The organism is Thiomonas arsenitoxydans (assembly GCF_000253115.1).
In the GTDB taxonomy this organism is placed as follows: domain Bacteria; phylum Pseudomonadota; class Gammaproteobacteria; order Burkholderiales; family Burkholderiaceae_C; genus Thiomonas; species Thiomonas arsenitoxydans.
In genome coordinates, this window is the sequence record NC_014145.1 from 1,826,076 (window position 1) to 1,882,471 (window position 56,396).

Below are 56,396 nucleotides of genomic sequence, written 5' to 3' on the forward strand. Positions count from 1 at the left end.
GTGCTCGCGCCGTCGGTAGTACACCGCGATGGGGGCCTCGCGCGCCAACGCGAGCCACGCCGCCTGCTCGCGCTCGCCGTTGTCCTCGCTCGAGTCGCTCAGCACGAAAAAGTCGATCCAGGCGGCTCCCCCTGCCGCAGCGATGGAGCGCGCCATGGTGCGCACGCGGCCGAAGGTGGCGTCGACATCCTCGTTGTAGATTGGCATCAGTACCGCGACGCGATGGCGCAGCGGCTGCGCCGGGCTGGGTACCGGCGTGAAGCCCGGATGATCCCCGCTGATCAGCTTGTAGAAGCCGATGGCCGAATTCACGAAACCGAAGGAGATCCACCCGAACAGCGGCACGAACATCACCAGCAGCACGATGTCGAGCGCGTTGACCTGTTCGCGCGCGAGCACCATGCGCAGTTGCGTGGACGCCGCCAGCGCGAGCACGGCCGTCAGCGCGATGAGCAGCAGGCGCTTGATCAGCAGGCCGTGCGGCTGGGTTTTCACCTCGATCGCTCCCGGAGGCGGGCCGTCCAGGCGCTGGATGGGCATGTCCAGCGCGGCCTCGGGAGGCAGCATCGGGGGCGCGGGGTTTATCGCGTGATTAGCGGACATGGCGTATGCGTGCGCGGTGACTCAATCCTCGAGCGTGACCACGACGGTCTCACTGAGCGCCTGCGTCCCGCGGCGCAGGAACAAGCGGAACTCCTTTTGCGCCAGCCCCGTCAGGCGCAGGTCCAGCACGACGCGCCAGGAATTTTTGCGGCCGTACAGGCGATGGGCGCGCAGGCCCATGACCGCGGAGGCCGGCAGGTTGGTCAGCGCCTGCACGCCGCTGGCATCATCCAGCCCGGCCAGCACATCGCCGCGGAAGTCGAACACGTACTTGCGCGTGGACGGATCGGGCGGGGTGTCGGCCTGGCCGGCCGGCCCGATCAACAGATTGCAGCAGTGCGCGTTGGCGTCGGTGCTGGGATCGGCGGATGTCCACGTCAACCGGTACGCCACGTCGCGGCGCTGTCCGGCACGCGCCGGTTCGTCGGCAACCCAGAATGCGCCGATGTTGTCCACGGTCTCCGAGACCGACGCCATCTCGTAGAGCATCACGCTGCCCGTGCCCCAGTCGCCCTGGGGCTGCACCCACAGCGAAGGCCGCAGTTCGTAGAACAATTCGTCGTCCTCGTAGTTGGTGAAATCGCGATCGCGCTGCATGAGGCCGAAGCCGCTCGGGTGATCGGCGCGGAAGGCGTTCACGCGCGCCTGAGCCGGGTTGTGGAGCGGGCGCCAGATGCGCTCGCCGGCTCCGGTGCGGATGGCCAGGCCCCCGGAGTCGTGCACCTGCGGGCGCCAATCGCCGATCGGATGGGGGTGGGGCATGCCGTCAGCGCGCGTCTGGTCGTAGAGGAACATGCTGGTCTGCGGGGCGATGCCCAGGCGCTGCACATCGCGTCGCAGGAAGAGTGCACAACGCACGTCCTGCACCACGTCCACGCCCTCGTGACGCCAGGTGTCGATGGCGTAGGCCCCGGCCAGCGAAGGGCCGTCGAGTAGGGCGTGGGTGATCACGTGGTCGTCCGACGGCTGCTCGATCCAGAAGTCGGTGAATACTGGGAACTCCTCCGGCTCCGGCAGGCCGGTGTCCACCGAGATGGCCCGTGCCGAGAGGCCGTAACGGTTGGATGTCCCCGAGCAGCGAAAGTACGAGGCCCCGAGAAAAGCCATCCAGTCGGTGCGCGCGTCGGGCGCCAGCACGCGCCAGCCAGCCGGATCGGCGGTCTGTCCGCCGCCGAACAGCCCGTGCGTGTCGATCAGTCTCCTGGCCACGCCGTGGTCGACGACATGGATCGACACGGCCAGCGGCGCCACGCCACGGCGCGGCGGGAACAGGCGCACCGTGCCCGTCACCGCTTCGGCGGCGCCGTAGGCCAGGCGCACGAAGGCGCCGGAGTCCAATGCCGCGTGCGCCGACGGCCGGGGCGCCACGTAGGGACGGCCCGCGAGCCGGCGCGCGCGCTCGACCAGCAGATCCCAGGAAAACGGCCGCGGCGCCCCCCAGCGGCCGCCGCCTGCGGCGAAGGCCATGCCGGGTTGCAGCAGCCCGGCGGCCAGCGAAGCAAGCGCGCCGCCGGCCTGGCGGCGGGTGAACTTGGGAGCGGAGGGGGTCATGGTGCCGTGGGGGTCGATGGCGCGATGGCTGGGTCACGGATCGGAAGACCGGGTTTCGGGCCTGACGCGCCCGGCGCCGCGCGCCAGCCGATGATCGCCAGTTGTCCCGGACGCACCGGCCCGCCGAGGATCTGCGTGCGATGGCCGTCGCTGGGACCGGCGATGATGGACACGCTGCGCGCCGTGCCGTCGCGATCGAGCAGGCAGAGGCTGCTGCGTTCGAGTTCGGGTTGCGTCGAGCAATGGGGGGCGAAGGCCAGCGCCGTGTTCGGCGCCAGCAGCACATGGTGGCGAACCGGCAGGGTCATTTTGAGCGTGGCCGCGGCGGCCGGCGGAATGCGCGGATCGGGCGCCAGCGCGAACTCGGCCTGGCGCACACCCGCCGGGTCGGTGGTGGTACGCAGCAAAGTGGCAGCGCGCTCTGCGCCATCGATACCGGAGATGACCACCTGTGCCGACTGCCCCGCGGGCAGCGTCCCGATACCAGGGGGCAGCGGCACGATTACGCGCGCGGGGGCGTCCAGCGGCGCCAGTTGGAGCAGCGGCTGTCCGGCCCGGACCTGACTGCCCGGCGCCACCAGCGGCCGGACCACCACCCCGGCGATGGGAGCGCGCGGCAGCGTGGCCTGCAGATTGGCCATGTCGTCGTCGAGGCGGCGCTGGGCCGCAGCGAGCAGCACACGATCCCGCCGCACCGCGAGTGCCGCGCTGCGCACCGCCGCGAGCGCGGTGTCCATCTCGTCCAGCGAGGGCACGCGGTGGGCCGACTCGTGCCACACCTTGTCGTACCGCGCGATCCGGGCGTCGGCCAGCCTGGACTCCACGAAGGCACGCGCCAGTTGGTCGCGCGCGGCGGCCAGCGTCAGGCGGTCGGCATCGATAGCCTGTGCAAAAGCGCTGGTATCCACCACGGCCAGCGCCTGGCCGGGCGCCACCGTGTCGCCCGGAGCCACCGGTACTGCGGTGATCAAGGCATCTCGCGGCGCGCGCACCGTAATTTCGCCGACCAGGTAGGCCCGGCCTTTGATGGACAGCTGCGGACGCAGGTCGCCGCGAATGATCGGCGCCATGTAGTACGGGGTCGTGTTGCCCTCGAGAAAACGCAGCAGCAAGCTGCCCGCCACCCCCAGCGCCAGCAGCAGCAGCGTGATGCTGATCCAGCGCCGCGCGCGACTGCGTGGGCGCGCGTCGAGCAGCACATCGACCTGCGAGGCGTCGTTCGGCTCAGTCACTGCATGCTCCGACTGCCAACGGCATGTCTCCGACCGAGCTGCGCGTCGGCTCGCGCAGTCTGGCCTGGTTCCTGCGCAGACCGACGTCGGTCCACAGATCGATCGCCGCGCGCGCCAGCCGCGCCCGGGTGTCGATGCGCGCCTCGCGCACCGACAGTTGCGCGGTTTGCGCCACGTACAGCGAGGCGAAATCGCCGGTTCCCAGACGGTAGGCGGCGCGCGCATCGTCCGCGGTGCGTTCAGCGTCGCGCTCGAGCTCGGGCAGTGCGGCCTCGCGCGCCTGCACCTCGGCCAGCGCGGCGCGCAGGCCAGCCGCTTGCGCGTCGTCGCATGCCGCCGCGGCCGCGCCGTCGGCGTCGAGCCAAGGCACTTGAGCGCCGTCGGCGATCCACAATCCCAGTTGCCATGGCGCGACCGCCGCACGCCGCGCCAGCGTCGCTTCTGCCGCGGCCAGGCGAGCGCGCGTGTCGGCAAGCGCGCTCGCATTGGTGCCGATCAGCGACGCCGCCAGTCCGCTGTCAACCCCCGAGACCAGCCCGGCCTCGTAGCGCCAGCGCGCGAAATCGGCATCGTCGTGGAACCGATCCTGGAACGCCTGGCGCAAGGCGAGGTTCCATTGCAGGCGGCGCACCTCGACGTAGGCGCGCGCGATGCGCGCGGCCTTGCGCTGGCGCACGTCGGCCAGCCGCACGGCCTGCACTTCGGGGGAATCGGGCATCTGCTGCAGCATGCGGCCGACCCAGCGGGCAAGGCGGAAGCGCCACTGTTGCGAGCGCGCCTGCAGGTCGGCCAGGGCGCGGGCTTCGCTGACCAGCAGCGGGTCCGCCGCCAGCCCGTGGTTGATCAGCCGAGCCAGCAAGGGGTCGTCGACCTCTGTCCACCACGGCACACTGGGAGCCGAGTCGGCGCTCACTGCGGCTTCGGATATCTGTGCACCGGCGGGGCTTTGCAGCGAGGCGCAACCGCCCAACGTGCACAGCACGAGTAACCCGATCCAAAGGGCTTGGAATGTTCTGAACAAGGGGCGTCGGAATCTGAAACAGGAGGCAAAAATCGATGCCGTGATGGGGGAATGGTACGAAGTGTCGCGGCCTGCACCCGCGCCGACGACGCTTTCATGTGCCAACCGGAACGCGCTCACGGTAGGGCATGAGTGTACCTACCGCCGCGAGCACAAAGTCGCTTCTGGCGGAGTCGAACCAGACTTCGTCGTAGCCGCCGACCTGATTGAAAGCCCTCAGAATCTTGTCCGAAACGGGATCGAGCAGTAATGCAACTGCCTTGAAACTGGAAGTGGGTGGCGCAGCGAGGGATAGACGGTTTCAGGGGAGCCGGGTAACGCAAAAATGCCCGGTCGGAAATAATCCTATTTTCAGCGGGCGGCGCTCAGCTTGCTGGATATTTCAGGGCGTTTTTGCCGATTTTCTGTTCCACCGCCTGTTGTAGATCCACGCCGGTGTGATCGGCGATCTGCACGAGATAGATCAGCACGTCGGCGATTTCGTCGGCGAGGTGCTGTTGAATTTCAGGGTCTTGTCCGGCCTGCTGCGATTGCTCGGGCGTCATCCACTGGAAAATTTCCACCAGTTCGCCAGCCTCGACGATCATTGCCATCGCCAGGTTTTTCGGCGTTTGATAGGGCGCCCAATTGCGGTCGGCGGAAAACTGTCGCAAGCGGGCTTGCAGGGCGGGAATGTCCAAGCGGTGTGCTCCTCTGACGCTAATCCATGATCGCCTGCAGCAGCTCGTTTTCGAGTGTGTTCTGAATCCGGGCGTCACCCAGACCGGGGCCGGAAACCAGAAACGTATCTTCCACCCGCTCGCCGAGGGTGGTGATCTTGGCCAGTTGCAGGTCGATGTGGTGTTTGGCCAGCACCTGCGCAATGCCGAACAGCAGCCCGGCCCGGTCGTGCGCGGTCACGTTGAGAATCCAGCGCTGCCCGCGCTCGTCGGGGCGCAGACCGACGCGGGGGCTGACGGGAAAGTTGCGCACCCGCCGCGACAGTCGCCCGTGATGCGGGGGCGGCAGTGGCGCGGCACTGCCCAGTTCGGCAAGCAGCGAGGTTTCGATCACGCCGGTCATCGCCCGGTCGTGCACTTTGGTGTGGGGTGACACCACGACGAAGCTGTCGAGCGCCCAGCCGTTGTTGGCGGTGTGGATCTTGGCGTCGAGAATGTTGAAGTTCTGATGATCGAAGTAGCCGCAGATGCGCGCGAACAGATCGGGTTGGTCGGGCGCGTACACCAGCACCTCCAGCCCCTCGCCTTCGGGCGCCAGTCGCGCGCTGATCACGGGCGACTGGCTGGCCACGCGGGCGTAGAGCTTGCGGGTGTGCCAGGCAATGTCTTGCGGATCGTTGCGCAGGAAATAGCCCATGTCCAGCGTGTCCCAGAGCGGCTTTTGTGCGCCCTGGGGCAGGGCGTAAAGGTTGAGAATGCGCTGCGCCTCGCGCTGGCGCAGCTGCAGTTCGGCCTCGGGTTGCGGCGTCTGGCCGCCGAGTGCGCGCAAGGTGGCGCGGTAGAGGTTTTCGAGCAGCTTGCCTTTCCAGGCGTTCCAAACTTTGGGGCTGGTACCGCGAATGTCGGCTACGGTCAGCAGGTACAGGGCGACGAGGTGACGCTCATCGCCCACGCGCCGGGCGAAGGCGGCGATGACCTCGGGGTCGCTCAAGTCTTCTTTCTGCGCCACGCGCGACATCTGCAGGTGCTCGCGCACGAGGAACACGGCCAGCTCGGTGTGTTCGGCGCTGATGCCGTGCGCCTTGCAGAACTTGCGGGTTTCGACGGCGCCCAGCTCGGAGTGATCGCCGCCGCGGCCCTTGGCGATATCGTGGAACAGCGCCGCGAGGATGAGCACCCACGGCGGATCGAAGTGTGCCGCCAGCTCCGAGCACAGCGGATATTCGTGGGCATGTTCGGGCATGAAAAAACGCCGCACATTGCGCACGACCATCAGAATGTGCTGATCGACGGTATAGACGTGAAACAGGTCGTGCTGCATCTGCCCGACGATGCGGCGAAACGCCCACAGGTAGCGCCCGAGCACGCTGGTGCGGTTCATCAGCCGCAGGGCGTGAACGATGCCTTGCGGCGCCTGCAGGATGCGCACGAACTGCTCCCGGCTGCGCGGATCGTGGCGGAAGGCGCTGTCCATCCGGTGGCGCGCCAGGTAGATGGCGCGTAGTGCAGCGGGCGAAAGCCCCCGAGCGCCGGGCGCGCGCTGGAACACCGCAAAAATTTCCAGCAGCGTCCAAGGCTCTTGCTCGAAAAGCTGGAGATCGGCGGGCTCGATCATGCCGTCGCGCAGCACATAGCGCCCGTCTTGCACACCCTTGAGCCCGACAATCGCCTGCGCCATGGCCACCGACTGCGGCCAGAGCCGCCCCTCGATATCGAGCAGCACGATCTGGTTGATCTGCTCGACGGCTTTCGCCGCCCAGTAGTAGCGCTGCATCAGACGTTCGCCAGCCCGCTTGGTCGGCGTGGGCGCAAAGCCGAGCACCTTGGCAACGGCCGATTGCTGGTCGAACACCAGACGGTCTTCGCGCCGTCCGGCCAGCACATGCAGGTGCGCGCGGATGCGCTTGATCACGGTCTCGTTGCGCTGAATCTGGCGCACGGTATTGACATGGATGATTCCATGCGCCGCCAATTCCTTCCAGCTGCGCGCCAGACCGCTGGCCTGCGCCACCCAGAGCACGACCTGCAGATCGCGCAGACCGCCGGGGCTTTCCTTGCAATTGGGCTCCAGCGCGTAGGGAGTATCTTCGAATTTGAGATGGCGCTGCTGCTGCTCGCGCATTTTGGCCTGAAAGAAGGCGCGGGCATCGAGATGAGCGAAAAACGCGCGGTTCAGCGAATCAGCCAAGGCGCGGTTGCCGCACAAAAAGCGCGATTCCAGCAGGGCCGTCTGCACCGTGATGTCCTTGTCGGCTTCGTCGATGCAGGCCTCGATGGTGCGCACACTCGGGCCGATTTCCAGGCCGATATCCCAGCAGGCGGTGATGAAGCCTGAGGCGGCCGCATCGATGGCGGCGTTGCTGCCCTGGGTCTGCTCAAGCAGCAGAAGCAGATCGATGTCGGAGAACGGAAACAGCTCGCCGCGTCCGTAGCCGCCTACGGCGATCAGCGCCGCATCGGGCGGCATGCCGCTTGTCGTCCACAGGGTCTGCAGCGTCTGATCGGCAAGGCGGGTAAGCCCGTGCAGCAGCGGCGTGACCTGCTGCGGGTGCTGCCCGAAGTGGTCGAGTAGCGCGGCACGTCCCTGTTTCCAGCTCAGGCGAATGTCGCTCAGCGCAACCTCAGCCGGATGGGAGGCGGCAGATGCGGTCATGGGCCTAACGTGCACGAAGTCACGATGACGGCCAGCGCAGCGCCGCTCAGGCGGCTAGGGCAGGCTGGCGAACGAAGGCGGGCGCGGGCTGGCAACCCGCCGAAGTGGTCAGCACTTCAAAGCCGGTGGAGGTGACCAGCACCGTGTGCTCCCACTGTGCAGACAGCGAACGGTCTTTGGTGACGATAGTCCAGCCGTCGGCCATTTCGCGGATGTCGCGACGCCCGGCGTTGATCATGGGCTCGATGGTGAAGGTCATGCCTTCGCGCAGCACTTCTCCCGTGCCCGCCTTGCCGTAGTGCAGCACTTGCGGGTCTTCGTGGAAGTTGCGGCCGATGCCATGGCCGCAGAATTCGCGCACGATGCTGTAGCCCGCGCTCTCGGCGAAGGTCTGGATGACGTGGCCGATGTCGCCCAGCCGCGCACCCGGTTTGACCAGCGCGATGCCATGCCACATGGCCTCGAAGGTGATGTCAACCAGCCGCTGCACATGCTTGGGTACGGTGCCGATACTGAACATGCGGCTGCTGTCGCCGTGGAATCCGTCCTTGATGACGGTGACGTCGATGTTGATCACATCGCCGCTCTTCAGCGGTTTGTCGTTCGGAATGCCGTGGCAGATGACATTGTTGACCGAGGTGCAGATCGACGCGGGGTAGGGCGTGTAGCCCGGCGGCGCGTAATTTAGCGGGGCCGGAATGGCCTGCTGCACCTGGGTGATGTAGTCATACGCCAGCTTGTCGATCGCCTTGGTGGTGACGCCAGGCTGCACATGCGGGGTCAGGTAATCGAGCAATTCGGAGGCCAGTCGCCCGGCCACGCGCATTTTCTCGATTTCTTCAGGGGTTTTGATGGTGATGCTCATGGCGCAATTATCACACTCCTGACATGTGTTCGTGAGCCGCCTGTGTGCGTCATGGCGATTTCTATAATCTGCCGCTGACCGCCATCTCCCACCCCGCCCAGCCCGTTCAGGCTTCCCGCATGCACATCCTTTTCTTTGAAGGCGCCAGCGCCTTGTCCGCGTTTCGCCAGGACGCATTGCAGGCCCGCCTGCGCCAGACCGCGCCGGAGATCGCCGATCGCGTGCGCCGTATTCATGCCCGCTATGTGCATGCGGTGGCGCTCGACGCCGCCCCGACTCCCGCGCTTCACGACAAACTCGAAGGCCTGCTGCGCTATGGCGATCCTTACGCCGGTCCCGCACAGGGTCAGAGCCTGTATGTCATGCCGCGCCTGGGCACCCTTTCGCCCTGGGCTTCCAAGGCCACCGACATCGCTCGCTTGTGCGGCGCCGAGGTGCACCGGGTGGAACGCACGGTGCAATACCGCCTTGAGGCGGAGAGCGGGCTGCTGCGCGCCGCCAAACCGTTGACCGAGACCGAACTGCTTCAGCTCGCCGCCCTGCTGCACGACCGCATGACCGAAACCGTGGCGCTGCAGCGCAGCGAGCTGGAGCGTCTTTTTTCCGAACTGCCACCCCAGCCGCTGCAGCACGTGGACGTGCTCTCCGGCACGCTTGACGCCGGCCGCGCGGCGCTCGCGCGTGCCAATGTGGAGCAGGGACTGGCGCTGTCGGATGACGAGATCGACTATCTGCTCGACGCCTACCGCAAGCTCGGCCGCAACCCCACCGATGTCGAGCTGATGATGTTCGCCCAGGCCAACAGCGAACATTGCCGCCACAAAATTTTCAATGCTCGCTTCACCATCGATGGCGTCGATCAGCCGCACACCCTGTTCCAGATGATCCGCAACACCCACGCGGTGTCGCCGCAGGGCACGGTGGTGGCCTATGCCGACAATGCCTCGGTGATGGAAGGCGGCACGGTGCAGGCCTGGCAACCCGATCCCGCCACGCACCGCTACGGCGCACAAGAAGGGCTCAAGCATGTGCTGATGAAGGTGGAAACGCACAATCACCCCACCGCCATTTCGCCGTTTCCCGGTGCGGCCACCGGAGCCGGTGGAGAGATTCGCGACGAGGGCGCCACCGGCCGTGGCTCGCGCCCCAAGGCGGGGCTCACCGGGTTTTCGGTCTCCAATCTGCGGCTGCCGGGCGCTGGCGAACCTTGGGAGGCGGCCACAGAAACATTCGGCAAGCCCGGTCACACCGCCAGCCCGCTGCAGATCATGCTCGACGGGCCGCTGGGCGGCGCGGCGTTCAACAACGAGTTCGGCCGTCCCAATCTTGCCGGGTACTTCCGCGTGTTCGAACAACCGGTGGACGGCAAGGTCTGGGGTTATCACAAGCCCATCATGCTCGCCGGTGGCTTGGGCTCCATCGATGCCCGCATGACGCACAAAAAGGCATTTCCCGCAGGCACGCTGCTGGTGCAGCTTGGCGGCCCGGGCATGCGCATCGGCTTGGGCGGCGGCGCGGCGTCGAGTCTGGCCACCGGCAGCAACGCCACCCATCTCGATTTCGATTCGGTGCAGCGCGGCAACCCGGAAATTCAGCGCCGGGCGCAAGAAGTCATCAACGCCTGCTGCGCGCTAGGCGAGGCCAATCCCATTCTGTCGATTCACGATGTGGGCGCTGGCGGACTGTCCAACGCCTTTCCTGAGTTGGTGGAGGGCGCGGGCCGTGGCGCGGTGTTCCAGTTGCGCGATGTTCCACTTGAAGAGTCTGGCCTAAGTCCAAGAGAAATATGGAGTAACGAAAGCCAGGAGCGCTATGTTCTGGCCATTGCTCCTGATCAGCAAGAGGCTTTCGCCGCGCTGTGCGCCCGCGAGCGCTGCCCCTTTGCGGTGGTGGGCGTCGCCACGCAAGAGCAAACGTTGATCGTGAATGACAGCCTGCACGCTGACCAGCCCGATCTGGCCCGTCCGGTCGATCTGCCGCTGGACGTGCTGCTGGGCAAGCCGCCGCGCGTGCATCGTCAGGCGCAGCGGCAGTTGCCGCAAGGCGAGGCGCTTGATCTGGCTGAGGTCGATCTGGCGCAGGCCTGCGAAGCGGTGCTGCGCCACCCCACGGTAGCGAGCAAGCGCTTTCTCATCACCATTGGCGACCGCACGGTAGGCGGCATGAGCCACCGCGATCCCATGGTCGGCCCCTGGCAGGTGCCGGTGGCCGACTGTGCCGTCACGCTCGCTGACTACGCCGGATTTCGGGGCGAGGCGATGAGCGTGGCCGAGCGTGCGCCCGTTGCGGTGCTCAACCCCGCCGCGTCGGGTCGGCTGGCGGTGAGCGAGGCGGTGCTCAATCTGCTGGCCGCCCCGGTGCAACGTCTGGCCGACATCAAGCTGTCGTGCAACTGGATGGCCGCCTGCGGCCAGCCAGGGCAGGACGCCGCGCTGTACGACACCGTGCACGCCATCGGCATGGAACTCTGTCCCGCTCTGGGTATTTCGGTGCCCGTGGGCAAGGATTCGCTGTCGATGCATACGCGCTGGGAAGACGCGGGTCAGGCCAAGAGCGTGACTTCGCCGGTCTCGCTGGTGGTCTCCGCCTTCGCCACGCTGCCCGACGTGCGCGGCACGCTTACGCCGCAGCTGCGCACCGATGCGCCGAGCAGCCTGATTCTGGTCGATCTGGGCCAGGGCAAAAGGCGCATGGGCGCGAGCATCCTGGCGCAGACGCTCGGGAAGATCGGCGACATCACCCCCGATCTCAACAGCCCGGACTTGCTGAAATCGTTTGCGGAAGCGCTGGCTGAATTGCGCACGGCAGGTCAAGTCTGGGCCTATCACGACCGATCCGACGGCGGCCTGTGGGCGGCTGCCTGCGAAATGGCCTTCGCCGGGCATTGCGGCCTCAGCCTGAATGTGGACGTGCTCACGCTCGAAGGCAACGAAGCCGACGACTGGGGCGACGCCAAAGACTGGGCCAAGCAGGTCGGCCCGCGCCGTCACATTCAAACCTTGCGCGCACTGTTCAACGAAGAGCCCGGCTTGCTGCTGCAAGTGCCCGCAACGCAGCGCGACGCCGTGCTGCAGACCCTGCGGCAGCATGGCCTGTCGGCGCACAGCCACGCCATCGGCACGGTCAACGACGGCGACGTCATCGAGATCTGGCGCGACACGCAGCGCATTTACACCGCACCTCGCACCCAATTGCAGCAAGTGTGGGACCGCGTGTCGTGGCGCATGGCGATGTTGCGCGACAACCCCGAGTGCGCCCAAGCCGAGCACGACGCGCTGGCCGACGCCGCCGATCCGGGGCTGCACTTGCACCTGACTTTCGACGCCCAGCAAGACATCGCCGCGCCTTTCATCGCCAGCGGGGCGCGGCCGCAAGTCGCCATCCTGCGTGAGCAGGGCGTCAACTCGCAGGTGGAAATGGCCTACGCCATGCACCGCGCCGGGTTCGACGCGGTGGACGTGCATATGAGCGACCTGATGGCAGGCCGCGCCCGGCTGGGCGATTTCCGCGGCTTTGTCGCCTGCGGCGGTTTCAGCTACGGCGACGTGCTCGGCGCGGGCGAGGGCTGGGCGCGTTCCATTCTGTTCAACCCCGAGCTCGCCGATCAATTCGCACGCTTTTTCGGCCGTACCGATACCTTCGCGCTGGGCGTGTGCAACGGCTGCCAGATGCTGGCCGCACTCGCCCCCATGATTCCTGGCGCCCGCGCCTGGCCGCGCTTCACCCGCAACCGCTCGGAGCAGTTCGAGGCGCGGTTGTCGCTGGTGGAAGTCGCCGAGTCGCCGTCCCTCTTTTTTCAGGGCATGGCTGGCAGCCGCGCGCCCATCGCTGTGGCGCATGGCGAAGGGCGGGCCGATTTTTCGCAGCAGGGCGACGCGAAGCTGCTGCAGGTGGCCATGCGCTTTGTCGATCATCAGGGCCAACCCACGGAGCGTTATCCCTACAACCCCAACGGCAGCCCCGAGGGCATCACCGCCGTGACCACGCCCGATGGCCGCTTTACCGCGCTGATGCCGCACCCGGAGCGGGTGTTCCGCAGCGTGCAGATGAGCTGGACCGCCGAAGACCAGGGCGACGACAGCCCGTGGATGCGCATGTTCCGCAATGCGCGGGCCTGGTGTGAGTGAAGTGGCCCCCACGCTCCCGCTGCGCGGTCGCTGCCCCCCGAGGGGGCGCACCCCGCCTTGGGGCGGCCCGGCGGCGGGGTGGGTGGCCCCCACGCTCCCGCTGCGCGGTTGCTGCCCCCCGAGGGGGCCCACCCCGCCTTGGGGCGGCCCGGCGGCGGGGTGGGTGGCCCCCACGCTCCCGCTGCGCGGTTGCTGCCCCCCGAGGGGGCCCACCCCGCCTTGGGGCGGCCCGGCGGCGGGGTGGACGCGTTGATCATGGCGGGAAGCCGAATCAGCCGCTACGGCGGCGTCGATACCCTGCGCGGCCTGGCCGTGCTGTGGATGATGTCGTTTCATTTCAGTTTCGACCTGAACTGGTTCGGCTTCATCCACACCGACTTCTACACCAGCCCCTGGTGGCTCGATCAGCGTATTGCCATCGTGAGCCTGTTTGTTTTCACCGTCGGACTGACGCAGACCTTCACTGACGCGAGCGGCCGCCCGGCGCGGCATTTCTGGAAGCGCTGGGCGCAAATCGTGGGCGCTTCGCTACTGGTCACGGCAGGCAGCTACGCCGCGTTTCCGCACAGCTTCATCTACTTCGGCATTCTTCAGGGCATCGCGGCCATGTTGCTGTTGCACCGGCTGGTGTTCCGCCACTTCGGCGCCTGGGTGCTGCTGCTCGCCCCCATCGCCATTGCCGCGCCTCAGCTTTGGGGGCACGCTTTTTTCAATTCGCCGTGGTGGAACTGGACCGGGCTGATCACGCAAAAACCCATCACCGAAGACTACGCGCCACTGCTGCCGTGGATCGGTGTGCTGTGGATCGGCGCCGGCACAGGCTGGCTGCTGGCGCGGGTGCAATTCCGGCCCTTGCGCCATCTGCCCGAAATTCGTCCGCTGTCTTTCCTTGGGCGCTGGCCCTTGACCATTTACCTGCTGCATCAACCCGTTTTCGTCGGCCTGGTCTGGCTGGCCGCACATCTGCGGGGGTGATTCGTGGAAGAACTTGTCGACGCCTCCATCGACTACCTGCTGCATTACGGCGACAGCGATCACTGGTTTTTCATTCCGCAGGCGAAGGATGAAGAAGACGCGCTGCGCTACTTTTTCTGCATCGAAGGCTACGGCCAGAGCCGCCAGTTCGGCACCCTGCAGCGCGAGTTGTGCCTGCTCGTGCCGCTGCAGCACTTCTGCAGGATCGCGACGCCATCGAGCGCCGAGTCGAGCGTCTGCGACGGGACATTCGCGCACGCCGAGAAGCAGAAGAGGGGCTTTGAGACGTCAGCGCAGCGATTCAGCCGAAACCGTGGCTCATCAGCGTCGCCAGCAAGGGGATGATGACCATCACATGCGATTGCGCCATCAGCCAGCGGCGCTCTTTTTTCACTTCTTCTACGGCGGGCTGCCACGCTACCATTGCCCGAGCCTGAAGGCCCCAGCGCCCCAGCCGCTGCGTAGACGGCCAGGACATCACCGCCATCAGCGCCAGCAACACCACCTTGGCCCACAACAAGGGGTTGTGCAGCAGCCACTGCGGGCCTTTGATGCCCCAGAACACCAGCGCCAGCCCGCTGGCCAGCACCGCGGCAAAGCTGCCCCAGACCCACACATCCAGCCTGCGAAGGCGAGCCAGCACCTGGGCATCGACGGCGCCCACCCGGGTCAGGCTGGTCTTGGCGGTGAGAAAAACCGCCAGCCCCAGCATGGCGGAGAGATGAAGGTAAAGCAGCAGAGCATCGGTCAACATGGCGGGTCAGTCCGGTTTGAGATGGATCATCTCGGTTTTTCTGGTCTGCAGGGTGATGAAGTGCTGCAGCGGCGGGTGCAGGCAATCCGCCAGAGTCGAGGTATTGAGCCGCGCGTAAAACGCCTCTGCGGCGTCGCTCAGCAAGGGCCGCAGCAGGCACAACGGAGTGAGATTGCAATGGCCGCCGTCGGGGCGAAGGCATTCCACCAGGCCCTGGCCGTCTTCCAGCCAGCGCACGACATTCCCAAGAAGTATTTCTGAAGCGTCTTTATCAAGACGAACGCCACCATTGGCGCCGCGTTGATTCTGCACGTAGCCACCGGCAGCAAGACGCTGGAGCACCTTGATAAGATGCTCACGCGAGATATCAAGAATCCTCGCTAATTCTTTGCTATTTAATGATTGATCTGGGTTTTCTGCCAGCACCATCAAGGCGCGCAGTCCAAAGTCTGTGAACTGGGTCAGTTTCAATTCGTGGCTTGCCTGTCTAGTCGTGTGAAGCTATAGTGAAATTAAATAGTCCACATAAGAGGTTGTCATGACGCATCCTACCGCGAGTCGAATCACAATGCCAGAAAGCCAGCAAAGCTTGTTCAGGCAAGTGCTGGACGCAACGCCAGCCGAGATTGCGCCTGAGGATCGCCGCAGCGCTCTGGCCGAACAGCTCCGCACACAGACGGGGCTCGACGAGCGCGCCCTCGATCGCTTGGTGCGTCGGTTTTATGCACATGCCCGGCTTGATCCAGATCTCGGTCCGATGTTTGAGGCGCATGTGACCGACTGGGAGGCGCATTACGCCCGGATGGTGGATTTCTGGGCCTCGGTCGGCCTGCTTGCTGGACGCTATCACCGCAATGCCTTGCAGGCGCATCGCCCCTTGCCTCTGCACCCTGCGCACTTCGCCCGCTGGCTGGATCTGTTCGACCAGACGCTGCAGGAAGAAGTCTCACCTGCGGCACGCGCGCACCTGATGACCATTGCGCAGCGCATAGCGGCAACTCTGAACAGCCGCCTGTGTTCGCGATGACGGCAATATCAGGGTTTACCCGCGAGATTTTTACATGCAGTGACAAAAGATACACGACCTATCTGCGCAGCTTGATCCATCGCAAGCGGCTGCATAAGTTCCTGCTTATTCTGCCAACCATACATGTGCGACATTCTGTCGCATCACTCTGAGGAGAAAAACCAATGCCTGACGAGATGCCTTACCTGCCGATGCCGGTTACAGACCCTGCGGGTCGAACGCATGCGCAATCGGACATGCCGCTGCCTGACATGCAATACGCCCGGCCAATGGGGGCATGGGTCATCGTAGCCGCGCTCTTTATCGTCGTTGTCGGCTTGTGGGCGACGGTTGCGGTCTATTTCTCCATCCATGCCTGAGGCACGTCATGTCAACTTCAACTCCCGACGCCTTTGAAGATCGGTTCCATCATGTCGCGCTGCGGCACGAGCGCATCTGGATCTTCATCGCCCTGTCCCTGATCGCCGTACTGTTCATCGTGGCGGTGTGGTTCGTGGTGCACGACTACGGCCTGGTGGCCAAGACCTCGCAGTTCTACTCCAACCCCAACACACCGGCCGAAACGGCCAACTACCAGGGTTCCGGCGTGAAGCAAACCGGGCCGAACAGCTATGAGGTCTATGAAGTCGGCCGCGCCTGGAGTTGGACGCCGGGCACCGCCACGCCGCTGACCCTCCCGGTGGGCGCTCACGTCACGTTCAACGTTACCAGCGGCGATGTGATCCATGGCTTCGAAGTGCAGGGCACGAGCATCAACCTCACCGCCATTCCCGGCGTGGTGGGACATGTCAGCTACACCTTCAACAAACCTGGCACGTTCTACATCATCTGCAACGAGTATTGCGGTGCCGGCCATCAGGCCATGATCGGCAGGATCATCATCACCGGAGCAAAACAATCATGAGCGCAACCCTGAGCAACAACGCCCCGCGCATTCTGGCGACGCCGACAGCCGGTGAGATTGCCGGTGAAAAAACCATGCTGCTGGCCTTCTGGGTCACGGGTTTTCTGGCACTCGCCGTGGGCATCGCCATTGGCGTGCTCCAGAGCAGCAACTATGCCGGAATCAATCTCTATCCTTATCTCCAGCCTTTCCTCAAGTCGTACTACCAAGGGCTGACCATGCACGGCGTGCTCAACGCCTACGTGTTCACCTTTTTCACCATTTCCGGCTGGCTGATGTACCTGCCGGCGCGTGAACTCAAACTCAAGCCCAATATGGGGCTGGCCTGGTTTACTTACGCGCTGATGCTCATCGGCACGTTGATGGCGGCTTACGGTATGTTCGACAACTCGTCGAGCGTGCTCTACACCATGTACGCGCCGCTCAAGGGCAGTGCCTGGTTTTACCTGGGCATCACGCTAGTCGTGGTGGCGAGCATTCTCCCGCTGTTCGTCGTGCTGGAGATGCGGGCTCGCTGGAAGCGCGCCAATCCCGGTCAGCTCACGCCGCTGGTCACCTATATGAGCGCCACCACGCTGCTGATGTGGCTGCTCGCCGCGCTCGGCGCGGGCACCGAGGCCGTGTTCCTGCTCGATCCCTGGTCGCTCGGGATGACGCAGACCATCGATCCGTTGCTGGCCCGCACCTTGTTCTGGTGGACCGGCCACCCCATCGTGTATTTCTGGCTGATGCCGGGCTATGTCTCCATCTATGCGTTGCTGCCACGGCAGGCAGGAGGGAAACTGATTTCGGACCCGCTGGCCCGTCTGGCCTTTTTGCTGCTGTTCGTGTTCTCCTTGCCGGTGGGCACCCACCATCAGTACACCGATCCGGGCATCTCCCCGGTGATTAAAGGGATCGTGACGGCGCTGACGCTGTCGGTTGCGATTCCCAGCCTGATCACCGCCTTCACCATCGCGCTCAGCCTGGAATACGGCGGACGTCGTCGCGGCGGCAAAGGGCTGATGGGCTGGTGGACGGCCTTGCCCTGGAAAGACCCCTCGGTGGCCGCGCAGGTTCTGGCGCTGGTGAGTTTCATCTTCGGCGGAGCAGGGGGCATCGTCAACGCCAGTTGGCAGCTCGACAACGTGGTGCACAACACCCTGTGGATTCCGGCGCACTTTCACCTCACCGTGGGCACCATGACCACCCTTGTCTTCATGGGCGTGAGTTTCTGGCTGCTGCCGCACCTGACCGGCCGCAAACTCTACAGCTCGAAACTTGCCCTCTGGAGCGTGTGGCTGTGGTTCCTCGGCCTGATGACCTGGGGCTTCGCCGGACACTGGGCCGGCATGGACGGCGTGCCGCGACGCGCCTGGGTCTCGTCCTTGCCGCATGATCAATACATGCAACTTTATGGCGCAGTGCATCCGGCGCTCATCATCGTGGGCATAGGCGGCGTCATTGCAGCCCTCGGTGCGGTTCTCTACTACATCGTGTTCTTCGGCACCTTGTTCGGCCAGAAAGACTCCAAGGCGATGGTCGAGATTCCGTTCACCGAGTACATCACCAGCAGCGAGGGCTCCTTGCTGGCGCGCGTGGCCGAACCGCTGGGCCTTTGGACGCTGATCACCTTTGTCATCACTCTGGCGGTCTATATCCCCGTGTTCTGGCCCATGCTCACCCATCCGATCCACGCGCCGGGCTTCGTGCTCTGGTGATCGGATGAAGGGAGTCGGCATTGCATCCCCAGCCACCCCGCTGCAACCGCAGCGAGGCGGCTGGAAGGATTCGGCGCGGCGGGCGGCGCTGGTCTCCGCCCTGCTGTTGGCTGCGGTCTGGGCCTGGTCACATTTCCAACAACACTCCGCGGCTCTCCATGGATCTCCGCTCAAACCCGTCCCGGCGCCTTCGCTGTCTGGATTCACGGACACCCAGGGCAGGGCGTTCTCCTGGACGCGTGAACGCGGCCGGGCGGTGCTGGTGTTTTTCGGCTACACGCACTGTCCCGATGTCTGCCCGCTCACCCTGGCCGCATTGGCGCAAAGCCTGGAACGACTCGGACCGCTGCGCAAACAGGTGCGCGTGGTGTTCGTCACCCTCGATCCAGCGCGCGACACGGCGCCGGTGCTGCGCGCCTATCTCGATGCCTTCCTGCCGGACACCATCGGCTTGCGAGCTGCTATGCCCGCGGTGCGCGTCTCTGCGCGGCAATGGGGCATTACCTGGCGGCGCGTCGATACGGCGGACGGAGCCTACTGGATCGATCACACCGCGGCGGTCACCCTGGTTGGACCAGACGGGCGATTGGTCGCGCGATATGGCTACGGACAACTCACAGATCCCTCCTGGCTTGCAGACGACTTGCGCACCGTCCTGGAGCGCGGATGACAAGCACTTGGCCGCTCGCGGCATGGGCGGGATGGTTCGTATTGGCCGGCCTGGCGCTGGCGGGCTACAGCCTGGCCGCTTGGCGCGGGCGCTGGCCATGGTGGCGGGTGATGGTCTTTGCGGTCGGCTGCGCGCTGACGCTGCTTTGCACCTGGGGATTGAACAACCCGCTGGCCTCGATGACGGGCTACACCATCGCCTTGATGACCCTGGGTCAGATCGTGTCGCCGCTGCTCCTGATCGGATTTCCTCCGCAGGTACGCGCGCAATGGCGCGCACCAAGGCAGAGTTGGTGGAGCCTCTGGGTGCTCGACGCCTGGGTCGCAGCGGCGGTGTTCATCATTCTGACCCTGGGAGTGAATCTGCCCGGCGTGTTCAACACCGCGCTCGCCAACGCCTTCTTTTCCGGCCCGATCGGCCTGTTTCTGCTGCTCTCCGGGTTGATGTTCTGGGCGCAGTTGCTGCCGGGTTGCACCAGCATTGCCCATCGCTGGATTGTCGGCATCTACGGCTGGCTGGGCAGTCTGCCGATGATGATCATCGCAGCAGTCTGGGTGTGGAGCGGCCATGTGCTCTACACCCCTTACCTCGACGTGCTGTGCCTGTGGAACCTCAGTCCGCTGGACGACCAACACTACGCCGGGCTGGTGATGTTCATTGCCGGATTGCCGCTGCAACTGCGCGCGGCATGGCTGCTCATCATGCCGGGCGAGGAGGAGCCAAGCTGATGCGCCCCTGTGCTGCAGCCCATCGCCGCCATCGGGCAATTCCCGATCGGCACATGCGGCCGAGCTGTCTATGCTCTCCCCGGTATTCCCCGTGGAGACCCGCACATGCTCGCGATTCCGACCATCAATATTGCCTCAGGCCAGCCGCCGTCTCTTGCGTCTGTACGCAGCGCCTGCCGCAAGATGAAACTTTGCATCGCCGCGTCCTACGCGGTTCTTGCCTATTTCATCGCCCGCAGCCTGATTGCGCTGGGTCAGTCGCACATGCGCAGCACGCCCGCTGCGCTGGGCGTCGGCAGCCTGCTGGCGATCGTCAAAGATCTTGGGATCATCGCGCTGCTCCTGGGCGCCGCCTACGCGTTGTATCGCTCGCTGACGATCTACCAAAGCCTGCGCTTGTGCGACGACAGCAAGATCTGCCGCGTGGTCTACGCCGTCTGCCGGGTCAATCCCGCGGCGGATCGCTACCGCATCGCGGTTTTGCACAGTGGCAGGGGGTTCCTCACTGCCGAGATCGACGGATTTTTCAGACTCTGCCCGCCCGAGCTCTGGACTCAGAGCTGGCCCCAGGATCTCAAGGCCAGAATCCAGTCGCCCGAGCCATTGGCCGTCATGGCAAAGCTCACGGCAGAGTAACGCAGCCCTTTCGCTGGCTGCAACCCGATCCCCGCGCCGCACCCACCCTGCACGCACTGCCCGCAGTCGCGCGGGAGCGGTGTTCCGCGCGCCGTTCATGCCCCCATCTTTGTCATAGGAGTTGCCGCAGCGCAATTCCACACTGTCCCTCATGCACACCCATTCAGGACTACTCATGAAACATCATTCAATTGGTCTGATTTTGATGACTTTTTTTCTCGCCGCCAGCGCGCAGGCGCAAACGCCTGCGGGCAACGCCGCCGCAGGCAAGTATGAATCCTCCATGTGCGAAGGCTGCCATAACGCCGCTCACGGCGGCTTCAAAACCGATTTCCCCGAGGTGTACCGCGCGCCCAAACTCAACGGGCAAAGCGCCGCCTACATCGCGCAGTGCCTGGAGGATTACCGCAGCGGCGCGCGCCGCAACCCGACGATGAAAGCCGTGGCCGACATCCTGACTCCGCAGCAGATCGCCAACCTGTCGGCGTATTACGCCGTTCCCAAAAATCAAAGCGTCAAGTGAGGAGCACACATATGAAACGACTGACTGCATCGCTGGCTGCGGCAGCCACAGCCCTGGCTTTTGCTGGCGCGGCCCATGCCGCCGACCTCAAAAAGGGGGAAGAACTGGTGAACAAAGGCGGCTGCATTGCCTGCCACGGCGCCGGTCTCGACAAGCCCATCGCCCCCAACTACCCCAAGCTGGCCGGGCAATATCAAAGCTATCTGTTCCACGCCCTGCAGCAATACCAGGCCAAGCACCAGACCCCGCTGTATGGCCGCAACAACGCCATCATGAGCGGCATGGTGGCGCAGTACAACACGCAAGACCTGCAGGACATCGCGGCCTATATCGCCAGCCTGAAGGGCGATCTCTACATCCGCGACGAAATGCATTGAAATTCAGTGATCTGCGTGCAGCGGGCCCGTTGACCTGAGCCCGCTGCGCACATGCCCTATTTCTTGCCTTTGATGCTATCGAGATAGTCGGCGATCACGGGCACCTGGTCCTCGGGAATCGGCGCCTTGAACGCATTTTTCATTTTGTTGACCTCGACCAGCCAGGCGGCTTTGGGCAGATCGGGTTGATTCATCACCATGCCCACCGAGTGGCACATCAGGCAATAGGTATTGGCGGCCTTGGCACCAGGACCATCACCCGGAAATACGCGGGTGCTGCTGGGCAGCGCAATGGTCTGGGTCTTGAGGGTGAGTGCGTGCGCGGGTGCTGCGGCGCATGCGCCGAAAATCAGTGCGGCGCCCAGGGCGCGCAGCGTGGCGCCGGTCGTGCTCTTAGTCATGTGTGTTCTCCCTTTCAAACGGCTATCAGCCGGGTGGACTCGACGACGTTGCGCATGAAACCACCGGGGTTCCAGTTGGGCGTCATGGGCTGCTGCAGGCCGTCCGTATTGGTGCAGCGAACCATCACGGTCTGGTCGCCCTTGGCAAACTTGAGATGTGTGTTCCATTGACGGAAGCTGAACTTGCCGTAGTCACGTCCGAGTTCGGTCGCCGTCCAGGTCTTGCCGCCGTCGATCGAGACGTCGACCGCCTTGACGCCGGTATCGCCCCCGAAAGCGATGCCGCGCACCAGTTCCGGACGACCGGCACCGACTGACGCGCCGTCCTTCAGATTGGTGATGAAGGATCGCGGCACCATGCGGTTGATGGGCACGAACTTCACACCCTGCTCCCCCGGAGTCATATTGGCCTGCGGCCAGTTGTCGGGAATGGTGTAGGCCGGCTTCATCCAGAAATTGGTGTCTTCCTCGTTGAGAACGCGCACGTGCTGCAGCATCTTGGTCCAGTAGATCGCATACCAGCCCGGCACCACGAGACGGAAGGGGAAGCCGTTGAGCAGCGGCAGCGCCTGGCCGTTCATTTCCCAGGCGATCATCACGTCGCCATCCCGCGCGTGATCCACAGACAGCGACTTTTTCAGATTCGGCGCCGTCGCCACGACCGGACGCTCGGAACCCTCGAACTGCACCTGCACCGCACCGGCCTTGACGCCCGCGGCATCGAGCACGTCCTTGAGCCGCACGCCGACCCAGCGCGCATTGCCCATCGCGCCATTGCTCCATTCGCCACCGGGCACGCGGGGCTGGAAATAGCCGCGGGAATTGCCCGAGCACTGATTGACCGCCGCCAGTTCGACATGTTTGAAATGCTTCATCAGGTCGAACACGGTGAACTCCAGCACCTTGTCCACATGGCCGCTGATCCGCACCTTGTGGGTGTGCGGGTTCATGGTCGTGGGAATGTCCGCCCAATGCCAGCGCACATAGAACTGATCGACCGGCGTGAAGACCCCCTTGTCGAACACTGACCAGGGTGTTTCCAGCAGCGGCGGGCGGGTGCGCTGCAGAATCATCTCGCCTTTGCCAGGGAATGCCGTCGTGAGCTGGCGCTCATCGGGGCCGCCCGGAAGCGGCAGTCTGGTCATCTCCGCGGCCAGGCTGGTGCGGACGAGCGTCAAAGCGCCCAGCCCGGCAGCGGCAGTTTGCAAAAAATGCCGCCGCGCCTGCGTGTCAGGGTTGTAGTCGGTCTGTTTCATGCCATTCCTCCTCGGTGTTATGGACAGACGCGTCGCATTTCGTCGCGTCATGTTGTGATTTATAACCAAGCGAGCAAGGCCTGAATAATGAATTAAACCTGTTGATCAAAGGAATTATTTTGATGAAAAATCAGCGAAGCACCGATATATTCTTTCGAACATATTAAATTTCTAACATATTGAATATCCAGGGGAAATTTCACAGACGTGGAGAGTATTTTGCAATATTCGAATGAAATAAAATAGATTTTTATATAGCGTTGCGTTCCAGTGCAAAAAACAGTCGTACTTTGTCGTTTTTATTACATTTTGTCTTTCATAGAAATAGAACCTGAAGATCGAGACCGCCAGCGTGCGCGCCCCTATCAACAGGCTATGCTTGTCGCAACATGCGCGAGGAGAGCTCCATGACAGACGAACAGAACCCGCCGCCGTCCGGGGGCGGGAAAAACCGGCCCAAGATCAATCCCAAGACGCAGGTGCATCTGGGCTATTGGCTGCTGGCCATTGCCTTGATGTTCATGGTGCAAAGTCTGTGGTCGTCTTACAGCAATGTGCAGACGGTGCCGTACAGCGAGTTCCAGACCTATCTCAAAGAAGGCAGGATCAAGGACGTGGTGATCGGCGGCCAGACCATCACCGGCACGCTGAAATCGCCCGATGCCAATGGCAAGAGCCTGGTGGTCGCGGTGCGCGTGGAGCCGCAGCTCGCCAGTGAGTTGCAGAAGTACGGGGTGACGTATTCGCAGCAATACACCGACACCTGGCTCTCCGACATTCTCTCGTGGGTGTTGCCCGCGCTGATCTTCGTCGGGCTATGGTTTTTTCTGGTGCGCAAGTTTGCCGACAAGGCCGGGAGTATGGGCATGGGGGGTTTCATGTCCATCGGCAAGAGCCGGGCGAAGGTTTATATGGAAAACCGCACCGGGGTGACTTTTGCCGACGTCGCCGGGGTGGACGAAGCCAAGGCCGAGCTGGAAGAAGTGGTCGATTTTCTGAAGAACCCCGTCGAGCACAGCCGCCTCGGCGCCCGTGCGCCCAAGGGCGTGCTGCTGGTGGGGCCGCCCGGCGTAGGCAAGACGCTGCTGGCGCGCGCCGTGGCCGGGGAGGCCGGGGTGCCGTTTTTCTCCATCAGCGGCTCGGAATTTGTGGAGATGTTCGTCGGCGTGGGCGCGGCGCGGGTGCGCGACCTGTTCGAGCAGGCGCGGGAAAAATCGCCGGCCATCATTTTCATCGACGAGCTCGATGCGCTGGGCCGCGCCCGCAGCGCCGCGCCGTTCGGCGGCGGGCACGATGAAAAAGAGCAGACGCTCAATCAGTTGCTGGTCGAACTCGACGGCTTCGACTCCACCTCGTCCATTGTGATTCTCGCGGCCACCAACCGGCCGGAGATTCTCGATCCCGCCCTGCTGCGCGCCGGGCGATTTGACCGACAGGTGCTGGTGGAGCGGCCCGACAAGGTAGGGCGGGTGCAGATTCTCAAGGTGCATGCGGTCAAGATCCGGCTCGATCCCAGCGTCGATCTGGAGCAGGTGGCAGCGCTCACGCCCGGGTTCTCCGGCGCCGATCTGGCCAATCTGGTGAACGAGGCGGCCTTGCTGGCCACGCGGGAAAACGCGCGCACCGTCACCTTGTCGCACTTTACCCGCGCGGTCGAGCGCATCGTCGCCGGGCTGGAAAAGCGCAACCGACTGCTCAACCCGAAAGAGCGCGACATCGTGGCGCATCACGAAATGGGGCATACGCTGGTGGCGATGAGCCTGCCGGGCAGCGATGCGGTGCACAAGGTGTCCATCATTCCGCGCGGCATCGGCTCGCTGGGCTACACCATCCAGCGGCCCACCGAAGACCGCTATCTGATGACCCGAGAAGAGTTGAAAAACAAGATGACCGTGCTCATGGGCGGGCGGGCCGCCGAGCATCTGGTGTACGGGCATTGGTCAACCGGCGCGGCGGACGATCTGGCGAAAGTCACCGACATCGCCCGCAGCATGGTGACGCGCTACGGCATGGCCGAAAAGCTCGGCGGCGTCAGTCTGGAAGAAACCCAGCAGCCTGTGCCGGGCATGCCGGGCCTTCCGCCGCAGCACGAATACAGCGAACAGACCGCGCGGGAAATCGATTGCGCTGTGCGCGATCTGGTGAATGACGCCTTCAACCGTGCGCAAGACATTCTGCAACGCGAACGCGCCGTGCTGGAGGAGGGCGCGCGGCAACTGCTCGCGAAGGAAACCCTGAGCGAAGCCGATCTCAAGGCGCTGTTCGCACCGCTGGCCGCTGCGCAGACCCAGGCTTAGGGCGTTCCCAGGCGCAGGCCGTTGCGGCCGCAGTTTGCTCAGGCGTGGCTGGAATGCAGCACTTTGGGCGGCGTGGCCGGGCGGTCGTAGCGCTCGATACCCAGTCCGGCGATGCTGATCTCCGGCTTGCGGTTGAGCACCAGATCACTCACGACCCGCCCTGAGCCGCAGGCCATGGTCCACCCCAGGGTGCCGTGGCCGGTGTTGAGGTAGAGGTTGGGATAGCGCGTGGCGCCGACGATGGGCGTGCTGTCGGGCGTCATCGGGCGCAGGCCGGTCCAGAAGGTGGCAGCGGCGAGGTCGCCACAGGGGAACAGGTCACGGGTGACCATTTCCAGCGTTTCGCGCCGACGCGGGTTGAGCCGCAGATCAAATCCGCCCAGCTCCGCCATGCCGCCCACGCGGATGCGTTGATCGAAGCGGGTGAGGGCGATTTTGTAGGTTTCGTCCAGCACGGTGGACCGCGGCGCGAGCGCCTCGTCGGTCAACGGCACGGTGAGCGAATAGCCCTTGACCGGATAGACCGGCAGATCGAGGCCCAGCGGCGCCAGAAAGTCGCGGGTGTAACTGCCCAGCGCCAGCACATAGCGATCCGCGGTGAGGACGGCGCCCCCCGCCTGTACGCCAGTGATGCTCTGGCCATCGCTCGACAGTCCGCGGATCGTCTGGCCGAACTCGAATTTCACGCCCAGTTCGCGCGCCGTCTCACCCAGACGGGTGGTGAATATCTGGCAATCCCCGGTTTCGTCGTGCGGTAGGCGCAGGCCGCCGACAAGCCGGTCGCGGGCGTGCGCCAGACCGGGCTCGACCTGGGCGAGCTGGTCGCGGTCGAGCAGTTCGTAGGGCACGCCGCATTCTTCGAGCACGGTCACGTCGCGCTGCACCGCATCGAGTTGCGCCTGGCTGCGAAACACCTGCAGCGTGCCGCCGGTGCGCTGCTCGTAGGCGATGCCGGTTTCCGTGCGCAGCTCTTGCAGGCTAGCGCGGCTGTACTCGGCCAGACGCATCATGCGCTCTTTATTCACCGCATAGCGTTCGGCGCTGCAGTTGCGCAGCATTTGCGCCATCCAGTGCAATTGCCACAGCGTGCCGTCTGGGCGAATCGCCAGCGGCGCGTGGCGCTGAAACATCCACTTCACCGCCTTGAGCGGAATGCTGGGCGCTGCCCAGGGCGTGGAGTAGCCCGGCGATACCTGGCCGGCATTGGCGAAGCTGGTTTCCATCGCGCAGGCGTTTTGGCGGTCGATCACCGTCACTTCCGCGCCGGCCTTGGCGAGGTAGTACGCCGTGGTGGTTCCGATCACGCCGGCGCCGAGAACGATGACTTTCATGGCAAACACCTGTTTAATAACTAGATGGGCGAAATTTAGTCGGTCACCAGCAAAAAAATTCATTGTTTTTTTGGTATTTCACAGTGAAAATCGCTGAAACCGCTTCCTCTTTTGGTGCGCCAGCCGCCATGTACGAACTCGATCGCATCGACCGCCGCATTCTGGATCTCCTGCAGCGCAACGGCCGCATCTCCATGACCGATCTGGCCAGCGAAGTCGGGCTGTCGGCCTCGCCGTGTACCGAGCGGGTCAAGCGCATGGAGCGTGCCGGGGTGATCACCGGCTACAACGCCCGCATCAACCCGGAGGCGCTGGGCAAGACCCTGCTGGTTTTTGTGGAAATCAAACTGGCGTCCAAGTCGGGCGATGTGTTCGACCGCGTGCGCCAGGAGTTGCTGCACATGCCCGACGTGCTGGAATGTCACCTCGTTTCGGGCAGCTTCGACTATCTGGTGAAGTTCCGCCTGCGCGGCATGAAGGAATACCGCCATCTGCTGGGAGACATTCTCAAACGGCTGCCGGTCTCGGCCGAGTCGCATAGCTATGTGGTGATGGAAGAGATCAAGGAAAGTCTGTATTTGCCGACCGACCGATAGCGCGCTCTCCGGAGTGACGCATCGAGATCGTGGTGGCAGCAAGACAGATCACGCAGCCATCGGCGTCATAGGCCCCGGCCTGCAAGACGCGCGCATCCGCCGCAAAATGCGCTCATGCACTCTCTGAAAAACATCGCTTTATCTCTGCTCGATCTTGTCGCCGTGCGCGAAAACGGCACCGTAGCCGAGGCGCTGCAGATCGCCCTGCGCACCGCGCAACATGCCGAAGCACTGGGATTCAAACGGTACTGGTTGGCCGAACATCACAATCTGGCTGGCGTGGCCAGTTCGGCCACGGCGGTGCTGGTGGGTTATGTGGTCGGCGGCACGCAACGCATCCGCGTGGGGTCGGGGGGCGTCATGCTGCCCAATCACGCGCCGCTGGTCGTGGCCGAAGCCTTTGGCACCCTCGCCGAGCTGTATCCGGGGCGCATCGACCTGGGTCTTGGACGCGCGCCGGGCACCGATCCGCTGACCATGCGCGCCCTGCGCCGCGACCGCATCGAGCGCGAAGAAGACTTTCCGCGCGATGTGGCCGAGCTGCAGCATCTGCTCGCTCCGGCCGAGCCCGGTCAGCGTCTGGTCGCCATGCCCGGTGCGGGAACACAGGTGCCCATCTGGCTGCTGGGCTCCAGCCTGTTTTCTGCGCGGCTTGCGGCGCAGCGGGGGTTGCCTTATGCCTTCGCCTCGCACTTCGCGCCGCGCTTGCTGCATCAGGCGCTGGAGTTGTATCGGCAAGAGTTCCGGCCTTCGCCCGCGCTGGCGCGTCCCTACGTCATCATCGGCGTGCCCCTGATCGCCGCGCCAACCGACGAAGAGGCGCAATTTCTCGCCAGCAGCACCTATCAGCGCGTGCTGGGCATTCTCACCGGGCAGCGCGGCCGACTGCCGCCGCCGGTGGCGCACTATCTGGAACAGCTTCACCCGCAGGAGCGCGCCGCGATTCAAGACTTTCTCGCTGCCGCCGTCATCGGCAGCCCCGAGACGGTACGGCAGGGCTTTGCCGCGCTGGCCGAGTCTACGCAAGCGGACGAATTCATGCTGGTCTGCGATGTGTTTGATGCACCGCTGCGGCTGCGCGCGCTCGACATCGCCGCGCAAGCGATGACATGAGCGCCAAGGCGCGTTCCACACCCGCCACGTCGGCAGCCGCCGCATCGCAGCGCCTCGACAAATGGCTTTGGGCGGCGCGCTGGTGCAAGACGCGCGCGCTCGCGGCTTCGCAATGTGAACTGGGCCGCGTGTGGGTGAACGGCGCTCCGGCGAAACCGGCCAAAGAGGTGCGCATCGGCGATGTGCTGGTGATTCAGCAGGAGCGAGAGCGCCGGGAAGTGGAGGTGCTGCAGGTTGGCTTGCAGCGGCAGTCCGCACCGCTGGCGCAAGCCCTGTACCGCGAGACCGAGGCCAGCCGCCTACAGCGCGAAAGGCAGGCCGAGTTGCGGCGCTTGAGCCCGGAGCCGGAAGCGGTGCGTCAGGGGCGACCGAGCAAACTCGATCGCCGGGAGTTGCAGCGTATGCTCGACAGCAACCTCGATTGAGCCACCCTTGCAACCCATGCCGGACACCGCACGTCTCTACCCCCGTCATCCCCGAAATTACAAGCCGCTGAGTGGCGTACGCATCGTCACTCTGGCGCTCAACCTGCCGGGCCCGGCCGCCGCTGCCCGCCTGCGCGCGCTGGGCGCCAAGGTGCTGAAAATCGAGCCGCCCGGCGGCGATCCGATGGCGCAGATGTCGCCCGCGCTCTACCGCGCCATGCACATGGCAGTGCCGGTGCGCAAGCTCGATCTGAAAACCGCCGAAGGCCAGACGGCGCTGCACGAACAGCTGCAACAAAGCGATCTGCTGCTCACAGCGTTCCGCCCCGCAGCGCTCAAGCGGCTGGGGCTGGACCGGCGCAGTCTGGCCGCGCGCCATCCCCACCTCAGCGCCGTGTTCGTCGTCGGTTATCCGGGGGCGCAGGGGCAGCTGCCGGGGCATGATCTCACCTTCCAGGCCGAGGCAGGGCTGATCGATGCCGCGAAGCCGCCCGCCACGCTGCTGGCCGACATGACGGGTGCGCTGCTGGTGAGCGAGGCCGCCCTGGGCGCGCTGCTGCACCAACGCGCGCAGGGCAGGGGCGCGATGCTGGACATTGCGCTGTCCGACGCGGCCGGTTTTGTCGCCGTGCCCCGCGCGCTGGGCATGACCGCGCCGGGGCAACTGCTCGGCGGCGCCTTGCCCGAATATGGCGTCTATGCCTGTGCCGACGGGCTGGTGGCGATTGCGGCGTTGGAGCCCCACTTCAAACAGGCGCTGGCGCTGGCGGCGCAAGGGGCGACGCACCGCGCCATCGCCCGCTGGTGCAAATCGCACACCGCCGCGCAGCTCACCGCGCTGGCGCAGCAACACGATGTGCCGCTGTGGGCATGGACGACCTGAAGCCCCAAGGCCCGCCCGAGGCCGACCTCACGCCGCGCATGCGCGAACTGCTGCAGCGCATTGCTCGTGCGGGGCAGCCTGCGTTTGAGCAACTCACCCCGGCAGCCGCCCGCGCGGCCTATGCGCGCATGGCCGAAGTGCTCGACTTTCCCCCGGCCGACCTGCCGCTGTGCGACACGCTCGATTGCCCGAGCCGCGATGGCGAGCGCCTCACGCTGCGCCGCTACGCCCCCCGGCTGGCTGACTGGCAGGCGCCGCAACCCGCCTTGCTCTACTTGCACGGCGGCGGCTTTGTCATCGGCAGCGCGGCCACGCACGATGCGCTGTGCCGCCAACTCGCCCTTCGCTCAGGCTGGATGGTGCTGTCGCTCGATTACCGGCTCGCCCCGGAACACCGCTTTCCCACCGCATTCAACGACAGCTGGGATGCGCTGCAATGGCTGCACACCCACGGCGAGATGCTCGGCGTGGACACGCACTGCCTCGCCGTCGGCGGAGACAGCGCCGGAGGCACGCTGGCTGCGGCCTGCGCCCTGGCGGCACGCGACGCCGCGCTGCCGCTGGCCTTGCAACTGCTGTTTTATCCCGGCATGGGTTGCGGGCATGAAACGCTGTCGCAACAGCGCTATGGGCACGGCTTTTTGCTCGACCGGGAACAGATCGACTGGTTTTTCGGACACTACCTGCGCGACCCGCGCGATGGCGCCGACTGGCGTTTTGCCCCGCAACTGGCGACTCAACACCAAGGCGTGGCTGCGGCGTGGATCGCGGTTGCCGGCTGCGATCCACTACGCGATGAGGGCCTGGCCTACGGCGCGTTGTTGCGCCACGCCGGGGTGAAGGTCGAGATGACGCAATGGCCGGGTGTCACTCACAATTTCATCAAAATGAGCCGGGCCTTGCCCGAGGCGGTGCAGGCGGTGGCAGCCGCCGCGCTGGCGCTACGGAAGGCGCAGGCTCAATCGGGCGCGGTGAGCGCGTAGGGCAGGGCGCCCAGCTTCAGTTCGGGGCCTTCGGCGCTGCCCAGATGCAGGCCCGGCTGTTCGGCGAGGGCGATTTTCAGCTCGGCCAGCGCCCACCACACGCCAGCGGCATCGGCCGCGGCATTCACCACCACGCCACAGGGCTGGCCGGGATCGGCCGCGTGCACCAATTCCTGCCCCGGCTGCATGGCGGCCGGGCCGCTCACCACGTACATGCGCCGCTTGAGGGTGCCACGGTATTGGCTGCGCGCCACCACTTCCTGCCCCGGATAGCAGCCCTTTTTGAAATTCACCCCGCCGATCAATTCAAAGTTGAGCATTTGCGGCACAAATAACTGCTGCGTCGCAGCGGTGAGGTGCGGCAGCCCTGCGCGAATATCCTGCAGCGCCCACTCAGACGGCGACAGCGCGGGCAATGCGGCAAGCTCTGCCCGCAGCGCAGCCTGCTCGGCCTGCGTAGCTTGATCCCGCTCGGTCAGCAGCACGCAGCGCACCGCTGAGCCCGCTTGCGGCAGGCGCAGCAAAAGCGCGCCGCTTTCCAGCCTTCGCACGCCCCAGGGCTGGGCGGGGGGGGTGAGCGAGGCCGGATAGTCGGCGGCGGTATCGCCCAAGAGCCCGTGCCGCGCCCACTGCGCGCTGGCGTCGTCGAGGGTGCATTTCAGGCGCAGCACAAACATCCGCAGGCGTTGCAGTGCGGCGGCGGCAATCGAGACGTCGAGCAGCAGGCCGATCTGCTCGGGCGCCAGGCGCACCGCGATGAAGTCGGCCAGCATCCGCCCCTGCGGGTTGAGCAGCGCGGCCAGTCGCGCCTGCTCGTCCGGCCAATGCTGGAAATCCTGGCTGAGTTGGGCATGAAGCAAGTCGGCGCCCTGCGGCCCCGAGACACGCAAGAGGGAGAGTTGATCGAGAGGACAGGAGAGCAGAGGCATGAGCGGCTGATGGTTAAGCCCCCTGGAATGGGGGTTCGGCTAGGCTAGTATAGGAAGCTTACCCGCCACCGGCGCGCGGCGGTCCGCGCCCCGGCGGCAACTTCCCTCCACTTGCAACGTGCGTTTTCTGCGAAAACTCCTTCTTCTCGGTTTAATCGCTCTGGCCTTGGCGGCCGGGGCGTTTGTCTGGTGGGCCAACCAGCCCATCGCTCTGCGCGAGAGCCCGCTCGACTTTTCGGTGCGTCCCGGAAGTTCCGCCCTGTCGGCGGCGCAACAGATCAGGGCGCAGGGCGCCGACCTACAGCCGCGCCTGTTCTATTGGCTGGCCCGTCTGAGCGGGCGCGGTACGGAACTCAAGGCCGGCAGCTACGAAATCAGCACCGGCATGACGCCGTGGGTGTTGCTCGAACGTATGGCGCGCGGCGATCAGACGCTGCTCTCGGTCACCATTCCCGAGGGCTGGACTTTTGAGCAGATGCTGCAGTGGCTGGCGAAGGCACCCGGTCTGCAGCATGACGTGGGCGATCTCACCCCTGAGCAGATCATGCAGCGCATCGGCGCTCCGGCGCAGACGCCGCCCGAGGGTGAGTTTTTCCCCGATACCTATCTGTATGCGCGAGGCTCGTCAGAGCTGGACGTGCTGCGCCGCGCCTATCAGGCGATGCAAAAACGCCTGGCCGCCGCGTGGGCGCAGCGCGCGCCCGATCTGCCGCTGAAAACGCCGCAGCAGGCGCTCATTCTGGCTTCGATCATCGAGAAAGAAACCGGCAAGCCGTCTGATCGCGAAAAAATCGCCGCCGTGTTCATCAACCGTCTGCGCGCGGGCATGCCGCTGCAGAGCGATCCCACCGTGATCTACGGCATGGGCGCGCGCTACAACGGCAATATCACCAAACGTGACCTGCAAACGCTCACGCCCTACAACACCTACATCATCAACGGCCTGCCGCCCACGCCCATCGCGCTTCCGGGCGAGGCGTCGCTGCAGGCGGCATTGCATCCCGCGCCGATCAAGGCGCTGTATTTCGTGGCTCGTGGCAACGGCGCCAGCCAGTTTTCCGACACGCTTGCCCAGCACAACGCGGCTGTGGCGCGTTACATCCTCAAGACTCCATGAGCGCACTCAATCCCTACCGTCCCGGCCTGTTCATCTCTCTCGAGGGCATCGACGGCGCCGGCAAATCGACCCAGTTGCAGACCGTGGTCGATGTGCTACGTGCAGCCAACCGCCAGGTCATGCTCACCCGCGAGCCGGGCGGCACCGAAATCGGCGAAAAAATCCGCGAACTGCTGCTGCACGAGACCATGCGCCCGGCAACCGAAGCCCTGCTGATGTTCGCGGCGCGGCAGGAGCATGTGCTGCGTGTCATCGAGCCGGCCTTGCTGGGCGGCACCGACGTGGTTTGCGACCGTTTCACCGCGGCGACGCTCGCTTATCAGGGTGGCGGCAAGGGCATTCCCACCGAGCGGCTCGAAGCCCTGGCCCGCTGGGTGCATCCGGGGTTGTGCCCGGACTGCATCATCCTGATCGATGTGCCGCCCGAGGTGGCCGCGCAGCGTCTGGAGCAGACGCGGCAGCGCGACCGTTTCGAGCAGGAAAGCGTTGATTTTTTTGCCCGGGTACGCGCCAACTACCTGCAACAGGCCGCCAGTTCGCCCGAAAAATGGCGTGTGATCGATGGCACGCAAACCCCGGAAGCGGTACAAAAAACCATCACAGGTTACTTGAACAAAGTTTTACAAGAGTTTGATTCAAAATGAATTCTGCCTGGCTGATCCACGCGCCGCAGGGTTATGGCAAATGGCTGCTGCTGCAGCGCACGGCTAACGCGCTGCTGTGCGAATCGCCCCAGTCGCTCGCAGCCTCCGAGCGTGAGGCGGCCCGGCTTCCTGCTGTCCTGTCTACTTCCAAGGCCTGTGGGCACTGCGCCAGTTGCGCGCTGCTGGCGGCGGGCACGCACCCCGATTTACTGATCGCAGCGCCCGAGGCGATGTGGCCCGAACTCGGCCTGAACCCGTCTGAAGAGGCCGCGCCGCGCTCCGAAACCAAGACGGCGAGCCAGGAGATCCGCATCGAGCAGATCCGCCGCCTCAACGACTGGTCGGTGAGCACCAGCCACCGCGGCCGCGCCAAGGTGGCGCTGATCTATCCGGTCGATGCGCTTAATGCGGCCGCGGCCAACGCGCTGCTCAAGACCCTCGAAGAACCGCCGGAAGACGTGCAGTTTCTGCTCGGCGCCCACCGGCTCGACGCCTTGCTGCCCACGATTCGCAGCCGCTGTCGCCTGGCGGCGCTGCCGCGCCCGGGGGCTGCCGAGGCGCAGCAACAACTCGGCGGGAAGACGGTGGCGGCGGGGGCGCAGCAGGCCGTGCTGGCTTGGAGCCAGGGTGCGGTCTATCAGGCCAACCCGGCGCTGGGGCTGGAATGGGCCGAAAGCCTGTTGGACGCCTTGTCGCGCCAAGCCGCCCGTCCGCAGTCGTCCACCCTGCCGCCGCCGCCCGATCAGGCGGCTGGCGTCGCAAGCCTGCTGAAAATCGGCAGCGATCTGCAGCGCGTGCAGGTTGGCGCACCCCCGCTTTATCTGCCGCAAAAATTGCCAGCTCTGACCGCACTCGCCCAGCGCATCGCACCGCTGAAACTGGCTGATGCCTTGGACGGCTGGCGCCAGAAACAACGGCTGGCGGGTTTTCCATTGCACCAGGCACTCGCCAGCGATGCACTGCTCCTAGAATTTGCCCAGATTTTCTCCCGAGGAGATTGATTCATGGCTACCGCACCCCGCGCCGCAAGCGTTGCCGCCAACAAGCCCCGCGTCCTTCAGTTGGCCATCAAGGAAAAACCGGCGCTGTATGCCTCGTACATTTCCTTCTTCCCCGAGGGCGGCATTTTTGTGCCCACGCCGCACGAGTATCGACTGGGGGAGGGCGTTTATCTGCTGCTCACCATTGTGGACGACCCGCAGCGCTATCCGGTCGAAGGCAAAGTCGCCTGGATCAACCCGGCCAATGCCGCCAACCACCGCCCGCAGGGCATCGGCGTGCGTTTTCCCGCCGACGACAAGGCGCGGCACCTGAAGGTGAAAATCGAAGAAGCGCTGGGCGCCGCAGAGGCCAGCGGCAAGCCGACCAACACTATTTGATGCCGCCCGAAATACCGCTTGAAATGACCGCTGCACTGACCGATTCTCACTGCCACTTGGCCTATCCGGGCCTGGAAGAACGCCTCGACGACGTGCTTGCGCATATGCACGAAAAAGGCGTGACGCGTGCGCTCAACATCTGCACCACGCTCGAAGAATTCGACGCGGTGCACGCCATCGCACAGCGTTACCCCGGGGTTTGGGCCTCTGTGGGGGTGCACCCCGACAACGAAGGCGTGCGCGAGCCCGCGGTTGAAGACCTCACGCGCCTGGCTCAATTGCCGCGCGTGGTCGGCATCGGTGAAACCGGGCTCGACTATTTCCGTCTGGGCGAGCGCACCGTGGCTGAGATGGAATGGCAGCGCGAGCGCTTTCGGGTGCATATTCGCGCCGCCATGCAGCTCGACAAACCGCTGATCATTCACACCCGCGCCAGCGCCGAAGACACCCTCGCCATTCTGGCCGAGGAAGGGCAGGGACGTGCGCGGGGCGTGATGCATTGCTTCACCGAAAACTGGGAGGTCGCACAGCGCGCCCTCGATCTGGGCTTCTACATATCCATCGCGGGCATCGTCACTTTCAAGAACGCCCAGGCGCTGCACGATGTGGCGGTACAAATTCCGGCCGACCGCTTACTGATCGAAACCGATAGCCCGTATCTGGCCCCCATGCCGCACCGCGGCAAGACCAATGAACCGGCCTACGTGAGTTACGTCGCCGACTATCTGGCCGAATTGCGCGGCGTGGATCGGGAGGCGCTGGCAGAACAGACCAGCGATAATTTCACCCGGCTATTTCTACAATAAATCATAGTGTTAAGAATAATAATTAAGGTGTTTTATGAATAGAGCTCGGCGCCAATTTCTCCAATCTACCGCCGTGGCCGCGCTGCTCGCGGGCTCGGGTGGTTGGGCTTACGCCGGGGCTTACACCGACTTTTTCCGCGCCGTCAATATCGACGACGTGGGCGCCGTGCGCAGTCTGCTGGCGCAGGGTTTCGACCCGAACGCGGTGGACAGCAAAGGCAATTCGGCGCTGTATCTGGCGCTGCGCTACAACTCACTCAAGGTCGCCAAGGTATTGATCGATGATCCGCATATTCATCTCAATTACCTGAACCCGTCCGACGAAAATGCGCTGATGATCGCCTGCCTTCAGGGCGATCTTGGCATCGTCAAGCTTATGGTCGAAAAAGGCGCGGAAATCAACAAACCGGGCTGGACGCCGTTGTCTTATGCCGCCACCCGGGGGCGTACCGAAGTCGTCAAGTATCTGCTCGAACATTCCGCCTACATAGACGCCGCCGCGCCCAACGGCTCCACGCCGCTGATGATGGCTGCGTATTTTGGCTATGACAGCACGGTGAAGCTGCTGCTGGAAGAAGGCGCCGATCCGAAGCTCAAAAATGCCATGGGCTACACCGCGCTGACCTTGGCAACCCAAATGAACCACAAGGACATCGCCAACATGATCGCCAAGGCGCTGGGCAAGGATAGACCACAGGGCTCCTGGTAAGAGCGCCATTCCAGCCTCGTGGCTGGGCATCAATTAGAGAACATATGTGCATTATGTTAAGTAAACGACACGACCTCATATCGAGAGATTGACGGCGGCCCCTCTCGAAGCCGCCGCCGGTAGAAAAAGCTGTTTCAGTCCGGGTTGCGCACGCAGTCCACGAAATAGCGTTTGTTTCCGCTGGCGTCGGTTTCAGTCACCAGTCCATGCACGTCGGTGGCGAATCCCGGAAAGCGCAGGTTGAAATCGCGGGCGAACTTCAGGTAGCGCATGATGGGCGCGTTGAAGCGCTCGCCCGGAATGAGCAGCGGAATGCCCGGTGGGTACGGCGTGACCAGCGCTGCGGTGATGCGACCTTCGAGCTGGTCGATCTCCACCCGCTCGATGTCGCGGTGCGCCATCTTGGCGTAGGCGTCGGTCGGCGTCATGGCCGGCTGCAAATCGGAGAGATACATCTCGGTGGTCAGACGGGCCACGTCCTGCTCACGATAGGCTTCGTGGATCTGCTGACACAGATCGCGCAGACCGATGCGCTCGTAACGCGGATTCTGCGCCACGAATTCGGGCAGGATGCGCCACAGCGGCTGATTGCGGTCGTAGTCGTCCTTGAACTGCTGCAGCGCCGTGACCAGGGTGTTCCATCGGCCCTTGGTGATGCCGATGGTGAACATGATGAAAAAGCTGTAGAGCCCGGTCTTTTCGACAATCACCCCATGCTCGGCCAGAAAGCGGGTGACGATGGCAGCCGGGATGCCAGTGGCGTCGAAATCGCCGTTGATGTTCAGCCCCGGCGTGACGATGGTCGACTTGATCGGGTCGAGCATATTGAAGCCATCGGCCACGGCGCCGAAGCCGTGCCAGTCGTCGGTGGCGTGCAGCAGCCAGTCGTCGCGCTCGCCGGTGCCCTCCTCCGCCAAGCCGTTCGGCCCCCACACCTTGAACCACCAGTCCTGTCCGTAATCGGCGTCGACCTTGCGCATGGCGCGGCGGAAGTTCATGGCCTCCAGAATGCTTTCTTCGACCAGCGCGGTGCCGCCCGGCGGCTCCATCATCGCCGCGGCCACATCGCACGAGGCGATGATGGCGTACTGCGGCGAGGTGGAGCTGTGCATCAGATACGCCTCGTTGAAGCGATGGAAATCGAGCTGCTGGTTTTGCGCGTTCTGCACCAAAATCTGCGAAGCTTGGCTCAGGCCCGCCAACAGCTTGTGGGTGGATTGCGTGGCGAACACCATCGCTTCCTTGGTGCGCTCGCGGTCGGGGCCGATGGCATGCATGCCGCGATAGAAGTCGTGGAAACAGGCGTGCGGCAGCCAGGCTTCGTCGAAATGCAGGGTGTCGATGTGGCCATCGAGCATCTGCTTGATGGCATCGACGTTGTAGAGCACGCCGTCGTAGGTGGACTGGGTGATGGTGAGCACCCGCGGCTTGATTTTGCCGACGAGATGCCGCGTGAGCGGATTCTCGGCAATCTTGCGGGCGATGTTGTCCGGGTGGAACTCGGCCAGCGGAATCGGCCCGATGATGCCGTAATGATTGCGCGTCGGCGTGAGGAACACCGGCAGCGCACCAGTCATGATGATGGCGTGCAGGATGGATTTGTGGCAATTGCGGTCCACCACCACCACATCGCCCGGCGCTACCGTGCTGTGCCAAACCATCTTGTTCGAGGTGGACGTGCCGTTGGTGACGAAAAACAGGTGATCGGCGTGGAAAATGCGCGCCGCGTTGCGCTCGCTCGCCGCCACCGGGCCGGTGTGGTCGAGCAACTGGCCCAGCTCATCCACCGAGTTGCACACGTCCGCGCGCAGCAGGTTTTCGCCAAAGAACTGGTGGAACATCTGCCCCACCGGGCTCTTCAGGAAGGCGACGCCACCGGAATGCCCAGGGCAATGCCAGGAGTAGGAACCATCGGCGGCGTAGCCGACCAGGGCACGAAAGAATGGCGGCGCCAGCGAGTCCATGTACGAGCGTGCCTCGCGGATGATGTGCCGCGCCACGAACTCTGGCGTGTCCTCGAACATATGGATGAAGCCGTGCAGTTCGCGCAGGATGTCGTTGGGAATATGCCCCGAGGTGCGCGTTTCGCCGTAAAGGTAGATGGGAATCTCGGCGTTGCGAAAGCGAATCTCCTCGATGAAGGCGCGCAGGTTGTGCAAAGCCTTCGGTTCCACGCCCTCCTCCGCGGTGGCGAATTCCTCATCGTCGATAGAGAGAATGAACGCGCTCACCCGACTTTGCTGCTGCGCGAAGCTGGAGAGATCGCCGTAGCTGGTCACGCCCAGCACCTCCATGCCCTCCTTCTCGATGGCCTGCGCCAGCGCACGAATGCCGAGGCCGGACGAGTTTTCCGAGCGGAAGTCTTCGTCGATGATGACAATGGGAAAACGAAAGTGCATGACGGCTCCGACGCGGAAGGGATAAAGTGCGAGAGTGTAGGAAATCCGTGTGAAGCGCCCTGCTTCGCGCCATCAATATTGGGAGCACCCGAGATGGACAACCCGACCGCCTGGTGGATTCTGGCCGGTTTTTTTGTCGCGATGGAACTGGTCAGCGGCACCTTCTATTTGCTCATGCTGGCCGTGGGTGCCGTGGCCGGCGCTCTGGCGGCGCATGCCGGGCTGCCCATGCCCTGGCATTGGGTGGCGTTCACCGTGGTGGGCGGCGGCGCGGTGATCGCGTTGTATCTGACCCGGCGTATTTTCGGTAAACGCACCGCCGCCGATGTGCGGCACGACAACCTCGATCTCGGTGCCACGGTCGATGTGTCCGCCTGGTCGGCAGACGGCGTGGCGCGGGTGCATTACCGGGGTTCGGACTGGTCTGCGCGGCTGCTGCGGCGTGGCCCACTACAAACCGGCCCGCACCGCATTGCCGGGCAAGACGGCAATGTGCTGCTGATCGAACCGCTGCCCGCCGCACAAGCCGTGCCATCGCTCGACACGAATGCACAACATAATCCGGGCTGACGCGCGTAGCCCGCTTTGATCAACCCAAGGGAGTCTTTCATGGAAATCGCCATCATCCTGGCCGTCATCGCCGTGCTGTTCGTCAGCCGCGGCATCAAGATCGTGCCACAGCAAAACGCCTGGATTCTGGAGCGTCTCGGCCGCTACCACTCCACCCTGCAACCGGGGCTGAACATCATCATTCCCTTCATCGACAGCGTGGCCTACAAACACTCGCTGAAAGAAATTCCGCTCGACGTGCCCAGCCAGATCTGTATCACCAAAGACAACACCCAGCTCACCGTGGACGGCGTGCTGTATTTCCAGGTGACCGACGCCATGCGTGCCAGCTATGGCTCGTCGAACTACATCGTCGCCATCACCCAACTGGCGCAGACCACGCTGCGCTCGGTGGTCGGCAAGCTCGAACTCGACAAGACCTTCGAAGAACGCGAGTTCATCAATCACAGCGTGGTGAATTCTCTCGACGATGCCGCCGCCACCTGGGGCGTGAAGGTGTTGCGCTACGAAATCAAGGATCTCACCCCGCCCAACGAAATCCTGCACGCCATGCAGCGCCAGATTACCGCCGAGCGTGAAAAGCGCGCCGTGATCGCCACCTCGGAAGGTGCGCGTCAACAGGCCATCAACGTCGCCGAAGGCGAGCGCCAGGCCTTCATCGCGCGATCTGAAGGGCAGAAGCAGGCGGCCATCAACAATGCGCAAGGCGAAGCCGCCGCCATCGAGGCCGTGGCCGACGCCACCGCGCACGCGCTGGAAGTCGTGGCCAATGCCATTCAAAAACCCGGCGGCGCCGAAGCCGTGCAGCTCAAGGTCGCCCAGCAAGGTCTGGACACTTATGCCAACCTCGCCAAATCGAGCACCACCCTCATCGTGCCTGGAGACATGAGCCAGGCCGCCGGCCTCATCGCCTCGGCCATGACGGTGCTGAAGAAAACACAGTGAGTGCGCCCATCTCTTCCAGCTCGGCGCGCCAGGCCGCATTGGCCGCACTGATCGAGCCCGACCCGGCGCACAAGGTTAAGCTGGCGCTGGCCCTGCGCGACGATCTGCACCAAGGGCGGGTGAGCATCGATCCGACCAGCTGTGTGCAGACACCGCCAAACGCCGCCCTCCCCGGCCGCCCGGAAAAGCCTGAACTGATCCCCGCGCAACAGATGCCCCGCCGCAACCCGCGCGACCCCAAGGGTCACGCCGCCCTGCTGCACTCCATTGCGCACATCGAGTTCAACGCCATCAACCTCGCCCTCGATGCTGTGTGGCGTTTTCAGAATTTGCCCGAAGATTTTTACCGCGACTGGATTCGCGTGGCCGCCGAAGAAGCCGAGCACTTCACTCTGCTGCGCAATCACCTGCGCGGTATCGGTGCTGAATACGGCGACTTCCCCGCCCACAACGGCCTGTGGGATATGGCCGAAAAAACCGCTGGCGAAGTTCTGGCCCGCATGGCGCTGGTGCCGCGCACCCTCGAAGCCCGGGGGCTGGACGTGAACCCCAGCATTCGCGCCAAGCTGGCCGCCGCTGGCGATGCGCGTGGCGCGGAAATTCTCGACCGCATTCTGGCCGACGAAATCGGCCATGTTGCCATCGGCAACCGCTGGTATCACTGGGCCTGCACCCAGACGGGCCGCAACCCCCTCACCGCGCACGACGAACTGGCCGCCGCTTTCGACGCCCCGCGGATCAAACCTCCGTTCAATCGCGACGCACGGCTGCAGGCGGGGTTCAGCACTGAAGAGCTAGCCCAGCTTGAGCGCGCGATCTAGCGCCTGCTCGCTTCGCCTGCTGACGGGCGCAAAAACGCTCCGTGCACGGCCCTGGCTAATTGGGTACGCGACGTCAAATCCCCCTCACAACGGATGAGGGCACTCACAGCGCCATATTCTTGAGCCTCGTTTGGGTTCGGAGAAGAGTTTTGGCAACCATCACCGCGCACTACCGTCGTTTTTTTGCGTCCAGCATTGCATGCCTTGGTACGGTCTTGATTTCAACCTCCGCGTTTGCGCAAACGCCCAATAAGTCTGAAGCCGATCCGGCCTTGCTCAATGTCCTGAATCAGCCTTTGCAATCTTGCAGCCAGGCTCCACAGACGGGATATTTGCGCAACGGCTACTGCGCCGTGACAGCACAGGACGCTGGAGTGCATGGCGTGTGCGCTTTGATGGACGCGCAGTTCCTCGCATACACAAAATCGCAAGGCAATGATCTGTCCACACCCAACCCAAAACTGCGCTTCCCCGGCTTGAAACCCGGCGACCACTGGTGCGTCTGTGCTGGGCGCTGGCAGCAAGCACTTGACGCCGGTGTGGCACCCAAGGTTGTTCTTGCTGCGACGAGCAAGGACGTGCTGGACTCTTTATTTCTGGACGATCTGGCCAAGCATGCGGTAAACCCGCCCGCCCATTTGCCGCCCCCTCAGCTTCCGTAGGGTGTGGCACTCAGAAACTGGAGCCCGGCAGCTTCAAAAATTCAATTTCCTCGTCCGTCGATTCCCGACCGAGGATGGCGTTGCGGTGGGGGTAGCGGCCAAAGCGGTCGATGATGGCTTTGTGGCGCAGCTCGAAGTCGAGGTTGTTCGCCAGCCCGTTGGCGCGAAACAGGGTTTCGGCCACGACATGAATCGAGGCCGATTCGCTGTGCATATAGGGCATGTACGCAAAGATGCGCTGTTGCTGCGTCAGCGCCTGATCGGCGCCGCAGGCCACCGCTTCCTGCGCGAGGGTGAGCGCCTGCGCATCGGCGGCGAAGGCGCGCGGATCGCCCCGGAACAGATTGCGCGAAAACTGGTCGAGCACGATGATTTCCGCCAGCCGACCCTGCGGCGTAGCTCTCCACGTAAACAGCTCACAGCGCACCGCCTGGCTGTGAAGTGCACCGAAACGCGTGCGCAGCAGCGCGTCGAAAGCCGGGTCGGCTTTGAACCACTGCGCGGGCTCGATTTCGCGGAACCAGAAATCGAGGACGGCATCGGGCGCGAAGTTCATTTGGCCTTTCTTGCCGAGAGCCAAGCGTGCGGCCGACGCAGCCAGTCTTCGAGCACCCGGGCGTGGTTGATTTGCGGGTCGTGCGCAGCGAACAGCAGGGTGACGCGCCCTGCCCGCAGCGCTTCGCCCAGGGTTTGTAGGGCCGCAGAGTCATCCGCCAAGGCGTCGAGTTCGGCCGTGTAGCGCTTTGAAAACTCGGCAAAACGCTCCGGCTCATGGCCGAACCAGACGCGCTGCGCCGGGCTGGGGGCGAGGTCTTTCAACCAATGATCGATGTGGGCGCCGTCTTTGCGCAGACCGCGCGGCCAGAGGCGGTCGATGAGGATGCGCGTGCCGTCGTCAGAACTCGGCGGGTCGTAGGCCCGCCGGATCTGCAGATCGAGTGGTGGCGCGGACATGACGAAACGGCGGGCGGTACGGCGTTTACCGCCCGGTGCGGTACATATAACGGTTGATCTGCGCCATCTCCGAGGAGGTGCGGCGGTAGAGGTGATCGAGGCTGATGATGGCCACTTCGAGCAGCAGCACGGCGAGCAGCGGGCGCTCAAGACGCAGACGGTTGTACATGGCGCGGCTGATGCGCAGCAGGCGGGTGTCTTCGCCAGCGCGCAAGCGGATTTCGCGCGGCTTGCGGTCGAAAAAGCTCATCTCACCGAGCATTTCTCCGGGCATGATCTTGCCGATTTCCATTTCGCTTTCGGGCAACTGCGCCATCAGGCAGCCCTGCCCTTCGAGCACGAAAAACAGGCTCTCGCCAACCTGGCCGATATCGGCGATGACTTCGCCTTTTTTCGGCGCCATGAGATCGCAATAGTCGAGAAAATCATGAATTTCTCGGCGAGTGAGGATGGTGGTGTCCACGAGCTGACCCAGAAAATGGGCCAGGGCTTCGCGGTCTTCCGGGGTGAAAGTCAGGCGTTCCATGGTGATTGATTGCTGAGTAGGTTGGAGGGAAATCGCTGCAAAGCGTTGCACAGAGGCATGCTATCGGCAGCACTGGCGAATTCATAGCCCGAAATAGCTGCGAATACCCGACAGCAGCATATTCACGGCAATGGCCGTCAGGATGAGGCCCATGAGTTTTTCGGCGGCGTTCATCACCGAGTCGCCCAGCCACTTGAGCAGGGTTTCGCTCATCAGCAGCAACCCGCCGGTGACAGCCACCGCCGAGCTGAGCGCGCCCACCCAGGTCCAGATTTCGCCGGGCTGGCGCGAGGCCAGCAGCAAGACTGTGGCGAGAGCGGACGGTCCGGCCAGCAGCGGCACGGCCAGGGGAAAGATCAAGGGTTCACGTCCGCCCTCGCCGCCGAAAATTTCAGACGTGGTGGAGAAAATCATCTTGATCGCCACCAGCAGCAAAATGACCCCGCCGGCCACTTCGATGGAAGGCTGGCTGAGGTTCATCAGTTTCAGAAAACCGTGGCCGCCAAACATGAAAGTCAGCAGCACGGCGTAGGCGATGCCGATTTCGCGCAGCGCCACGGGCAGGCGGCGCTTGGACGGCAGCTTGCGCATGACCGCGATGAAAAACGGCAGATTGCCAAAGGGATCGAGGATCAGTAGCAGCAGGACGAAGGCGGACCAGAAATTGTCTTGGGCCATAGCGGGGCTTGAGCGCGATCAGGCGCGGGGGTGGTGGCGGGCGTGCAGCGTCTTGAGCCGTTCGCGCGCGATGTGGGTGTAGATCTGCGTGGTGGAAATATCGGCATGGCCGAGCAGCAATTGCACCACACGCAGGTCAGCGCCGTGGTTGAGCAGATGGGTGGCGAAAGCGTGGCGCAGGGTGTGGGGCGACAGCGGTACGTCGATACCGGCCTTGCGCGCATAGGCCTTGATGCGCATCCAGAACATCTGCCGCGTCATGCCGGTGGTTTCGCGGGCGCTTTGCCCGCTGCGCGCGGTGACGAACAGAAAGGGGCTGTCGCGCCCCTGCAGCAACTCATGGCGCGCAGTGCGCAGGTAGTTCTGCAGCCAGTCTTGCGCGGCGCTGCCGAACGGCACGAGTCGCTCTTTGCCGCCTTTGCCCGCAATCTGCACCACGCCCTGATCGAGCGACACGCGCACCACTGGCAGCGCCACCAGTTCACTCACCCGCAGGCCACTGGCGTAGAGCAGTTCGAGCATGGCGCGGTCGCGCAGGCCCAGCGGCGTGTCCACCTCGGGTGCGGCGAGCAGCGCTTCCACCTGCGCTTCGCTCAGGGTCTTGGGGCGGCGCGGCGGCTGACGCGCGGTGTCGAGCTGCAGCGTGGGGTCGTCGGTGCGCAAGTGCTCACGCAAGGCCCAGCGGTAAAAGCGGCGCAGCACCACCAGCCGCCGGTTGGACGAGGTGGCTTTGCTTTGCATGAAACGGGCGGCGATATACGCCTGCACATCGCGCAGCGTCGCCTCGATCAAGGGCTGGCGCTGCGAAAAGGCCAGCCAGCGCGCCATCAGCGTGAGGTCGCGGCGGTAAGCGGCGAGGGTGTTGGGCGAGAGGCCGTCTTCCAGCCAGAGGGCGTCGCAGAAACGGTCGATCGTGGTGGCGCAGGCTTCGGGCGCGGGCGGCCATTCGAGGTAAAGCGGGGCTTCAGGCATGGGGACGAGCCGATCGCGAGCTGGCTTCATGCTGCAGCAGCCAGCGTTTGATGCCCAGCAGATACCCGTCTTGCGCGGTGGAATGGGCAAATCCGCCCAGCCCGTCTTGCGCGACGATGCGGTGACACGGCACCACGGGGGCGAAAGGATTGGCGGCGCAAGCCTGCCCCACGGCCCGGGCTGCGCTGTGCAACTCCAGCGCGGCATCGCCATAAGTGCGCGTCTGCCCTGGCGGAATTTGCTGCAACAGCGCCCAGACCCGGCGCTGAAACATCGTGCCCGCCGCCGCCAGCGGGAGATCGAAGCGATACGCCGGATCAGCGGCATAGGCGCTCAGTTGCGCGGCTACAGCGCGGCATAGCGGCGTGGAGGGCGGGGTGAGAGGAGTTTCTGGCGGAAGATATTCCAGGTGCAACACCACGTCGTCGGTGCAGAACAGGCCCATGCGACCGAAAGGCAACGCGATGACCGCATCTGGATGGGCCGGGTTTTGTGTGAGCGGCATGGCTTGAACATCAGGCAAAAAGCAGAGGCACAGGATACCCCGATACCCACCGGGGCTGCGGCTTTCTCCGAGAATGCGGTCATGACTTCCGCTGCTCTGGATTTTTCCGCCCCTGCTCCGCCCGCGAGCTGCTCTTGGCCGCCGCTGGCGCAGCAGTTTGCCGCCCTGGGCGACGCATTCAGCGTGCCGGTCGCGGTTAGCCCCCTGCCCGATCCCGTGCTGGTGGCCAGCAGCGCTGATGCCGCGGCGCTGGTCGGCCTAACTGCGCCCGCAACCCCGCAAGACGAGCAGGACTGGGCGCGGGCTTTCGGCGGCCATGTCGCGGCGATCAGCGGCGGCAGCCGTGCCACGGTGTACGCCGGACATCAGTTCGGCAACTGGGCGGGGCAGCTTGGCGACGGCCGCGCGCTGCTGCTGGGCGACTGGCCAGATGCCAGCGGCGGGCGGCACAGCTGCGGCTATGCCCGTTGGGAAGTGCAATTCAAGGGCAGCGGCCGCACGCCGTTTTCGCGCATGGGCGACGGCTGGGCGGTGCTGCGTTCATCCATCCGCGAATTTCTGTGCTCGGAAGCCATGGCGGCGCTGGGCATCCCGACCACGCGGGCGCTGTGCCTGGTGGGATCGAGCCGCCCGGTGCGGCGCGAGCGCATCGAAACCGCGGCCATGGTCACCCGGCTGAGTCCGAGTTTCGTGCGCTTCGGGCATTTCGAGCATTTCAGCTACAGCGGGCAGACCGAGCAGTTGCGCGCGCTGACCGACTGGGTGATCGCCCAATACTGCCCCGACTGCGCCGACGCCCCGCAGCCCGCGCTGGCGCTATTGCAATGGGTGGTGGCCCGCACCGCGCGGCTCATCGCCCAGTGGCAGGCCGTGGGCTTCATTCACGGGGTGATGAATACCGACAATATGTCCATCCTGGGCTGGACCATCGATTACGGCCCTTTCGCCTTTCTCGACGCCTACGACCCGCTGCACACCCCCAACACCACCGACCGCGGCGGGCGCTACGCCTACGGCCGACAACCCGCCGTGGCGCACTGGAATCTGCTGGCGCTGGGCCAAGCCCTGCTGCCGCTGATCGACAAGCCCGAATCGGCGCTGGCCGCGGTCGATCAATTCCGCCCGCAGTATGTGCAAGCCATGCAGCAACAACTCGCCGCCAAGCTCGGGTTGACCGCGCCGCAGCCAGGCGACGGCGATCTGTTTCAGGATCTGCTCGACACCATGGCGGCCAATCGCAGCGACTGGACGCTGAGCTTTCGCCATCTCGCCCAGCTTGCCGCCGACGCACACGCGCCCATCCCCCCCGCCCTAGCGGCGCAATTCGCGCGCGAGCCGCAACGGTTTGCCGACTGGGTGGCCCGCTACCGCGAGCGCCTGCGGGCGGAAAGCCGCAACGACGCAGCGCGCGCTGTGGCAATGAATGCCGTCAATCCGCTCGTCGTGCTGCGCCACCATCTAGCGCAGGCCGCCATCGCCCAGGCCGAGGCCGGCGACTTCAGCGAAGTGCGCCGCCTGCTGCATGCGCTCACGCGGCCTTTCGACGCGCACGCCGCGCCAGCGCATTACGCTGAACCCCCGCCGGAACACGCGCCGCCCGCCTGCCTGTCCTGCTCCTCTTGAAAGGAAAGCATCATGTCCAAGCCCACCCCCGAAGACACGAATGACGCCCTCTGGCGCAGCAAACTGAGCGAGGAGCAATACCGCGTGACGCGTTGCAGCGCCACCGAGCCGCCGTTCACCGGCCTGTACTGGGACCACCACGGCGACGGCGTCTATCGCTGCGTGTGCTGCGGCACGCCGCTGTTCGACTCGCGCACCAAGTTCGAATCGGGCAGCGGCTGGCCCAGCTTCTGGCAGCCCACCGCGCAAGCCGTCATCCGCGAAGTACGCGACATCAGTCACGGCATGGTGCGCACCGAAGTGCAGTGCGGGCAATGCGGCGCGCATCTCGGCCACGTCTTCCCAGACGGCCCCAATCCCACCGGCCTGCGCTACTGCATCAACTCGGCCGCGCTCGATTTTTCAGAGCGTCAGGCGGGAGGAGAAGGGGGAGAAGAAGGCGCTGCCGAGCGAAGCTGATCGCGCCACAACCAGGCCGCCCCGCGCACCCCGGAAGAATCGCCATGCTGCGCGGGCAGCAGACGGGTGCGCACCGTATCGGAAAACACCCAGGCGCCCCAGCGGCGCGGCACTTCGTCGTACAGCTCGGCCACATTGCTCATGCCGCCGCCCAGCACGATGACGTCCGGGTCGAGCAGATTGATGACCTGCGCCAGAGCCCGGGCCAGCCGGTCGGCATAGCGGATGAAACTTGCCCGCGCGGCGCGATCACCCGCGCGCATGGCCGCGATCAGCTCCTTGGCGCTGCGTTGCTGGCCCCTCGTTTGCCCAATCCGCGCGAAATGATCGGCGACGAAGCCCGGCCCGCTCAGCCAGGTTTCGATGCAGCCCTGCAAACCACACCAACAGCGCGGCCCCGGCAGTTCGCGCCAGGCAGACGGCAGGCGCGGCCAGGGCAGCGGGTTGTGGCCCCACTCCCCCGCCACCGCATTACAGCCCAGCCAATCCGCGCTGTCGATGGCGATGCCTGCCCCCGAGCCAGTGCCCAGAATCACCGCAAACACCACGCGAGCGCCCTGCCCCGCGCCGTCGATCGCCTCGCTGATCGCCAGACAGTTGGCATCGTTGTGCAAGCGCACCGGTCGATCCAGCCGCCGTTGCAGGTCTTGCAGCAGCGGGCGACCATTGAGCACGGTGGAATTGGCGTTGCGGATCAGCCCGGAAACCGGCGACACCGAGCCGGGGATCGCCGCGCCCAGCGGCAGCCTGCAGCCGAGTTGCCCATCGGCCGCCGCCACCAGCGCGGCGATGGCCTCGACGGTCGCGGCATAGTCACCCTGCGGCGTGTCGCATCGCTCGCGCAGCAAAAACCTCCCTTCTCCATCGAGCGCGGCCACCTCGATCTTGGTACCGCCCAAGTCGAGGCCGAGGTAGGCCGTCGGTTTAGACCGGTCCACGTTGCTGGGTGGGTTGGGTATCACGGTTACAAAGCTGCGAGGAATTCGTCAGCAGATGTCCTGTTTAACGTTCAAGGTCAGGGGCCTGGCGCGGCTTTATGCGCCAGGTCCCCTGCACCGCAGGGTTAGCCCGCAATTTTTGCGTAGGCATCATACGGCGCAAGAAGTGTGTTGTCGTTCAAGTCGAGGCACGCATAGCGGGAGCCCTCATAGGGAAGTAATGGCCGCCCAAAATGCGCGATCATTGTTGGGTTCTCTCGCGGCCAAAGAACGTTGACCGGAAGTACGTTCGCGAAGGAATAGACCTTCACTATCTGCGGTGGCCCACCAATCTTGTCGTACTTGGCGGACTCGCACATTTCCGTCAATACCTCCAGCGGCTCCATATCGAGGCCGCCGGTAGTAAGACGCTTCTGGTCGATTAGTTTCCGATAAAGCAACTGCATGGCGTCGGGAACGTTGTCGCCGATAAATAGGAAGGGCTTCGTTCCCTTTGTGCGCTTCGTATGGAACGACAGCGGCTTGTAGTTAAAGGCGCCCTTCGCCTTGTCATACGTTAAGGCCCATGCCTTGAACTCCTTGACCTTGCTTGAATAGCCCGCGAACAGAACCACAAAGTCCGTGGGATCAATAGCGTGCTTGCCCTTAGGTAACCCGGTTACCTGCGTTCGCATGCTTTCGATCACTTTCAAGAAGTGAGGGCGCAAATCGGTGATGTCCATTTCACGGGACTGCACCTTCTCGTAGTTGCGAACCGCATTCGCAAGTTGAAGCAACACCGGATATGCGAAGGCCGTGTCGCCGCAGAAGGCCAGCACTGAATCGTTTCTCAGCAGCGGCACTATCTTGGGACAACAGTCCCACCTTGCCCCAAACGAAAGCCGGCTGTCCGATGCAACTACGAGTTGTCCGCCGTTGCCGGCTTCTCTAATCCAAGCGGTTACGAGGGTCATGGCTATTGCGGGCTAACGTAATGTATCCAGCAATTTCTGCAAAATAAACTGGCCAGTGCGAGATATTCTGGCCTGTGTTTCCTCGGCGAAGCGGCTTGCAGACTGGGTTCCAGAGCGATGGGCTGCGCAAGAATACAGGTTTAAATAATCCCTGAAACCCGGCATACCCGTTCTGCGCTTTTTGACCTGTCGGGCAAATATACAAGAAGGCCCGGAAGGTGGGCAGCGTGATCCGCAGAATCGACGCCCGACGGCTATGCGCTCACTGCATTACGATTAAGAATCAGCCAGCAACTTCAGCAGCTCCGCTTCGTCGAGCACGGTTACGCCGAGTTCCTGCGCCTTCGCGAGTTTGCTCCCGGCCTCGGCGCCGGCGACCACGTAATCGGTCTTTTTCGAGACCGAGCCGACCACTTTGCCTCCGGCCGCTTCGATGCGGGCCTTGGCCTCCTCCCGGCTGAGGGTGGGCAGGGTGCCGGTGAGCACCAGCGTCTTGCCTGCGAGCGGTTTGGGGGCGTCGCGGTCGGGCGCGGCCTCGCTCCAATGCACACCGCAAGCGCGCAGTTGTTCCACCACTTCGCGGTTGTGCGGCTGGTCGAAGAAGGTGCGGATGCTTTGCGCCACCACGGGGCCGACATCGGGCACTTCGAGCAACTGTTCCAAGGGCGCGTCAAGAATGGCGTCGAGCCCGCCGAAGTGGCGCGCCAGATCTTTGGCCGTGGCCTCGCCGACGTGGCGGATGCCCAGGGCGTAGAGAAAACGCGCCAGGGTGGTGGTCTTGCTCGCCTGAAGCGCCTGCAGCAGATTGGCCGCGCTTTTCTCGGCCATGCGGTCGAGTGCGGCGAGCTTGAGCAGGCCGAGGCGGTACAGATCGGGCAGCACGCGCACGATACCTGCGTCCACCAGCTGATCGACCAGCTTTTCGCCCAGCCCCTCGATGTCCATCGCCCGGCGGCTGGCGTAGTGCAGGATGGCCTGCTTGCGCTGCGCGGCGCAGAACAGGCCGCCGGTGCAGCGCCAGTCGGCCTCGCCGGCTTCGCGCACGATGGCCGAGCCGCAGACGGGGCACTGGCCGCCGAGGCGCTGGTAGAGGTCGAACGGTTCGCCGACATCGGCCGGGCGGGCGCTCAGCACCACGCTGACGACTTCGGGAATCACGTCTCCCGCGCGGCGCACGATAACGGTGTCGCCGACGCGCACGTCTTTGCGGCGCACTTCGTCCTCGTTGTGCAGGGTGGCGTTGGTCACGGTCACGCCGCCGACGAACACCGGCTCGAGCTTGGCGACCGGGGTGAGCTTGCCGGTGCGGCCGACCTGAATGTCGATGCCGATGACCTTGGTGCTGCGTTCCTGCGCGGGGTATTTGTGCGCCACGGCCCACACCGGCTCGCGGTTGCGAAAGCCCAGTTCGCGCTGCAGAGCGAGACTATCGACCTTGTAGACCACGCCGTCGATGTCGAAGGGCAGGCTGTCGCGCGCGGCGGCGATGCGGGCGTGGAAGTCGATGAGGGTTTGCGCGCCGGGGCCATGCACGCGCTGCGGCGCGACGGGCAGGCCGAAGGTCTCCAAGGCATCTAGCATGGCGTGATGCGTGTCGGGCTGCTGCGCCCAGCCGGCAATCTCGCCCCAGCCGTAGGCGTAGAAGGCCAGCGGGCGTTGTGCGGCGATGGCCGGGTCGAGCTGGCGAATGCTGCCCGCCGCGCCGTTGCGCGGGTTGACCAGGGTGGGCAGGCCCTTGTCGCGCTGGCGGGCGTTGTAGCGCTCGAAGTCGGCGCGTTTCATCAGGACTTCGCCGCGCACTTCTAGCACCGCCGGTGCGTTGCCGCGCAATTGCAGCGGCACGCTGCGTATGGTGCGCACGTTCTGCGTGACGTCTTCGCCGGTTTCGCCATCGCCACGGGTGGCCGCCTGCACCAGCTGGCCGTGCTCGTAGCGCAGGCTGATGGCCAGGCCGTCGAACTTCAGTTCGGCGCAGTAGTTCACGGGCGGATCGTCGGCGCTCAGGCCGAGGCGGTTGCGCACCCGCTGGTCGAAAGCCGCCGCGCCTTCGGGCGTGGTGTCGGTTTCGGTTTGGATGGACAGCATGGGCACGGCGTGCCGCACCGGGGCGAACTCGGGCAGGGGCGCACCGCCCACGCGCTGGGTCGGCGAGTCGGGGGTGCGCAGCTCGGGATGATCGGCCTCGATTTGCTGCAACTCCCGAAACAGCGCGTCGTAGTCGGCATCGGGCGCCAGCGGGGCGTCGAGCACGTAGTAGGCGTGATCGAGGCGGGCGATTTCGGCGCGCAATTGCGTCGCGCGCTCGGCGGGCTGCGCGAAAAGATCGGGCTGGGTCATCAGTAGAGCAAGCGGGCCGCCAAAGCCTGCGCGTCAAGAAAACAGCCGCTGCGCAGCGGCGGAGCCTGCGGGCAGACCGCGTTGTTCCAGCACTTCGTACAGCAGATCGAGCTGTTTTTCGATGTGGTCGAGCGCGGCGTCGGGCAAGGGGGCGTTGTTGTCGTCCACCACGGCGGCGTCGAGTGCGGTCGCCAGTTCACGGGCGGCCTGGCGCATGCGGCCAAACGGTTTTTGCGCGGCCGGAGCCTGCGGCACTTCCAGCAGCAAGGTGGCATGGCTGACGGCGGCGGCGCTGTCGGAAAGATCGGCGCGGGCGTCGAATTGCAGATGCACTAGCGGCGTGGGCGCCTGCTCCACGTCTTGATAGAGCAGCACCATGCGCCCGGCCTCGGCGCCGGGAACGAAACCGGCGGCCTGTGCGCGCTGACGCAGGAAGTCGATGCCCCAGGGCACGCTGCGGGCGCGCAGGGTGATGGAGAGCTGCGCGTCGTTGTCGTTGGCGAAGGCGTCGAGCGACCGGGCCTGTTCGAGGGCCTCGGCCATATCGGGCAGATCGGGCGCCACACTCAGCGCCTCGCCAAGTTCGTGGCACTTGGCGATGAACTCGGAAAACTCGATGGCATTGATCGGCCCGGCCCGGTTGCTCAGTTGCACCGCGGCCTGCAGTTCGGCGTAGGGATGCTGCGGCTGCAGCGGCTCCCATTGCCCGGTTTCGGCGTTGCGGCCCTCGAACAACATGCGCTTGGCCCCGGCGCGCGCGGTTTTGGGTAGGCGCGGCAGCAGCACCTCGCCCGAACGCACGGGTTCGAGCAGGTAACTGGCGATGGCGTCGATCAGCGGGTCGATCTGCAAGGGCATCAGCCGCGGCCTGGGGGCGACTTCGGGGCTAAGCGCGACGGGTTCGAGCGTGTGGCCGTGGGTGTCGGAGGTCAGGGTGTCGAGCCCGGCTGGCTCGATCGCGGTCTGCACATCGTCTTCGACGGCGGCGCGCTGGCGCTTGAATTTGCCGGACTGCCAGGTGTTGTAGGCAATGACGGCGGCGATGATGATGGCGCCGATGACGATCAAGGCGATTTGCAACTGTCCCATCCAGGAATCCTCGGGGGTGTGTGAGTGTGTGCGCGGCTTAGTGTGCGGATCAAGCAGCCTGGGCAAAGCGTAGCGCCGCGTCCATTTCCACGGCAACGGTGCGTGAGACGCCCTGCTCCTGCATGGTCACGCCGATGAGCTGGTCGGCCATTTCCATCGCGATTTTGTTGTGCGAGATGAACAGGAACTGCGTGCTGGCCGACATGTCTTTGACCAGCCGGGCGTAGCGCTCGGTATTGGCGTCGTCCAGCGGCGCGTCCACTTCGTCGAGCAGGCAGAACGGCGCCGGGTTGAGCTGAAAGATGGCGAACACCAGCGCAATGGCCACCAGCGCCTTTTCGCCGCCGGAGAGCAGGTGAATCGAGCTGTTCTTCTTGCCCGGCGGCTGCGCCATGACCTGCACCCCGGCGTCGAGAATTTCCTCGCCGGTGATGATGAGCCGCGCATTGCCGCCGCCGAACAGCAGTGGGAACATGCGGCCGAAGTGGTCGTTGATCTGCTCGAAAGTCGTGGCCAGCATGTCGCGGGTTTCGGCGTCGATCTTGCGGATGGCGTCTTCGAGGGTGGTGATGGCGGTCTGCAGGTCTTCGAGCTGGGCGTCGAGAAACTGTTTGCGTTCGCGCGCCTGACCCAGCTCGTCGAGTGCGGCCAGATTCACCGCCCCCAGCGCGGCGATGTCGCGCTGCAGCCGTTCATGCTCGCGCGCCAGCGCCGGGGCCTGGGCATCGGTCGGCAAACTGGCGCGCACCGCTTCGATATCGGCCTGCGCCTCGGCGAGCTGCTGCGCGAACTGCTCGGCCTGCAGCCGGAACTCCTGCTCCTTGAGCTGCAATTCGGTGATGCGCTGCCGCAACGGATCGAGGTCGCGGTCGAGCGTCAGCCGAGCCTCCTCCTGCTTTCGCAGTTGCTGGGCGATGTCGTCGGCTTCGCTGCGGCGGGCGCCCAGCACGGCTTGCGCGCTTTGCTGTTCGGCCAGCGCCGATTGCAGACCGGTCTGCGCGCCTTGTTCACTCAGCCGCGCGAGTTCGGCCTGCGCCGCTTCGCGCGCGCTGGTCTGACGGGCGATCTGTTCCAGCGCCATCTGCGCCTCGCGTTGCAGATCGGCCCGCTTTTGTTGCAGGCTGCGCACCGCATAGCCGCTCTCGGCTGCTTGCGATTCGAGCTGGCGCTGCTGCGCCCGCGCATCAGCGAGCGCCTGCTGCGCGGCCATCACCTCGGTTTCGAGATCGGCCTGCAGCTGCTGCTGGTCGGCCAGGCGCGCGTCTAGCTCCTCGAATCGCGCCTCGCTCTCGGCCTGCTGCGCCAGCAATTCACTGAGCTGGACGTCGATATCGCCGAGATCGGTGGCGATCTGCTGATTGCGCGCGGCGCTTTGCTCGGCTTGCTGGGTGAGTTTGAGCAGTTCCACCTGCACGGTGTGCAGTTGCTGGGTGTCTTGTTGCTGGCGGCGTTGCAGCGCGGCGAGCTGCTCCTGCGCCTGCCCCAGATCGTGTTCGGCCTGATGAAGCTGGGCGCGGCTTTGCTCGGCGATGAGTTGCTCGGCCTTGATCTGGCGCTCCAGATTGTCGATTTCCTGCTGCCGCGCGAGCACGCCGGACTGCTCGGAATCCGGGGCGTAAAAACTCACGCTCTGGCGCGACACCGCGTGGCCTTCGCGCGTGAGCAGCACGGTCTGCGCAGGCAGAGTGGCGCGCAGCGCCAGCGCCTGCTGCAGCGTCGGTGCGATGAAAACGGCGGTCAGCCAGTCGTCGAGCAAGCTGGCCAGCCCGGCATCACCGCTGCGCACGCCTTCGCGCAAGGGCCGACAGCCCGCGGGCGGGGTGGAAACCGCCCGCGCTTCGGAGGCCGGGGGCTGCACCGCTGCTGAATAGAACGCCAGCTTGGCTGGCGGCGCATCGGCGGCAAAGCCTGCGGCCATGTCGAGCTGGCGTAGTTCCAGCGCGGAGAGGCGCTCGCGCAACACGGCTTCGAGCGCGGTTTCCAGCCCGTTTTCCACCTGCAGGCGCGACCAGAGTTGCGACAGGCCGTCGAGCCCGTGCTTGGCCAGCCAGGGCCGCAGCTTGCCTTCGGTGAGCACCCGTTCCTGCAGCGCTTTGAGCGCAGCCAGGCGCGCGCTGGTCGCGGCAAGCTGCGCGGCGGCGGCCTGCTGCGACTGCTGCGCCTGCTGCCGCGCCTGTTGCAGCTCGGGCAAGGTGTCTTCGAGTTGTTCGCGCTGCGCGCGGGTGGTGTCGAGCGTGTCGGTGAGGGTTTCTTGCTGCCGCTGCAGATCGGCCAGACGCAGACTGTCGAGCGCGACCACGGCGCGTTGCTCGGCGCGCAGCCGCTCGGCGCGCTGCTGCAACTGCTGGATTTGCTGCCCCAGGCCGCGCTGCCGTGCCGCCTCGGCCTGCAGCGCCTGCTGGGCAGCGGCGGCCTGCGCGCGTTCGTCCGCAGCGCGCAATTGCGCGTCGCTCAGGGCGGCTTCCAGCGTGGGCAGGCGTTCGCTTTGCTCTTGCACGCGGGCCTGCGCCACCTCGGCCTGCACCTCGGCATCGGCCAGGCGCTCGGCGGTGTCGGCGGCCTGCGCCACGGCGGTGTCGTGTCGTTGCTGCCAGTCCTGCATTTGCGCGTCGATGGCCTGCAACGCGGCCTGAGCGCGTTGACGGCCCTCAACGACGAAACGAATTTCCGCCTCGAGCTGGCTGACGCGCGACTGGGCGGCGTAGAAAGCGGCCTGCGCCCGGTTGAGGGTATCGCTGCTGGCGAACTGTGCCTGCCGCAAGGTTTCGATTTCGGCCTCGATTGCGCGCTGCTCGGCGATGCGGGCTTCGAGCGCATTCATCGCCTCGCCGCCAGCCAGGGTGATTTGCTGGCGTTTGGCCTGCGCTTCTTCCTGACGCAGCAGCCAGAGCTGCTGCTGCACCAGAGTCGCACTGGCCTGCAGGCCCTGGTAACGGGTGGCGACTTCGGCCTGTTGTTCGAGCCGCCCCAGGTTGCTGCCGAGTTCGCGCAGGATGTCCTGCACGCGGGTGAGGTTCTCGCGGGTGTCTTGCAGGCGGTTCTCGGTTTCGCGGCGGCGCTCCTTGTATTTGGACACGCCGGCGGCCTCTTCGAGCATCATGCGCAGGTCTTCGGGGCGCGACTCCAGAATGCGGGTGATGGTGCCCTGGCCGATGATGGCGTAGGAGCGCGGCCCCAGGCCGGTGCCGAGAAAAATATCCTGCACGTCGCGGCGGCGCACCGCCTGGTTATTGATGAAATAGCTCGACGTGCCGTCGCGGGTGAGCACGCGCTTGATGGCGATTTCGGTGAACTGTCCCCACTGCCCGGCGATGCGGTGATCGCTGTTGTCGAACACCATTTCCACGCTGCAGCGGCTGGCCTGTTTGCGCTGCCCGCTGCCGTTGAAAATGACGTCCTGCATGGACTCGCCGCGCAACTCGCTGGCCTTGCTCTCGCCCAGCACCCAGCGCACCGCATCGATCACGTTCGATTTGCCGCAGCCGTTGGGCCCGACGATTCCGCTGATGCGGCCGGGAAAGGGCAGCGTCACAGGTTCGGCAAACGACTTGAATCCGGCCAGACGGAGTGAGGTCAAACGCATCGATATGTTCTAACTCTATGATTTACAAAAGAAATTGTGAATCTCACAACGGAGGGAAATCATACCATCGCCCCTCTACCCGCTGGCATGGCCGCCAGAGGGCGAAAACTCGCCGCGCTTATCATCGCGCCGCATGAAACCCGCCCAGATCCAGACCCTGTTCGAGCGCTTCGCCGCCGCCAACCGCGAGCCGCGCACCGAGCTGGAATACCGCACGCCCTTCGAACTGCTGGTCGCGGTGGCGCTTTCGGCCCAGGCTACCGATGTCAGCGTGAACAAGGCCACCCGGTCGCTGTTCGCCGTGGCCAACACCCCGCAGGCGCTGCTCGACCTCGGCGAAGACCGGCTGCGCGAGGCGATCCGCACCATCGGGCTGTACAAAACCAAGGCGAAAAACATCATCGCCACCTGCCGCATCCTGATCGACCAATACGGCGGCGAAGTGCCGCGCAGCCGTGAGGCGCTGGAATCGCTGCCGGGCGTGGGGCGCAAAACCGCCAATGTGGTG

The 56,396-nt window shown here is 64.7% G+C and carries 56 protein-coding genes (2 of these 56 cut by a window edge); 31 read left to right on the forward strand and 25 right to left on the reverse strand.

Features of this window, described 5'->3' with window-relative positions:
• The 7 genes from mdoH to map form a co-directional block, all read right to left on the reverse strand.
• Positions 1–603, reverse strand: the beginning of a protein-coding gene (gene mdoH, locus THI_RS08430; protein ID WP_083829878.1) for a glucans biosynthesis glucosyltransferase MdoH. 1,194 nt of this gene lie to the left of the window's left edge; the window shows 603 of its 1,797 coding nt (coding positions 1–603); its start codon is at positions 601–603; its stop codon lies beyond the left edge, outside the window.
• A gap of 21 nt (positions 604–624) precedes the next feature.
• Positions 625–2,154, reverse strand: a complete 1,530-nt coding sequence (locus THI_RS08435; protein ID WP_013105830.1) for a glucan biosynthesis protein D — start codon at positions 2,152–2,154, stop codon at positions 625–627.
• On the reverse strand, positions 2,151–3,386 hold the full coding sequence (locus THI_RS08440) for an efflux RND transporter periplasmic adaptor subunit (RefSeq protein ID WP_013105831.1): 1,236 nt from the start codon (positions 3,384–3,386) through the stop codon (positions 2,151–2,153). The genes THI_RS08435 and THI_RS08440 overlap by 4 nt, the downstream gene beginning before the upstream one ends.
• Positions 3,379–4,368: a TolC family protein gene (locus THI_RS08445; protein ID WP_013105832.1), complete on the reverse strand. Its 990-nt coding sequence runs from the start codon at positions 4,366–4,368 to the stop codon at positions 3,379–3,381. The genes THI_RS08440 and THI_RS08445 overlap by 8 nt, the downstream gene beginning before the upstream one ends.
• Positions 4,369–4,772: 404 nt before the next feature.
• Entirely contained in the window at positions 4,773–5,087 is a 315-nt protein-coding gene (locus tag THI_RS08450) for a nucleotide pyrophosphohydrolase (protein WP_013105833.1), read from the reverse strand.
• A 19-nt stretch (positions 5,088–5,106) separates the two neighbouring features.
• Positions 5,107–7,719, reverse strand: a complete 2,613-nt coding sequence (locus THI_RS08455) for a [protein-PII] uridylyltransferase (RefSeq protein WP_013105834.1) — start codon at positions 7,717–7,719, stop codon at positions 5,107–5,109.
• Positions 7,720–7,765: 46 nt separating this feature from the next.
• Complete coding sequence (gene map / locus THI_RS08460; RefSeq protein WP_231836471.1) at positions 7,766–8,761, reverse strand: type I methionyl aminopeptidase; 996 nt, start codon at positions 8,759–8,761, stop codon at positions 7,766–7,768.
• Here map and purL point away from each other — a divergent pair.
• The 3 genes from purL to THI_RS08475 all read left to right on the forward strand — a co-directional run bounded on the left by purL (position 8,704) and on the right by THI_RS08475 (position 14,031).
• On the forward strand, positions 8,704–12,711 hold the full coding sequence (gene purL / locus THI_RS08465) for a phosphoribosylformylglycinamidine synthase (protein ID WP_013105836.1): 4,008 nt from the start codon (positions 8,704–8,706) through the stop codon (positions 12,709–12,711). The two genes, map and purL, sit on opposite strands and share 58 nt — an antisense overlap.
• 255 nt (positions 12,712–12,966) lie before the next feature.
• Positions 12,967–13,686, forward strand: a complete 720-nt coding sequence (locus THI_RS08470; RefSeq protein WP_041608961.1) for an acetyltransferase domain-containing protein — start codon at positions 12,967–12,969, stop codon at positions 13,684–13,686.
• Positions 13,687–13,689: 3 nt separating this feature from the next.
• On the forward strand, positions 13,690–14,031 hold the full coding sequence (locus tag THI_RS08475; protein ID WP_013105838.1) for a hypothetical protein: 342 nt from the start codon (positions 13,690–13,692) through the stop codon (positions 14,029–14,031).
• Here the strand turns inward: THI_RS08475 and THI_RS08480 are convergent.
• Together THI_RS08480 and THI_RS08485 are read right to left on the reverse strand one after the other, a co-directional pair.
• The gene (locus tag THI_RS08480; protein WP_013105839.1) at positions 13,988–14,440 is read right to left on the reverse strand and encodes a DUF2214 family protein; all 453 of its coding nucleotides are present in this window, start codon (positions 14,438–14,440) and stop codon (positions 13,988–13,990) included. The two genes, THI_RS08475 and THI_RS08480, sit on opposite strands and share 44 nt — an antisense overlap.
• A gap of 6 nt (positions 14,441–14,446) precedes the next feature.
• Positions 14,447–14,911 (reverse strand): RrF2 family transcriptional regulator, encoded by a 465-nt coding sequence (locus tag THI_RS08485; RefSeq protein WP_013105840.1) that lies wholly within the window; start codon positions 14,909–14,911, stop codon positions 14,447–14,449.
• 97 nt (positions 14,912–15,008) lie between these two features.
• Between THI_RS08485 and THI_RS08490 the strand changes: the two genes are divergently transcribed.
• The 9 genes from THI_RS08490 (at position 15,009) to THI_RS08530 (ending at position 21,005) form a co-directional block, all read left to right on the forward strand.
• On the forward strand, positions 15,009–15,467 hold the full coding sequence (locus THI_RS08490) for a group III truncated hemoglobin (RefSeq protein ID WP_231836475.1): 459 nt from the start codon (positions 15,009–15,011) through the stop codon (positions 15,465–15,467).
• Between the two features lie 164 nt (positions 15,468–15,631).
• Positions 15,632–15,826: a hypothetical protein gene (locus tag THI_RS08495; protein WP_013105842.1), complete on the forward strand. Its 195-nt coding sequence runs from the start codon at positions 15,632–15,634 to the stop codon at positions 15,824–15,826.
• An 8-nt stretch (positions 15,827–15,834) separates the two neighbouring features.
• Positions 15,835–16,371 carry a cytochrome c oxidase subunit II gene (locus THI_RS08500; protein WP_013105843.1) on the forward strand — a complete coding sequence of 179 codons (537 nt, stop codon included), beginning with the start codon at positions 15,835–15,837 and terminating at the stop codon, positions 16,369–16,371.
• Positions 16,368–18,071 (forward strand): cbb3-type cytochrome c oxidase subunit I, encoded by a 1,704-nt coding sequence (locus THI_RS08505; RefSeq protein WP_013105844.1) that lies wholly within the window; start codon positions 16,368–16,370, stop codon positions 18,069–18,071. The genes THI_RS08500 and THI_RS08505 overlap by 4 nt, the downstream gene beginning before the upstream one ends.
• Positions 18,072–18,075: 4 nt before the next feature.
• Positions 18,076–18,741: an SCO family protein gene (locus THI_RS08510; protein WP_064135049.1), complete on the forward strand. Its 666-nt coding sequence runs from the start codon at positions 18,076–18,078 to the stop codon at positions 18,739–18,741.
• Complete coding sequence (locus THI_RS08515; protein WP_013105846.1) at positions 18,738–19,469, forward strand: cytochrome c oxidase assembly protein; 732 nt, start codon at positions 18,738–18,740, stop codon at positions 19,467–19,469. Before THI_RS08510 ends, THI_RS08515 begins: the two co-directional genes overlap by 4 nt.
• Positions 19,470–19,574: 105 nt before the next feature.
• Positions 19,575–20,105, forward strand: a complete 531-nt coding sequence (locus THI_RS08520) for a hypothetical protein (protein WP_013105847.1) — start codon at positions 19,575–19,577, stop codon at positions 20,103–20,105.
• A gap of 175 nt (positions 20,106–20,280) precedes the next feature.
• Positions 20,281–20,628 carry a c-type cytochrome gene (locus THI_RS08525; RefSeq protein WP_013105848.1) on the forward strand — a complete coding sequence of 116 codons (348 nt, stop codon included), beginning with the start codon at positions 20,281–20,283 and terminating at the stop codon, positions 20,626–20,628.
• Between the two features lie 11 nt (positions 20,629–20,639).
• A complete protein-coding gene (locus tag THI_RS08530; protein ID WP_013105849.1) occupies positions 20,640–21,005 on the forward strand; it encodes a c-type cytochrome in 366 nt (121 codons plus the stop codon).
• Between the two features lie 56 nt (positions 21,006–21,061).
• Here THI_RS08530 and THI_RS08535 read toward each other — a convergent pair whose 3' ends face one another.
• Positions 21,062–21,406 carry a cytochrome c gene (locus tag THI_RS08535; RefSeq protein ID WP_013105850.1) on the reverse strand — a complete coding sequence of 115 codons (345 nt, stop codon included), beginning with the start codon at positions 21,404–21,406 and terminating at the stop codon, positions 21,062–21,064.
• 14 nt (positions 21,407–21,420) lie between these two features.
• Entirely contained in the window at positions 21,421–22,662 is a 1,242-nt protein-coding gene (locus THI_RS08540; protein ID WP_013105851.1) for a molybdopterin-dependent oxidoreductase, read from the reverse strand.
• Positions 22,663–23,069: 407 nt separating this feature from the next.
• On the opposite strand from THI_RS08540, the gene ftsH reads away from it, so the two are divergent.
• Positions 23,070–24,959 (forward strand): ATP-dependent zinc metalloprotease FtsH, encoded by a 1,890-nt coding sequence (ftsH, locus tag THI_RS08545; protein WP_013105853.1) that lies wholly within the window; start codon positions 23,070–23,072, stop codon positions 24,957–24,959.
• Positions 24,960–24,997: 38 nt separating this feature from the next.
• Here ftsH and THI_RS08550 read toward each other — a convergent pair whose 3' ends face one another.
• Positions 24,998–26,353, reverse strand: coding sequence for a D-amino acid dehydrogenase (locus tag THI_RS08550; RefSeq protein ID WP_331437130.1), 1,356 nt, complete (start codon positions 26,351–26,353; stop codon positions 24,998–25,000).
• Between the two features lie 65 nt (positions 26,354–26,418).
• On the opposite strand from THI_RS08550, the gene THI_RS08555 reads away from it, so the two are divergent.
• The 5 genes from THI_RS08555 to THI_RS08575 all read left to right on the forward strand — a co-directional run bounded on the left by THI_RS08555 (position 26,419) and on the right by THI_RS08575 (position 30,290).
• Complete coding sequence (locus THI_RS08555; protein WP_013105855.1) at positions 26,419–26,886, forward strand: Lrp/AsnC ligand binding domain-containing protein; 468 nt, start codon at positions 26,419–26,421, stop codon at positions 26,884–26,886.
• 114 nt (positions 26,887–27,000) lie between these two features.
• Positions 27,001–27,999, forward strand: a complete 999-nt coding sequence (locus tag THI_RS08560; RefSeq protein WP_013105856.1) for an LLM class flavin-dependent oxidoreductase — start codon at positions 27,001–27,003, stop codon at positions 27,997–27,999.
• Positions 27,996–28,424, forward strand: a complete 429-nt coding sequence (locus THI_RS08565; RefSeq protein WP_013105857.1) for an RNA-binding S4 domain-containing protein — start codon at positions 27,996–27,998, stop codon at positions 28,422–28,424. The genes THI_RS08560 and THI_RS08565 overlap by 4 nt, the downstream gene beginning before the upstream one ends.
• Positions 28,425–28,440: 16 nt before the next feature.
• The gene (locus tag THI_RS08570) at positions 28,441–29,307 is read left to right on the forward strand and encodes a CoA transferase (RefSeq protein ID WP_013105858.1); all 867 of its coding nucleotides are present in this window, start codon (positions 28,441–28,443) and stop codon (positions 29,305–29,307) included.
• Positions 29,295–30,290: an alpha/beta hydrolase gene (locus THI_RS08575; protein WP_013105859.1), complete on the forward strand. Its 996-nt coding sequence runs from the start codon at positions 29,295–29,297 to the stop codon at positions 30,288–30,290. Before THI_RS08570 ends, THI_RS08575 begins: the two co-directional genes overlap by 13 nt.
• Here THI_RS08575 and ygfZ read toward each other — a convergent pair.
• A complete protein-coding gene (ygfZ, locus tag THI_RS08580) occupies positions 30,266–31,219 on the reverse strand; it encodes a CAF17-like 4Fe-4S cluster assembly/insertion protein YgfZ (protein WP_013105860.1) in 954 nt (317 codons plus the stop codon). The genes THI_RS08575 and ygfZ overlap by 25 nt on opposite strands.
• Before the next feature lie 118 nt (positions 31,220–31,337).
• Between ygfZ and mltG the strand changes: the two genes are divergently transcribed.
• The 6 genes from mltG to THI_RS08610 all read left to right on the forward strand — a co-directional run bounded on the left by mltG (position 31,338) and on the right by THI_RS08610 (position 35,874).
• A complete protein-coding gene (gene mltG / locus THI_RS08585) occupies positions 31,338–32,336 on the forward strand; it encodes an endolytic transglycosylase MltG (RefSeq protein ID WP_013105861.1) in 999 nt (332 codons plus the stop codon).
• Entirely contained in the window at positions 32,333–32,980 is a 648-nt protein-coding gene (gene tmk, locus THI_RS08590) for a dTMP kinase (RefSeq protein ID WP_013105862.1), read from the forward strand. The genes mltG and tmk overlap by 4 nt, the downstream gene beginning before the upstream one ends.
• The gene (locus tag THI_RS19500) at positions 32,977–33,981 is read left to right on the forward strand and encodes a DNA polymerase III delta subunit-related protein (RefSeq protein WP_013105863.1); all 1,005 of its coding nucleotides are present in this window, start codon (positions 32,977–32,979) and stop codon (positions 33,979–33,981) included. The genes tmk and THI_RS19500 overlap by 4 nt, the downstream gene beginning before the upstream one ends.
• Positions 33,982–33,984: 3 nt before the next feature.
• The gene (locus THI_RS08600) at positions 33,985–34,359 is read left to right on the forward strand and encodes a PilZ domain-containing protein (RefSeq protein ID WP_013105864.1); all 375 of its coding nucleotides are present in this window, start codon (positions 33,985–33,987) and stop codon (positions 34,357–34,359) included.
• Between the two features lie 23 nt (positions 34,360–34,382).
• On the forward strand, positions 34,383–35,165 hold the full coding sequence (locus tag THI_RS08605) for a TatD family hydrolase (protein ID WP_013105865.1): 783 nt from the start codon (positions 34,383–34,385) through the stop codon (positions 35,163–35,165).
• Positions 35,166–35,238: 73 nt separating this feature from the next.
• Positions 35,239–35,874, forward strand: a complete 636-nt coding sequence (locus THI_RS08610; protein ID WP_231836477.1) for an ankyrin repeat domain-containing protein — start codon at positions 35,239–35,241, stop codon at positions 35,872–35,874.
• A 134-nt stretch (positions 35,875–36,008) separates the two neighbouring features.
• Here THI_RS08610 and THI_RS08615 read toward each other — a convergent pair whose 3' ends face one another.
• The gene (locus THI_RS08615; RefSeq protein ID WP_013105867.1) at positions 36,009–38,273 is read right to left on the reverse strand and encodes an arginine/lysine/ornithine decarboxylase; all 2,265 of its coding nucleotides are present in this window, start codon (positions 38,271–38,273) and stop codon (positions 36,009–36,011) included.
• Positions 38,274–38,366: 93 nt separating this feature from the next.
• Between THI_RS08615 and THI_RS08620 the strand changes: the two genes are divergently transcribed.
• The 4 genes from THI_RS08620 to THI_RS08635 all read left to right on the forward strand — a co-directional run bounded on the left by THI_RS08620 (position 38,367) and on the right by THI_RS08635 (position 41,271).
• Positions 38,367–38,843 carry an NfeD family protein gene (locus THI_RS08620; protein WP_013105868.1) on the forward strand — a complete coding sequence of 159 codons (477 nt, stop codon included), beginning with the start codon at positions 38,367–38,369 and terminating at the stop codon, positions 38,841–38,843.
• Between the two features lie 39 nt (positions 38,844–38,882).
• Complete coding sequence (locus tag THI_RS08625; protein ID WP_013105869.1) at positions 38,883–39,788, forward strand: SPFH domain-containing protein; 906 nt, start codon at positions 38,883–38,885, stop codon at positions 39,786–39,788.
• Positions 39,785–40,609: a ferritin-like domain-containing protein gene (locus tag THI_RS08630; RefSeq protein ID WP_013105870.1), complete on the forward strand. Its 825-nt coding sequence runs from the start codon at positions 39,785–39,787 to the stop codon at positions 40,607–40,609. Before THI_RS08625 ends, THI_RS08630 begins: the two co-directional genes overlap by 4 nt.
• A 149-nt stretch (positions 40,610–40,758) precedes the next feature.
• Positions 40,759–41,271: a DUF2237 family protein gene (locus THI_RS08635; protein WP_176140480.1), complete on the forward strand. Its 513-nt coding sequence runs from the start codon at positions 40,759–40,761 to the stop codon at positions 41,269–41,271.
• A 10-nt stretch (positions 41,272–41,281) separates the two neighbouring features.
• Here the strand turns inward: THI_RS08635 and THI_RS08640 are convergent, their stop codons facing one another.
• The 6 genes from THI_RS08640 to THI_RS08665 form a co-directional block, all read right to left on the reverse strand.
• Positions 41,282–41,827, reverse strand: coding sequence for a DUF924 family protein (locus tag THI_RS08640; protein ID WP_013105872.1), 546 nt, complete (start codon positions 41,825–41,827; stop codon positions 41,282–41,284).
• A complete protein-coding gene (locus THI_RS08645) occupies positions 41,824–42,225 on the reverse strand; it encodes a DUF488 domain-containing protein (protein WP_013105873.1) in 402 nt (133 codons plus the stop codon). The genes THI_RS08640 and THI_RS08645 overlap by 4 nt, the downstream gene beginning before the upstream one ends.
• A gap of 25 nt (positions 42,226–42,250) precedes the next feature.
• Positions 42,251–42,751: a Crp/Fnr family transcriptional regulator gene (locus tag THI_RS08650; RefSeq protein ID WP_013105874.1), complete on the reverse strand. Its 501-nt coding sequence runs from the start codon at positions 42,749–42,751 to the stop codon at positions 42,251–42,253.
• 81 nt (positions 42,752–42,832) lie between these two features.
• A complete protein-coding gene (locus THI_RS08655) occupies positions 42,833–43,429 on the reverse strand; it encodes a MarC family protein (protein ID WP_013105875.1) in 597 nt (198 codons plus the stop codon).
• Positions 43,430–43,447: 18 nt separating this feature from the next.
• A complete protein-coding gene (gene xerD / locus THI_RS08660; protein ID WP_013105876.1) occupies positions 43,448–44,401 on the reverse strand; it encodes a site-specific tyrosine recombinase XerD in 954 nt (317 codons plus the stop codon).
• On the reverse strand, positions 44,394–44,906 hold the full coding sequence (locus THI_RS08665) for a methylated-DNA--[protein]-cysteine S-methyltransferase (protein ID WP_013105877.1): 513 nt from the start codon (positions 44,904–44,906) through the stop codon (positions 44,394–44,396). The genes xerD and THI_RS08665 overlap by 8 nt, the downstream gene beginning before the upstream one ends.
• A gap of 96 nt (positions 44,907–45,002) precedes the next feature.
• Between THI_RS08665 and THI_RS08670 the strand changes: the two genes are divergently transcribed.
• Together THI_RS08670 and msrB are read left to right on the forward strand one after the other, a co-directional pair.
• Entirely contained in the window at positions 45,003–46,529 is a 1,527-nt protein-coding gene (locus THI_RS08670) for a protein adenylyltransferase SelO (protein WP_422125530.1), read from the forward strand.
• A gap of 12 nt (positions 46,530–46,541) precedes the next feature.
• Positions 46,542–46,988, forward strand: coding sequence for a peptide-methionine (R)-S-oxide reductase MsrB (gene msrB / locus THI_RS08675; protein ID WP_013105879.1), 447 nt, complete (start codon positions 46,542–46,544; stop codon positions 46,986–46,988).
• Here msrB and THI_RS08680 read toward each other — a convergent pair.
• The 5 genes from THI_RS08680 to smc all read right to left on the reverse strand — a co-directional run bounded on the left by THI_RS08680 (position 46,940) and on the right by smc (position 55,888).
• Positions 46,940–47,926, reverse strand: a complete 987-nt coding sequence (locus THI_RS08680) for an ROK family protein (protein ID WP_013105880.1) — start codon at positions 47,924–47,926, stop codon at positions 46,940–46,942. The two genes, msrB and THI_RS08680, sit on opposite strands and share 49 nt — an antisense overlap.
• A 125-nt stretch (positions 47,927–48,051) precedes the next feature.
• Entirely contained in the window at positions 48,052–48,879 is an 828-nt protein-coding gene (locus THI_RS08685) for a hypothetical protein (RefSeq protein ID WP_013105881.1), read from the reverse strand.
• Positions 48,880–49,155: 276 nt separating this feature from the next.
• Positions 49,156–51,216 carry an NAD-dependent DNA ligase LigA gene (gene ligA, locus THI_RS08690; protein ID WP_013105882.1) on the reverse strand — a complete coding sequence of 687 codons (2,061 nt, stop codon included), beginning with the start codon at positions 51,214–51,216 and terminating at the stop codon, positions 49,156–49,158.
• Positions 51,217–51,249: 33 nt separating this feature from the next.
• On the reverse strand, positions 51,250–52,305 hold the full coding sequence (locus tag THI_RS08695; protein WP_013105883.1) for a cell division protein ZipA C-terminal FtsZ-binding domain-containing protein: 1,056 nt from the start codon (positions 52,303–52,305) through the stop codon (positions 51,250–51,252).
• A 49-nt stretch (positions 52,306–52,354) separates the two neighbouring features.
• A complete protein-coding gene (smc, locus tag THI_RS08700) occupies positions 52,355–55,888 on the reverse strand; it encodes a chromosome segregation protein SMC (RefSeq protein ID WP_013105884.1) in 3,534 nt (1,177 codons plus the stop codon).
• Between the two features lie 133 nt (positions 55,889–56,021).
• Between smc and nth the strand changes: the two genes are divergently transcribed.
• A protein-coding gene (gene nth, locus THI_RS08705) for an endonuclease III (RefSeq protein WP_013105885.1) crosses the window boundary here: on the forward strand, positions 56,022–56,396 show its 5' portion. 267 nt of this gene lie beyond the right edge of the window; only the first 375 of its 642 coding nucleotides appear in the window; its start codon is at positions 56,022–56,024; the stop codon falls past the right edge of the window.

Excerpts from the sequence above, each read along its gene's own strand:
- THI_RS08495 (WP_013105842.1), top strand. The coding sequence starts at position 15,632 with ATGCCTGACGAGATGCCTTACCTGCCGATGCCGGTTACAGACCCTGCG.
- THI_RS08640 (WP_013105872.1), bottom strand. The coding sequence starts at position 41,827 with ATGAACTTCGCGCCCGATGCCGTCCTCGATTTCTGGTTCCGCGAAATC.
- map (WP_231836471.1), bottom strand. The coding sequence starts at position 8,761 with ATGCGTCCTGGCGAAACGCGGACAAGGCGCTGGCGCCTTCAAAGAAAA.
- THI_RS08575 (WP_013105859.1), top strand. The coding sequence starts at position 29,295 with ATGGACGACCTGAAGCCCCAAGGCCCGCCCGAGGCCGACCTCACGCCG.
- THI_RS08645 (WP_013105873.1), bottom strand. The coding sequence starts at position 42,225 with ATGTCCGCGCCACCACTCGATCTGCAGATCCGGCGGGCCTACGACCCG.
- THI_RS08625 (WP_013105869.1), top strand. The coding sequence starts at position 38,883 with ATGGAAATCGCCATCATCCTGGCCGTCATCGCCGTGCTGTTCGTCAGC.
- THI_RS08555 (WP_013105855.1), top strand. The coding sequence starts at position 26,419 with ATGTACGAACTCGATCGCATCGACCGCCGCATTCTGGATCTCCTGCAG.
- msrB (WP_013105879.1), top strand. The coding sequence starts at position 46,542 with ATGTCCAAGCCCACCCCCGAAGACACGAATGACGCCCTCTGGCGCAGC.
- THI_RS08530 (WP_013105849.1), top strand. The coding sequence starts at position 20,640 with ATGAAACGACTGACTGCATCGCTGGCTGCGGCAGCCACAGCCCTGGCT.
- THI_RS08455 (WP_013105834.1), bottom strand. The coding sequence starts at position 7,719 with ATGACCGCATCTGCCGCCTCCCATCCGGCTGAGGTTGCGCTGAGCGAC.
- THI_RS08510 (WP_064135049.1), top strand. The coding sequence starts at position 18,076 with ATGAAGGGAGTCGGCATTGCATCCCCAGCCACCCCGCTGCAACCGCAG.
- THI_RS08520 (WP_013105847.1), top strand. The coding sequence starts at position 19,575 with ATGCTCGCGATTCCGACCATCAATATTGCCTCAGGCCAGCCGCCGTCT.
- THI_RS08490 (WP_231836475.1), top strand. The coding sequence starts at position 15,009 with ATGCCAGAAAGCCAGCAAAGCTTGTTCAGGCAAGTGCTGGACGCAACG.
- THI_RS08480 (WP_013105839.1), bottom strand. The coding sequence starts at position 14,440 with ATGTTGACCGATGCTCTGCTGCTTTACCTTCATCTCTCCGCCATGCTG.
- xerD (WP_013105876.1), bottom strand. The coding sequence starts at position 44,401 with ATGCCTGAAGCCCCGCTTTACCTCGAATGGCCGCCCGCGCCCGAAGCC.
- ygfZ (WP_013105860.1), bottom strand. The coding sequence starts at position 31,219 with ATGCCTCTGCTCTCCTGTCCTCTCGATCAACTCTCCCTCTTGCGTGTC.
- THI_RS08620 (WP_013105868.1), top strand. The coding sequence starts at position 38,367 with ATGGACAACCCGACCGCCTGGTGGATTCTGGCCGGTTTTTTTGTCGCG.
- THI_RS08505 (WP_013105844.1), top strand. The coding sequence starts at position 16,368 with ATGAGCGCAACCCTGAGCAACAACGCCCCGCGCATTCTGGCGACGCCG.
- THI_RS08600 (WP_013105864.1), top strand. The coding sequence starts at position 33,985 with ATGGCTACCGCACCCCGCGCCGCAAGCGTTGCCGCCAACAAGCCCCGC.
- THI_RS08435 (WP_013105830.1), bottom strand. The coding sequence starts at position 2,154 with ATGACCCCCTCCGCTCCCAAGTTCACCCGCCGCCAGGCCGGCGGCGCG.
- THI_RS08525 (WP_013105848.1), top strand. The coding sequence starts at position 20,281 with ATGAAACATCATTCAATTGGTCTGATTTTGATGACTTTTTTTCTCGCC.
- THI_RS08685 (WP_013105881.1), bottom strand. The coding sequence starts at position 48,879 with ATGACCCTCGTAACCGCTTGGATTAGAGAAGCCGGCAACGGCGGACAA.
- tmk (WP_013105862.1), top strand. The coding sequence starts at position 32,333 with ATGAGCGCACTCAATCCCTACCGTCCCGGCCTGTTCATCTCTCTCGAG.
- THI_RS08605 (WP_013105865.1), top strand. The coding sequence starts at position 34,383 with ATGACCGCTGCACTGACCGATTCTCACTGCCACTTGGCCTATCCGGGC.
- THI_RS08615 (WP_013105867.1), bottom strand. The coding sequence starts at position 38,273 with ATGCACTTTCGTTTTCCCATTGTCATCATCGACGAAGACTTCCGCTCG.
- THI_RS08470 (WP_041608961.1), top strand. The coding sequence starts at position 12,967 with ATGGCGGGAAGCCGAATCAGCCGCTACGGCGGCGTCGATACCCTGCGC.
- THI_RS08535 (WP_013105850.1), bottom strand. The coding sequence starts at position 21,406 with ATGACTAAGAGCACGACCGGCGCCACGCTGCGCGCCCTGGGCGCCGCA.
- THI_RS19500 (WP_013105863.1), top strand. The coding sequence starts at position 32,977 with ATGAATTCTGCCTGGCTGATCCACGCGCCGCAGGGTTATGGCAAATGG.
- THI_RS08540 (WP_013105851.1), bottom strand. The coding sequence starts at position 22,662 with ATGAAACAGACCGACTACAACCCTGACACGCAGGCGCGGCGGCATTTT.
- smc (WP_013105884.1), bottom strand. The coding sequence starts at position 55,888 with ATGCGTTTGACCTCACTCCGTCTGGCCGGATTCAAGTCGTTTGCCGAA.
- ftsH (WP_013105853.1), top strand. The coding sequence starts at position 23,070 with ATGACAGACGAACAGAACCCGCCGCCGTCCGGGGGCGGGAAAAACCGG.
- THI_RS08560 (WP_013105856.1), top strand. The coding sequence starts at position 27,001 with ATGCACTCTCTGAAAAACATCGCTTTATCTCTGCTCGATCTTGTCGCC.
- ligA (WP_013105882.1), bottom strand. The coding sequence starts at position 51,216 with ATGACCCAGCCCGATCTTTTCGCGCAGCCCGCCGAGCGCGCGACGCAA.
- THI_RS08515 (WP_013105846.1), top strand. The coding sequence starts at position 18,738 with ATGACAAGCACTTGGCCGCTCGCGGCATGGGCGGGATGGTTCGTATTG.
- THI_RS08655 (WP_013105875.1), bottom strand. The coding sequence starts at position 43,429 with ATGGCCCAAGACAATTTCTGGTCCGCCTTCGTCCTGCTGCTACTGATC.
- THI_RS08550 (WP_331437130.1), bottom strand. The coding sequence starts at position 26,353 with ATGAATTTTTTTGCTGGTGACCGACTAAATTTCGCCCATCTAGTTATT.
- THI_RS08500 (WP_013105843.1), top strand. The coding sequence starts at position 15,835 with ATGTCAACTTCAACTCCCGACGCCTTTGAAGATCGGTTCCATCATGTC.
- THI_RS08665 (WP_013105877.1), bottom strand. The coding sequence starts at position 44,906 with ATGCCGCTCACACAAAACCCGGCCCATCCAGATGCGGTCATCGCGTTG.
- THI_RS08695 (WP_013105883.1), bottom strand. The coding sequence starts at position 52,305 with ATGGGACAGTTGCAAATCGCCTTGATCGTCATCGGCGCCATCATCATC.
- THI_RS08650 (WP_013105874.1), bottom strand. The coding sequence starts at position 42,751 with ATGGAACGCCTGACTTTCACCCCGGAAGACCGCGAAGCCCTGGCCCAT.
- THI_RS08565 (WP_013105857.1), top strand. The coding sequence starts at position 27,996 with ATGAGCGCCAAGGCGCGTTCCACACCCGCCACGTCGGCAGCCGCCGCA.
- THI_RS08570 (WP_013105858.1), top strand. The coding sequence starts at position 28,441 with ATGCCGGACACCGCACGTCTCTACCCCCGTCATCCCCGAAATTACAAG.
- purL (WP_013105836.1), top strand. The coding sequence starts at position 8,704 with ATGCACATCCTTTTCTTTGAAGGCGCCAGCGCCTTGTCCGCGTTTCGC.